Raw genomic sequence first — 57,271 nt, 5'->3', positions numbered from 1 at the left:
CCCCCAAGAACGACATCGACCATATCGCGGAACTTAGAGCCCAGGCGCAAAAGCTGCGCGAGCAGATCAGACTCGCGCAGAAGATGGGCGAGGCCGAAGAGGCCACCAAGCTGCAGAAGGAACTCAAGCAGACCAATACGGAGCTGACGAAACTCGAGCCGCCGGCGGTGGCAGCGCCCCCCGCCGTCACGCCTCTGGTCCTGGCGAGCAACACGCCCCTGATCACCACATCTGGCCCGACGACGGCGACCCCCGCCCTGTTTCTCGCGCCGCCGGCCACCACGCCCGCGATCACCCTCGTCGACAACCCGGCTCCCGCTGATACGCCGAAACCAGGGGCCGATGCCAACGCCATCGTGAAGGACGTGCAGGCAGGCAAGAGTGTCGACCAGATCGCCACCGAACGCGGGCTGACGCGCGACCAGGTTCTCAATGAACTCAAGGCCGGCGGTCTCGACGTCAAGACGACCGACCCGAAAAGCGACAATGGCGATGTCCGTACGACGCAGATTCGGGACCCCAAGACCGGCCAGATCGTCACCGAATATTACGACTTCCAGCACGGCACCTATTACACGCAGGTGAAGGACGCCAAGGGGACGGAGACCGACACGCCGGTGCGCGATGAATCCGGCCAGAAGCTCACCACCGACTATGACCCGAAGACAGGGACGACGACCACCCGCCGCGAGGACGATCTGGGCACGGGAACGATTACCCAGACGACGCGGCTCTCCAATGGCGTGACGACAGTGAAGACGACCGGCGCGGACGGCAAGACCACCACGGTGGTGACCGATGCCAAGGGACAGAAGACGACGCTCGCCGCCAACCAGGACCCGACCCGCAAGGGTGCAGCAGGCATCGAAAAGGATGTCGCCGATGGCAAGAGCATCGACCAGATCGCGGCCGAACGCGGACTGACCAAGGAACAGGTGACCGCCCAGCTCGCAGCCGCCGGCCTGGAGATCAAGACGAGCCAGCCCACCAGCGACAATGGCGATGTGCAGTTGACCGAGATCATCGATCAGAAGACCGGCAAGACAGTCACCGCCTATTACCAGGACTACCAGCACGGTTCCCACACGGTGCGCACGACCGACGAAAAGGGCAATGCGGTTACCACCAGCACGGAAAGCAACGGGACCGAGACGAAGAGCGTGGTCGAGGGCAATGGCCGTACCACCCGCACCGTGAAGCAGGGCAAGGACACCACCGTCTCCGTGACCTTCAACGGCTACACGCTGACCACCAAGCCGGACGGCAGCATGACGCTGCACGACGACGCCACCGGGCGAGACGTCAAGGTCAAGCCCGACAGCGCCGAGGCGGCGCTTGCCCAGACTTTGGTTTCCATCGATCCCAAGAGCTCCGATCCGAAGGAAGCCAAGAAGGCCGAGATCGTCAAGACGACGCTCGACGGCATCTTCGCCGGCGAGGAATTGCCGGACCTGCAGCAGGCTGTCAACGACCTGCACCAGAAAACCCAGGACGCCATCAAGACATATGGCGAGGGCCAGCCTGGCACCAATCCGACGGCGGAAAATCCCTATGGCACGCCGCCTCCCGGCAAGGCGCCGTCCGGAGGCGCCTGGGTGCCGATGAACGGCAAATGGGTCGATCCGGTGGTCGCCAAGGCAATGGCTGCCGAAAACGTAGCCCTCGGGCGTCGTGCCGAGGCGAGTGCCAAGGTCAACCAGTCACAGGCGCAGTTGGACGTCTATGCGCTCGATCCCGCCTACAAGGGCGCGATGACCGACGCCAAGGCCCTGCTCGATGACAAGCTGGCGCCCTTCGGGCTGCAATGGAATGCACCGACGCCGGAAGGCTCGCTCGCCGACGCCAAGAAGAATCTCACGGAGGCCAACACCCAGCTCGCCAACGCGACGACAGCGCGCGAGAATTACGAGAAGGCCCAGAGCCTCCTCGACCAGGCGATCACCAAGCAGGCGACATTGCCACCTCCGCCGCCGCCGCCCGGGCAGACGACGGTACGGGCCACGAACGACAATACCAATTACGAATTGAAGGACGCCCAGTCCAAGGCGGCCCATGACGACGTGACCTCACTGTTCTATCAGGCCGGACTCTCTGCCAGCCAGGGCGACAAGGCGCTGGCGGACTATCTGGTCGGCATTCGGCAACAGGAAGTCAACGCCACCAAGCCGGGCACGCCGGAGCGCACGGCGGCTGAGAAAAATCTTAGCGATACCAAGACATTGAGCGAGAATGCTGGCAAGCAGGTCGATGCTGCCACCGCCTATGCCAACTTCTATTCTGCCACGAGCACGCTTTCGGGCCAGGAGGTCCAGGCCACCGATCTCAGGCAGAAGATTCTGGCACAGTACCGCGCTGCCAATCCCGGCTCGTTCGACATGAACAAGGAATATTCCACTTATGGCGGCGATTATCTCGGCAAGATCAAGGAACAGCACGTCATAGAGGATCCCAAGGATCATCAGCTCTATCTGGAGACCAGATACGAGCACGACACCAAGCGTGTTCAGCTCACCTTTGCGACCAGCGACAAGAACATCCGTGACGATCTGCGCAACAATTCGCTCAACCAGCAGTGGCAGGCGCTTCTCAACAGCCCCGCAAATACCAATATGTGCTACGCCGATGGCAGCGGCGGCCTGGCGGCGGCCAAGGCGGCGCAGGTCTCGGCCGGCCAGCAGATCCAGGCGATGATGAAGGACCAGCTCGGCCTGGTGCGGGACGGTCTCGACAAGCAGATCACCGGCCTCAAGACCGACCTCGATGGCGCCCTCAAGCAGCACGGCCCGGGCAGTGTGGAGGCGCCGGCAGGCCTGCTGCCCCAGGGCACCCAGCCCGTGGAGGTCACGGTCAACGGCCAGAAGGTGCAGGTGACCCCAGACATGGCCGGCGACGTGCAGCGTGGCGGCATCGATGCCATCGTCAAGAGCGGCAAGCCGGTTCGCATGGAGATCGACGGCCAGTGGCTGTGGGTTCATCCCGACGTCGCAGCGGCCCAGATCCGGCTCGACACGGCGCAGGATCGGCGCGCAAGCGTCGAGAATGCCCGCCAATCGGCCGAGCGCTCCGAGCAATGGTATTCCTTCCTGCTGACTCAGCCGCTCAAGCTGTTGGACGATGCGGGATCGGCGCCCTATTACGCCCATCTCCAGAGCGTCTATCTCGACGACCATCGCGACCAGGCGATGTCGGTCTATCAGGCCACGTTCCAGAACCTCTATAAATCAGGCTACAACGACCAATTCACGCCGCTCGAAGGTCGCCAGGCCCAGGAAGGCCTGGTCGCTCGCACCCTTGGCCTGGATACCTCCAGCGAAGAGGGCCGGACAGCTCTCGACAACGTGGTCGACGAGATCCGCGACATCGGCGGCAACGCCGCCTCGGTCAAGGTCGTGCCCCTGTTCTATGTCGACGACAAGGTCGGCGCGCAGCAGATCGCGCTTTTCGCGGTCCAGGATGGCGACAAGACCTGGTATGTCGACGCCACGGGCCAGAAATTCGAGTCCATCAAGGATTTCCAGGACGGCAACCGCCAGTTCCAGGAAAGCGGCAAGCTTATCGCGCCGACCGGCCTCAACATGAAGCCCGGGGCCGACGGCAAGATCGACCTGGAGGTCGTCCAGGCCCGCAACGTCTCGACCTTCGACAAGATCATCGATCCGATCGTGGGCATCGGCACGGCCCTCGCCACGGCCGTTGCCGTCATTCCCAACCCCTTCTCGCCGCTCGCGGCAGGCCTGGCCTATGCCGGTGGTGCCTATCTCGGTACCCGCGCGGTCATCAAGGAAGTGGACTATCTCCAGCATGGCGGCGAACTGGGCGACATGGAGTCGATGATGAACATCGGCACGGTGGCCACCACCGTCCTGCCGATGGGGTCGAGTGTGTTGCGCACCATCGGCATGGCGAAAACCACGGAACTGTCGGTGGCGCAGGCGTTCAGAGCCAGCATCGGCATGACCGGGCAAGGCACCTCCGTCGCCACGACGGCGGACGGTTATATGAGGAGTTCGGGCGGGCTCAACCGCACCGCGCGCGGTCTCGACTGGGCGGCCATCGGCACGGGCGTGCCGTTGACGGCGGTATCGGCCCATGACCTTGCCGCCTATGGCGACCAGATGAGCGGCCTGGAATTCGCCAGCGCGTTGACCAGCCTCGGCGTGGGTGTCGCCGGCACTGGCCTGGGCGTCAAAGGGCTCAGGGCCACCAAGCCGGTTGTTGCAGCCGATGGGCCAATTTCACGGCCCTTCAGTTCGGAAAGCGGGCGCACGCTGAGCTACCTCCCAGACGGAACGGTGACGGTCGGCGGACAACCGGTCGCGGCGAAAGATCTGTCGATCGGGCTGTCAAGCAAAGGCGCCGTCGACAAGGACACCTTCCTGGTGGTCGCCGATGAGACCAACCTGCCCGGTGCGACCCAATTGATCGACGATCTCCGCAACACCGGGTACCGGGAGGGCCAGAGCATCACGATCCTTGCCTGCCGCGCCGGCTCCCTTGACCATCAAGCGGGCGGCCCCCTCACGCGCTCTCTCGCCGGTGAGCTCGCCGACAGGTTGGGCGTACGGACGCGCGCCTATGACGGGCCCGTCGAGCTTGCCGGCGACATCAAGCCGGCCCAGGGAGGCCGGGAAGTGGTCGAGTTGCCCGGCCTGCCCCTGACCGATGTTTCAGGGGGAGGAACGATCAAGCAGCCCAACCATGCCGCTCAAACCGACTTCTGGTTTGGAGGAGGCAAGGGTACGGCGCCGCCCGCCTCCCCGATCAGCGTGCATGTTGCTGGAGACGGGCCGATCGATCCAATCACCCTTGGCAAGAAGACAGGGTCCAATCCCTCGGCGGCAGCAGCCAACACCCCTCCGGCCAAGTCGCCGAAAAACACGGCTCCCACACGCAAGCAATTGCAAGCCACCGATCCCAAACAGTTGGACTTCACCCAACTCACCGCCAAGAACGTGCCATGGCTGAAGCCGGACCAGATCGCCTCTTTCACGCCCAAGCAGTGGGAGGCCTTCAAACAGGCCGGGTTGCAGGGCCATCTCACGCGCAGTCAATTGCAGGCGATTCCGGAAAACCGGGTCAGAAATCTCGACACCGGCGCCCTGTCGAAATCCCAGGTCCGTTCGCTGACCAGGGCCCAGGTTGCGGCCTTCAATAGCAAGCAATTGCAGGCGCTCCATCAGGCCGGCCTGCAGGAGCATCTGACTCAGGGCCAGATCGGGGCGATACCTGATAATCGCGTCAAATATCTCGATAGCGTCAGTTTGACGAAAAGACAGATCGGCGGCCTCTCCCAGGCCCAGATCGCCGCGATGACCAACAGCCAGTGGAAAGCCTTCAATCAGGCAGGGCTACTGCCTCATCTGTCGCGGGCTCAAACACGCTCGATCCCAGAGAACCGCATTGCAGACCTGAATATCGGCGCAATGGCGCCCAAGCAGGTCTCCTGGTTGACCCTGAAGCAATGGGAAGCCTTCAAGCGATCCGGCCTCCAGGGGCAGCTGACGCAGGCCCAGATCGGTGCAATCCCGACCAACCGTGTCAAATATCTCGACATCGCCGGGCTGGGCGCCAAGCAGGCTGGATGGCTGAAGCCCGACCAGCTTTCGGCACTGACCAAGTCGCAGATCAGGGCCTTTTCTGGCGAACAGCTGCGCGCTTTGCCCGATGCGTCTGTCGCAGATATGGCAGCCAGCCTTACGCGCAGGCAGATACCCGAGTTGACGCTTGCCCAGATGGAAGCGGTTGGCGACGCCCAGAAGAAGGCGATGAGCGAGGAAGGGCGCACGCTCCTGGACGAACTCATCGAGGTCCGCAACCTCTCACCGGACGACATCGCCCGCCTCTCGCCGAGCGGAATCATCAATCTCACGGCCGACCAGTTGAAGGGCCTGACGCCGGACCAATTGCGCGCCATCGCACCCAAGCGCATCAAATATCTCGATCTGGCCGAGCTCAACCCCTCGCAACTGAGCGAGCTGACGCCAGAGCAGGTGAAGAAGTTCAGGCCGGGCCAGCTCGCGGGGCTGAAGGACGATCAATTGAAGGCCCTCACGCCGGCTCAGGTCGATGTGCTCAAGCCCTTCCAGACAGCTCTGCTCAAGGCTGACCAGCGCTCGGCCCTCAACGGCTACACGCCCGCCTCGGCGCCGGTGCGGGCGCTGGCAAAAATGCGCGCGATGGGTGTCGACGATCTCGTGCTCACCACAACCGCCACGGCCACCTTCGCCGCCGTCTGGCCGGCTTTGCCGCCGCATCTCCAGGCCTATATCCGGGCCGGTGGCCTCGCCTGGCGCGGCCTGACCATGAGCACCGCCGCTGCCCTGCCGGGCAAATGGACGGCGCTGCACACGCCGCTGGGCCGCATCATGAAAATCGGCGATGCGCTGAGCTATCTACCGACCCAGGCGGCCGGCATCCCGACCTCAGTCACTCTGGGCGGGGCCGGCGGGGCTCTGTTTGAAGGCAGCAACGCCTTCTATTTCGCCAAGGCGGTACGTGAGGCCCGCACGGGCCGGCCAGCCATGCCGATGGCCGACAAATGGAACCTGCCTTCCTATGCGATCGGGAGCGGCCTCTCGCTCGGTGATTCCATCCCCAAGGATGGTTCGAATCTTTCGAGCATACCCGGCGTGCCTGATTTCGTTTCGAAAGGGTTCGACTTCGTTCCGGGCGGCGCCGATACGGTCGACAATGCCGCTTTCCTCTTCGGCTCGGCCTATTTGTGGGCACGGGGCGCCCGAAAGGGATTGGGACGGGGGAATTGGGAGCCCAAAATGTCGGGCTGGGATCGTGTCGTCTTCGGCGTCACCTTCGGCGGCGGCATGATCCTGTTCAGCGGCATCGTGGTCGCGAACTGGCTGGATCAGCAGAAGAAGGCAAATGCCCCCGGCGTACAGCCCCCCGGCAACAACAATTCCACGCTGACACCGACGCCGGCAACGCCGACGCCGGCGACTCCAACACCGACGCCATCAGGGACGACGCCAACACCCACGACCTCCCCCACGGCCACGAGTTCCTCAACGCCCTCGCCGACCACCACCAAAACCGGGCCGAACAAACCCCGGCCCAAGGAGCCGGCCAAGGCGAGCTTCGTACAGACCCATCCGGCCGGGCCGCAAGACGGTGCGGGACGCCTCAATCCCGAGCTCGAACGCCAGGGTTACCAGCCGATCATCGCCCGCGACGGCGATACGATGGGCGGCATCGCGCGCAACCATTCGGCCGATGTGCGGGAAACGGTGCTGCTGAACATGGGCCACATCGCCATCCCGGACATCCTCTTCGCCGGCGACCGCATCTACCTGCCGGGTGCGACGGCGTGAGGTGAGTTCGCAAGCGCTCCGCTTCCGCGGAGAAGGACCGATCTCGCCTTGATTCAAGTCAATGCAGACCCTCCATGACGGGTCCAATCTGCCCCCCATCGCTTCGAGGTAAGCCATTGGGGGCGCAGATGGGCCTGATCGTTCGATTGTTGCTGTTCGTGGCGGCGCCCATCGCCGCCCTTTTTGTGGCCAAGGATTCCCTGAACTTCCAGCTCGCCCAGATGTTTTTCGCGATGACGATCTTCATCGCCGTTGGGGTGGTTGCCGCGTTCTGGGCGTCCGGGAAAAAGACCTGATTCTTCCGGCACGGCGCTTCAAAAACTGGTGAGCTTGCCAGTTAAGAAGACATGTTAAAACAATAAGTTAGAGAAAATCTCGATGCGGAGAGGCCACGCTCTTACCCGTCGACTTTTGAAACTCACACGGCACCCGGAAAGGTTGCGACAGGTCCCCGCCGGCAATTTCTACAAGAATCTAACAGTATTTTTTTACCTCCCGCCATAGCGTTTGTGATTTGGTGGAATCACCAAGAATCGCAGAGGCGCGTCGAACCAAGGAGCTAGAGCAAAAAGGCGTTTCCCTCTAAACGCGCTTCGCTCTAGCGCACGACGACCTCGGCGCCAATCACGGCGCGTTGATACAGATCGATGACGTCGTCGTTGGTCATACGGATGCAGCCTGAGGAATTAGCCGTGCCGACCGTCCAGGGCGCATTGGTGCCGTGGATGCGATAGAGCGTGTTGCCGATATAGAGCGCGCGGGCGCCGAGCGGATTGTTGGGACCACCCGCCATCCGCACCGGCAAGTCATGCCCTTGCGCAGCCTCTCTTTCCCGCATTTCGGCAGGCGGGCGCCAGTCGGGCCACTCCTTCTTGTCGAGGATGCGATCCCGCCCCGACCAGGAAAAGCCCTCGCGTCCGACACCGATGGCATATTTGAGAGCCCTGCCGTCCCCCAATACGTAGTACAGGCGACGCTCACCGGTATCGACGATGATCGATCCCTTAGGGTGGGGTTCGGTGAACGCCACGACCTCGCGTGCGATCGGCGGCGTGCGCCTTGTCACGAGTGGGTGCGCCGGTCCCGTGGCAGGCTCGTCGACGACATATCCCTGCGGATTGTCGGACGGCGCGATGACCATGTCCTGCTCGCTGTCATAGCTCCATGTGCGTGGATCATAGGCACCGCCCTGGGCCTCAGCGATGCCTGCCATCATCAACGAGATCATACCGGCGATGGCGGCAACCAGAGTGGCACTGCGCAAGATGGAACGCAGGATCATGCCCCTCCCTCGTAACGAGCGACACGCGTGAAAACATCCTGCCTCAACCATCATTCCTATGGTCTCCCCGGGCCCGTCGTATCGTTCAAAAACTGTAACAATGTACCTCCAGACACAATACAAATCTGAAGCGTTTGGCACTTACCTATGGCTCTATAATCCAATTGGACTTTCATTTCAGCGACGATCACGATAATGTGCGGCACGATTTGGCAGGTAAATCATGCCGTACGGGACTCGCGCTCGAAGAGCGAATGCGTCGTTGCACAGGTAAGGGGCATGGAAATTGAAACCAGCAGGATGGCCATGGGGACGAACCGTCGGTCTCCCGCCATTCTCGGCTTCGCAGTCGGATTGTGCCTGGGCGTGGCGGCGTTGCCGGCGCGTGCGGCGGAACCGGAGTGGCCTTCCGGCCCCTACAAATACATCACCATCGACCAGTCGGTTCGCGACGCCTTGACCGAGTTCGGCCGCAACATTCACGTCCCGGTGAAGCTCACCGACGGGGTGAAGGGGCGGTTGAGTGCCGGCATGCCGATGGGAACGGCCCGCGAGTTCCTGCAATGGGTTTGCGACCGCTACGGCCTAGTTTGGTATTATGATGGCTCCAGCCTGGCTGTGGCGACTGAGGCCGAAATGCGCACCGACATGTTCAAGGTCGATGCAACAGCCCTGCCTGGCATTCCCGGACGGCTGCTCGAACTCGGCGTCGCCGATGCGCGCTATCCCATCAAGATCGCCCAGAACGAGCGAGTCGTCTCGGTCTCCGGCCCGCCCGCCTATATCGACGCCGTTCGCAAGGCGCTCGGCGTGATGACGGAGCCGTCCGGCCCCGCCCGGGCGCGCGAAGTCGACGGTTCGGCTGAAAATGTCGTGCCTGTACGTGTTTTCCGAGGCCGGCGCGCCGAGGTCGAGACCCCGCCCGCCGCCAAGCATCCAGGAGAAAGCAAATGAAGATCGAGAGCAACGGCATCAGCCCGACCAACCAGCCCGATCCGACCAAGGAAAGCCAGGAAGCGGCCCTTCAAAAGCAGATGGAAGAAACCCTCGCCAACTTTGCCGTGAGCATGGCCCAGCAACAGGGTGACCGGGCTCTCGAAGGCATGCAGCAGGCCCGTAACGAGGAAGGCTGAGCCGGAGCCGGGAGGCAGCCACCCGCAATCGGCGATCGATGAGGAATGAACATGCAGCTTGCAGACGCTGCCATAGGCGTGGTTTCGGCGGCGCCCAGCCAGTCCCAGCCGACCCAGTCCCAGGCGAATGTCGAGCACCAGCTCTTCGACTATCTCGTGGAAATGGAAAAGAGCGTCGGGAAAACCGGGCAGCCCAATGATCCCGCTGCTCTCGTCGGCGGTGCCCTCCATTCGCTCGAAGGGGTGGTGCAGCAGGCCCAGTCTGCCTTTGCCAAGAACGGCCCGCAGGCGGGCGTCGCCTCGTCGGCCAGCGAAGGAGCCGGCAATAGCCCGGCCGGCAATGAACGGGCGCCGGGACAGCCGAACGCGGATCTGACGCTGGATCGCGCCATTTCCTTCATGTGGGCGGCGGCCAATGTCTCCGTCGCCATCAACAGCGTGACGGCCGCCACTGGCTCGGTCAACACGCTGATCAAACAGCAATAGTGCGTAGCGGGGGCTCCGTGAGGCCAGTATCGATGCATCGGTTGCCGGCCTGGCTGCGCCGGTTCGGCACCGTCTTTGCCCTTGTCGGCGTGCTGTTCCTGCAGGCCTGCACGGTGGAACTCTATACGGGGCTCAGCCAGCGCCAGGGCAACGAAGTCGTCGCCGCTCTGGTGCGCAAGGGCATTCCCGCCCAACGCCAGATCGACAAGGAGGGCACGGTGACCGTCCTGGTCGACAAGGCCCGCTTTGCCGAAGCCATGTCCGTGCTCGATGCGATCGGGCTGCCAAAGGAGAAGTTCGCGACCCTCGGCCAGGTGTTCAAGCGCGACGGGCTGGTCTCCTCCCCAGTAGAAGAGCGCGCTGCGATGATCTACGGGCTCAGCCAGGAGCTCTCGCAAACCATTTCCGACATCGACGGCGTCCTGTCGGCCCGCGTGCATCTCGTGCTGCCGGAGAACGATCCACTCAAGCAGCAATTGGTGCCGTCCTCGGCATCGGTCTTCATCCGCCACCGCACCTCGGTTGACATGAAGGAACTGGTGCCGCAGGTGAAGATGCTGGTCGCCAACGGCGTTGCCGGGCTGACCTATGACAATGTCTCCGTCATCCTCGTGCCGGTCGCGGCACCGGCCGAGCCGGCGACGAGCGAGCCGGGCCTCACGAACTTCCTGGGCATCTGGCTGCATCCCGACGATCTGGTGCGTGCGATGTGGATCGTCTATGGGCTCGTCGCCATTGTCGTGCTTTTGGCCGGGAGCTTGGCCTATCTTCACTGGCGGCGGCGACGCGATGTCTACGCCCTTGACGGCTCCCCCGCTCTTCGTGCCGTGAAGAGGGCGCCATGACCGACACGGTCCACACCACCGACGCTTGGCAGTCCTTTCTGCACAAACCGGCCCTTCATGCCATTGCCTCCCGCCTGGTTCCCTGTTTCGGCGGCACGCTCGGTGACGAGGCCTGCGCGCATATGCTCTCCGCCGAACGGCTGGAGACGCGGCTTTCGAGCCTGATCGGTGACCATTACGGCTTTTCCCGCCAGGAACCGGAGGTCGACGAAAACGACCGGCCTATCGCGCTTTGCGATGCGGACCGGCTGGCCGACATCGCACTGAAGGCCGGAGCGATTTATTGGGCTGCGTCGTTCGCCGGCGTGATCCGCCGCGAGACGACGGCAGCACTGCATGCGCAGCTCGGCGAGGCCCTGTGCGAATTCGCGGTGGTCAATCGCGACCTCACCGGTCCCGAACAGGAACTCGATCCGATCGATGACCTGGCGGAGCGGGTTGCGGCCGATGGCTGGCGCTGTCTCGGCGCCTGGTGCGACGCCATGCCCGCGGGGGTGGGGACGCGCGTTCGTCTCAAGCTTCCTCCCAGCCCGAAACTCGACGACGTCGCACCGGCGCCTTTTGCGCAATTGGGCCCGCCGATCGTGCGGCGGGCCGCAAGCTCGAGGTAGGGGATGGCGGGGCAGGACACAGGGCCCTTGGCCGATCGACCCAAGCGCCCGACCGGGCGCATCCTGCGCGCGGCGGAGGCAAAAGCCTGGCAGGACGGCTATGGCTTTCTGGAAGCGGCGCAACAGGACGCCGAACGCCTGCGCGAGGCCGGCCGCCGGGCCTATGCCGCCGAATATGCGCAAGGCTATGAGGACGGGCTTGCCAAGGGCAAGCAGGAGGCAGCCCATCTCGTCACCGAAACGACGGCCAAACTCGATCGCTATTTCCAGGGCGTTGAAAACCAGGTGACCGATCTGGTGCTGGAGGTCACCCGGCGCATGCTGGGCAGTTTCGACCTCGACGAGCTCGTCGCCAAGATCGCCCGCCAGGCCGTTTCCGAGGTCAGGCAGGCCAAATATCTCAGGCTCACCGTTCACCCCGACGCGCATGACAGGGTTCGCAAAGAACTCGAAGCACTCCTGCGGGAGCGGCAATTCGGCTTTCCGATCGAGACCACGACGGACCCTGCCCTCGCCCGCGACGCCTGCATCGTAGCAAGCGAGGCCGCCGTGATCGATGCCAGTGTTGCTACCCAGCTCGACGCCATCGCCGCTGCGCTTGGATCGGCGAGAAAGGCGGTGTCATGACCAACGCCTCCATCGACATCGACGCGAGGCTCGCCGATATCGTTCCGCGCCTTGGCAGGCGGCTGCGCGAAGAACATCAGCGGGGACGCAGCGGGCGGGTGCGCGAGGTCGTCGGCGTCGTCATCCATGCCACAGTGGAAGAGGCGCGGCTCGGCGAAATCTGCGACCTGGTCGATCCGAAGACGGGCCGCCGCGTCAGAGCCGAGGTCGTCGGCATTTCCGATGGCTCGGCGGTGCTGGTCCCGCTCGACGACCTCGCCGGCCTGTCGAGCCTGACGGAAGTGATCCCCGTCGCCGCACAATTGCAGATCGGCGTCGGTCCCGGCCTGCTCGGCCGCGTGGTGAGCGCCCTCGGCGAGCCGCTCGACGGCCGGCCGCTTCACGCCGATACGCTCGAGGACCAGCGCCCCGTGCATGCCTATCCCCCCTCGCCGCTTTCTCGCGGGTTGATCAGCGAGCCGATCCAGCTCGGCATCCGTGCGCTGGACGGGATGCTCACCTGCGCCCGCGGCCAGCGCATCGGCCTGTTCGGCGAGCCGGGTATCGGCAAATCGACCCTGCTCGCCAATATCGTGCGCGGCACCGACGCGGATGTCGCCGTCGTCGCGCTGGTGGGCGAGCGCGGCCGTGAGGTCCGTGAATTCGTCGAGCATGCGCTGGGCCCCGAGGGCATGGCGCGTACCATCATCGTCGCCGCGACCTCGGACAGGCCGGCCATCGAACGCGTCAAGGCGGCCTTCGTCGCCACCACCATCGCCGAATATTTCCGCGACCAGGGCCGCCACGTCCTGCTGGCGATGGACAACATCACCCGTTTCGCCCGCGCCCAGCGCGAAATCGGCCTGGCTTCGGGCGAACCGCCGACACGGCGCGGCTTTCCCCCCTCCCTGTTCGCGGCGCTGCCGCGCTTGCTGGAACGGGCCGGCCGAGGCCAGACCGGGACCATCACCGGCCTCTACAGCGTCCTGCTCGAGGGCGACGGCACGCTCGACCCCGTCGCGGAGGAACTGCAGGCACTACTCGACGGCCATGTCTTCCTGTCGAGCGATCTTGCCCGGCGTGATCATTTCCCGGCGATCGACGTCCTGCGCAGCAGAAGCCGCCTGATGAATAAGGTGATCTCGCAACAGCACCGGGCGGATGCAACCCATATACGCGAGTTGATGTCGCGCCACACCGAGGTGGAACTGCTGGTGCGCATCGGCGAGTACCAGAAGGGCAGCGACGCCGTCGCTGACGAAGCTGTCACCAAGATCGACCGGATCAACGCCTTCCTGCGGCAACCCTCCGACCAGCAGGAAGCCATGGAGCGTACCACCGAGCGCTTGCGGGATATCGTCAATGGCTAGGCAGGCGGTGATTTCCCAGCTCCACAAGATCCGCAGCTTGCGGGAGCGACGCGCCCTGGAAGCGGTTGTCCGCATGCAACGCCTGGCTCGTGAGGCACAGGACCAGGCGCAATCGGCGGCCACTGCTCTCGACACCCGGCTCGAACGGGCCGCAGCCGACGAACGAGCCTCGTTTGCCGATCTCATGCGCCAGGCGCTAACGGCACAGGATCTGCTGCGGCTGCGCGGCCGCTTCCAGTTGACCGCAAGCGAAGTGGAACAGCTGCGGCAGGCGACGGAAGAGGCAAGGCAGGCTGAAACCGAGCAGCAGCAGAAACTGGCGCAGGCACGCGAGGACCATCACGCCCGGCGCAAGGCCATCGAGAAACTGACCCGTCTCGTCGACGATCTGCGATCGCGCAGCGTGCGCCGGCAGGAAGCGATCGAGGAAATGATGATCGAGGAGGAAGCAACCCTCGCGGGCGCGTCAAAGCCCAGGCCAGTAAGAGCGTGATTTTCGCATGCATCAGAGACTAATGGCACTTGGAAAAACGCAACAGCGCCCTTCAGTCGGATCCACGGTCTCGGCTGTGCGCCTGCAAGCGATCGGCGCCGCGGACGCCGCTGCCTTCAACGCTTTCTATCGCCATCGTCAGCCTGCGAGGATCCGCATTGCCGGCGAGGAGTTCTTCCTTTCTGCCCGATGGCCGCTGCCGGCGATGGATCTGGGCAACGTCACAGCCATCGACTTCAAATTCGGTGCCGCAAGAGGCCGGCTTTGCCTCACGCGCGCAGTGCTCGAACGTTGGCTGATACGAGCCAACCCCGGTATCACCGCCGGCCCGCCGGCCCCCACCCATGCCGCCTTGCTGCTGGAATCCTTCCTGCGCGAGGAGATCACCTGGCTGGAACGGCAACTGGACGAGGCGATCGAGCTGATCGCGGTCGCCCCTCTCGACCGCGTAGCCGATATGCCTTTCGCGTTCGCTGTCCGGACCACCGGCCAGGCCGACGGTACCTGTCTCCTGCAAGCGAACGCTGAGCTCGCCACCAAGATCGGTGGCCTCCTCGATGCCGCATCGGACACGCCCACGGCACATCGGCTCGGCCTGCCGCTGCCCGTCAGCCTCTGGTGGGCCGCGACCAGCCTCTCCATTGGGGAATTGCGTTCCCTCCAGCCTGGCGACGTCGTCATGGCCGACGGTTGGACCCGCGGAGCGCAGACGGTCCTGGTGGTGCTGGCCGAGCGTCGGGCGGCGCTGGCCGAGCCGATCGGACAGAGCGGCAGACTTGTTTCGGCGCCGATGCCGATCAGCAAAACGAGATGGGGATGGATCATGGATGAGCCACAATCGGCGAGCGGTCGGCCTGACGACACGGGCCTGGAGGATTTGCCGGTGACCGTCGTCTTCGAACTCGCCCGCATGACCATGCCGCTGCACGAGGTCAGCCGGCTCGCTGCCGGATCCATCGTGCCACTGCCTGAGCTTTCCGACCCCACGGTCGATCTCGTAGCCAATGGCAAGCGCATCGGACGCGGGGAGATCGTGAAGGTCGGTGACGGCATGGGAGTGCGTATCGTTCGCATTTCCGCCGATGCTTGAGGGTTCGCCCAATCTTCTCGGCCTTCTCGTCGCGGTCGGCTTGGTCGGCATTCTGCCTTTGGCCGTGGTGACCATGACGGGTTTCCTGAAGATCTCCGTCGTCCTCTTCCTCATCCGCAATGCACTCGGCGTCCAGCAGACACCGCCCAATCTGGTGATCTACGGCATCGCCCTGGTGCTGACGGTCTATGTGACGACACCCTTGATCGGCGAAATCTCAGGGCGACTGCAGCAGGAAAACATTCAGTTCCAGACCACGCAGGACCTGACGCGCGCAGCCGAACTGGCACGCGAGCCGCTCAAGCAGCATTTGCTGCGCTACACCCAGCCGCAGGAGCGTCAGTTCTTCCTGGACGGCACCAAGCGGCTATGGCCCGAGCAGACGCGGGCCGAGGTCAAGGATGACGACCTGCAGATCCTGGTGCCTGCCTTTGTCGCTTCCGAACTGACGCGGGCCTTCGAGATCGGCTTCCTGCTCTATCTGCCCTTCCTCATCATCGATGTGGTGGTCGCCAATGTGCTGATGACGCTGGGCATGATCATGGTCTCTCCGACGCTGATTTCCATTCCTCTCAAACTGCTTCTCTTCGTGGCGATCGACGGCTGGTCGCGCCTGATGCACGGCCTCATCCTCAGCTACAATTGAAGGTTGCACCGCAAGGACCGTCCAATGGCCAATGATTTCATCCTCGCCAAGGTCCAGAGCGCCCTGTGGATGGTGCTGATCCTCTCTGGCCCTGCCATCGTCGCAGCCCTGGTCGTCGGCCTGCTCATCGGCTTTGCGCAGGCGTTGACCCAGATCCAGGACCAGAGCCTGCCGCAGACCGTCAAGCTTGTCGTCGTCCTCGTGGTCATCCTGCTGGTCGGCCCGCTCCTCGGCTACCAGATCGCCAATGAGGCGTCCAAGGTCATGGACGAGTTTCCTGTCGTGACGCGCTAGTCATGGAAAACCTGTTTGCATCCCTCAAGGGGCTGGAAACCCTTATCCTCGCAAGTGCCCTGGCCACGGCGCGCATCGTCGGCCTGGTTGCGCTGATGCCGCTGTTTTCCCGAACCCGGCTGGCGGGAATCTTGCGCACGGGCGTGGCGCTGGCGCTGGCGCTGCCGGTCATCCCGATGACCGTCGAGATCGCCGGCCGGGGTCATGTCGACGCACCCATGATGCTCATGCTGATGTTCAAGGAAGTTGTGATCGGCGCCCTGCTCGGCTTCGTGCTCGGCATACCGTTCTGGGCGGCCGAGGCCGCCGGCAACATCGTCGATCTGCAGCGCGGCTCGACCATGGGCACGCTGATCGATCCGATGATGACCCACGAGACGAGCGCCACCGGCACGCTTCTCATGATCGTCATGGTGGGCATCTATCTGGCCGCCGGCGGCCTCCACCACACCTTGAGCACACTCTACGACAGCTATGCATTATGGGCGATCGACAGCCTCTCGCCAATCTTCAGCCGCGACGCCGGCGCCATCCTCCTCACCTTGCTGACCCGAATCCTGGGCATGGCGCTGACGCTGGTGGCTCCACTGATCGTCAGCCTGCTGCTCTCCGACGTCATCCTCGCCTTTCTGGCCCGCGCCTCGCCACACCTCAACATCTTTGCGCTGTCGCTGGTGGTGAAGACCCTCGTCTTCAGCCTCGTCTCGGTGCTCTATGCCGCCTTCCTCGTCCATTACATGACCGGCAGCCTCGCCTTCCTGAACCAGGGCATGAGCGACCTCAAGGCGCTTGTCGGTGGAGCGAGGTAGCGATGGTCGCAAAAGCAAAAACAGACTGCCAGGCCATATGGAAGCTGTGTGAGTGCTCGGGCCGGCAGCCGAACGATAAAGAGCCGCTCCATCCATCGAAAGAACCAGAAAACACAATAAATCTAATTGCTTGCTCGGGATTTCTCTACTCTCGCGACAAGCAGGGGGCCACAGAGATCAATGGGACGTCCACATATCGCGACGAGGTACGAAGAATTCCGCATGGTTGGCGCCACCAGTCTGCGCGAAGCGATCCGGCTCGGCCACTATCGCGGCCATACCGCCGGGTTGGGGGATGGCAGGCTGCAGGCGGACGTCGTCATCCTGCCGAACAGCCTCGCCGACAACTTCCTGGAATATTGCATGCGCAATCCCAAATCGCTGCCCCTGGTGGGCGTCAACCAGGCTGGAGACCCAAGCCTGCCGACTCTCGGCGAGATCGACGTGCGTACCGACCTGCCGCAATATGATGTCTTTCATGCCGGTCCGCAGATCTGGAGCAGGAGCGACATCATCAGCCTCTGGCGCGAGGATCTGGTCGCCTTTGCACTCGGTGGAACGTTCACCTTCGAGCACATGCTTCAGCAAAACCGCATCGAGGTGCGCCATGTCGCCATGAGCCAGAACGTACCCCTCTATCGCTCTTCTATCCGTACCCAGAGCGTGGGCGTGTTCGGCGGCTACATGGTCGTGTCGATGCGGCCGATCCGAAAGGACCTCGTCGACAGGGTTCGCGCCATGACGGCGCGGTTTCCACACGCCCATGGCTCGCCGGTCCATGTCGGCGATCCCGCTGAGATCGGCATTGACGAGGTCGATAGCCCCGACTGGGGCGATGCGGTCGATGTCCGACCCGACGAGATTCCCGTGTTCTGGGCTTCAGGCCTGACGGCGCAAAGCGTACTGAAATGCTCGACGCCGGAGATGTTCATCACCAATACGCCGGGGCATATGCTGATAACCGACCTCGACGCCGATGCCGACGTCGGCCAGATCCGGCTGTTCTAGCTGTTCGGTACCGGCGTCAATCGCGCAGCAGCGGCAGCAATTGTTTGCCCTGCCGCTCGATCTCGGAGAGATAGGGCGTATCGGAAAGCACGAAATGCGTGATGCCGAGCTCCCGGTATTTGCGCAGCGAACGGGCGACATCGGCAGCCGAGCCGACCAGCCAGGTCGTGCCGGCGCCGCCTCCGCCGAACTTGCCGGGGGCGGTATAGAGATTGTCGTCGAGCACGTCGCCGCGCGAGGAGAGATCGAGCAGCCTGCGCTGCCCCTCGGCGACGGCCTGGCGATGGTCATGCCAGCCGGCACCATTGGTCCTGGCCATCTCGGCGACCTTCGCCTCGGCATCGGCCCAGGCCTGCTCTGTCGTGTCGCGGACCAGCGTGGTGATCCGCAAGCCGAACTCCAAAGGCGGAAGATCGCGGTCGAGTGCCGTGCTCAAGGCCCTGAGGCGTTCGATCCGCTCCCGTACGCCGCCAAACGGCTCTCCCCAGAAAAGCTGGACATCGGCCTCGGTTGCAGCCACGCGCTCCGCCGCCTCCGAGGCGCCGCCAAAATAGAGCCTGGGATGTCGACGCTGGCCATGCGGGGAAATGCGTGGCGCCGCAGTGGAAGCGGCAACCCGGAAATGCTCACCGTCAAAGGTGACGTTCTCTTCGGTCCAAAGCCTGCGCACGAGGCGCATGAATTCCCGGGTGCGGGCATAGCGATGCGCCTGCTCCCCCTCGGCATCGCCATAGGCCGCCAGCTTATCCAGGCCCGACACGACGTTCACGCGCACGCGGCCGCCGCTCAGCTGATCAAGCGTGGCCGCGGCGGAGGCGAACTGGGCCGGCTGCCAATAGCCGGGCCGGATGGCGATCAACGGTTCGAAGGTCGAGGTTCGCACGGTAAGGGCAGTGGCGAGGGTGAAGGTATCGGGCCGGCCCCAGCCGGTGCCGATCAGCGCCCCCTTCCAGCCATGGTGCTCCAGGGCCCTGGCCTGACGAGTCAGCGTTTCCAGGCTGTTGTGATCCTCGACGGCTGAATCACCGCGATGGCCGGCCCTGATGTCATTGGGGATGTACCATAGATATTCGCCAGCCCCACTCATGGGTTCGGCCTGCCATTGCCCGTGGCTGCGGAGCCGTCATGATTGCCGGCGTGGCATGCGATCCTGTTCGACATGGTTCGTCTTTCCGTGATCATTCCCGATGTCCCGAAGCGCCCGCGCCCCTAGCATGTGACTTTGAGGTAAGCCGAGGTCAGCGCACCTGCCCCCAGCGGCGGATGGTGATCCTTTCCAGCGTCGCGAACACCACATTCTCCATGACCAGACCGATCAGGATCACGAGGGCGAGGCCGGCAAAGACACGGTCGGTGTAGAGCTCGTTGCGGTTTTGAAAGATGAACCAGCCGAGCCCGCCCTTGCCGGACGAGGCGCCAAACACCAGTTCCGCCGCGATCAGCGTCCGCCACGCAAAGGCCCACCCAATCTTCAGCCCCGAGAGGATCGCCGGCAGGGCAGCGGGCACCAGGATCTGAAAAACATAACGTACGTCCCGCAGGCCGTAATTGCGGCCCGTCATGCGCAGGGTCTCTGGCACGGCCTGGAAACCGGCGAAGATGTTGAGGGAAAGCGGCCACAACACTGAATGGATAAGCACGAAGATCAGGCTTCCGGCACCGAGCCCGAACCACAGCAGCGCCAGAGGAAGCAGGGCGATGGCGGGTAGCGGGTTGAACATGGCCGTCAGCGTCGACAAAAGGTCCCGGCCCAATTGGGTGGCGACGGCGAGCGTGGTCAGCGCGAAGGCGAGCACGATACCGGCGAGATACCCCTGGACGAGGACGAGGAGCGACAGCCGCACCCGCTCGGGCAGTTCGCCGCTGGCCATATCGGCAGCGAAGGCCCGTGCGGTCGCCGTGAAGGTCGGCAACAGCAGATCATTGTCCTGATAGCGAGCCAAAATCTCCCACAAGAGCGCGAGGACGATGAGTATCAGGCCCTTGCGCAGCCAACCCTGCTGCCACAGGCGGGTCGCCAGCGGCAGCCGGCGTTCGAGCGCCACTTCGATGAAGGGCGCCAGGTCGTGCTCGAATTCCGGGCGGACCGGTGGAACGAGCGGCCCATTCACGGCCGTACTCATGCCTGCCCTCTCCAACCGACCCTCGCCTCGACTGCCCCCTGCACTTCTGCGCTCTCCTCCTCGAACAGCAGGCGATGGATACGCTGGCTCGCAGCCTGGAAGGCCGTTCCGCCGACGCTCGTCAGGTCCCATTCGTGGCTGTTGATCTCTGCGCGCACCCGGCCCGGGCGCGGCGAGAGCAGCGCCACGCGGTTGCCGACGACAAGCGCTTCCTCGATGGAATGGGTGACGAACAACAGGGTGAAACGGACCTCATCCCACAATTGCAGCAGTTCCTCCTGCATCTTGCGCCGCGTCAGGGCATCAAGCGCCGCGAAAGGCTCGTCCATCAAGAGGATCTCCGGCTGCATGGCGAGCGCCCTGGCGATCGCCACCCGCTGCTTCATGCCGCCCGAGAGCTGGTGCGGGAAGACGTTTGCAAAGGCAGCGAGGCCCACCTTGTCAAGGTAATGCAGGGCCCGCTCCCGCGCCCGCTGACGCGGCAGGCTTCCCGAAGCAACGAGCGGGAAGACCACGTTCTGCAACACCGTCTTCCACGGCGGCAGTTGATCAAACTCCTGGAAGACGACGATACGGTCGGGACCCGGCGCGCGTATCGGCCGCCCCCTGAGCACGAATTCGCCTTCGACCGGCCTGATGAACCCCGCCGCCGCCTTCAACAGCGTGGACTTGCCGCAACCCGACGGCCCGAGCAGGACGAAACGATCACCCTCATAGACATCGAGATCCACCCTATGCGTGGCCCGGACGACCTGATGGCGGGTCACATATTCCAGGGTCACCGAGCGTGCCTGCAGCAGCGGCCCTGGCAAGCCGCTCTCGGCAACGGGCTGCAGCGCACGCGGAACGTCGCGCGGCCTGCGAAAAGCAGGCTTGGAAAAACCGTGCAGGAGGCTGTCCGTCATGCGGTCTACCGATCACCCATCTCAAAGTCTTCCTTGGAACGAAGCATTCAGCTGCCGCCGGAAATGCGAGGCTCATCGAAGAAATAGTCCGAAAGACTCTTCGGCTCGTTCTTGATGGCGCCGACGCGGTGCAGGAACTGGCCGAGCCCCAGCGTGTTGTCGGGGGCGATCTTGAAGCTCACTTCCGGGTTCTTGATGATCTGCAGGAGCAGCTTCCGGTCGGTCTTGGCGCCCGTCACCTCCAGATAGATATCGGCCGCCGCCTCGGGATTGTCGCGGATGAACTTGGCGGCTTCATCGAGACCGTCGAGGAAGGCCCTGTAGGTCTTGGGGCTGTCCTTGACGAATTTCTCCGTGGCGTAGAGCACCGTCGAGGAGGCCGGCCCACCCTGCACGTCATAGGATTTGAGAACGATGTGGGCCTTCGGATTTTCGGCGAGTTCCTGTTCCTGGAACGGGGGATTGCCGAAATGGGCCGTGATTTCGGTGCCGCCCTTGATCACCGCCGCGGCGGCTTCCGGATGCGGCAGCGCGACCGAGATCTGGTCCAGCCTGGCATAATCCGCATCGCCCCATTGCTTGGCCGAGGCCCATTGCAGGATGCGCGATTGCACCGAAACGCCGACGGCCGGCAGCGCGATGCGATCTTTGTCGGTGAAGTCGGCGATCGTCTTCACATTGGCGTTGTTGGTGACGAGGTAGTAGGGGAAATTGCCGAGCGAGGCGACGCCCTTGACGTTCTGCCTGCCGTGGGTGCGGTCCCACAGCGTGAACAGCGGTCCGACGCCTGCCCCCGCAATGTCGATGCTGCCCGATAGCAGCGCATCGTTCACCGCCGCCCCGCCCGAGAGCTTGACGAATTCGACATTGATGTCGATGCCTGCGGCCTTGCCGTGCTTTTCGAACAGCTTCTGCGCCTGTGCGACATTGAGCGTGAGATAGACGACGCCGAATTGCTGGGCGATGCGCAATTTGCCCTCTTCGGCCCGTGCCGCTGAGGCAATCAGCAACCCCGCGCCGGCCAGCACCCCAACCATCGCCCGCAAATGACGTTTCATGAAACACCCGCTCGTTGCTCAGAATCCTCTCAAATATAGAAAGTCTATTGAATTAGTCAATTTTATGCGAAACAGCGATTCGCGCCGCCGATAGGCTGCCCGGCTCGCTGTTTGTTTGCACGCAGCCCAGGATCGAGACCGGCCAATGCCCACTCGGCGAGCCGACCCCGCGGGATAGCCCGGCTCTCGAGGGAGAGGCTCGGACGCTATTCGGGGGCAACACGCACGGCGAGCTTGCCGAAATTGCGACCTTCGAGCAGCCCGATAAAGGCTTCGGGCGCCTTGTCCAACCCGTCCACGATATCCTCCTTGTAGCGAAGGCGCCCCGAGGCGATCCATTCCGCCGCCTCCCGATAGAAGGCCGGGCGCTGGTCGGCGAATTCGCGCTGGATGAAGCCGCGAATGAGAAGGCTCTTGCTCAGGACATCCCGCATCACCGGCGGCAGGCGGTCGGGGCCGGGATGGGCATCGGGGCCTGCATTGTATTGCGCAATCAAGCCGCAGACAGGGATACGGGCAAAATCGTTGAGCAGCGGAAACACTGCATCCCATACCCGGCCGCCGACATTCTCGAAATAGATGTCGATCCCCTCGGGGCAGGCAGCAGCGAGCTGCGCGGCGAAATCGGGAGCATGGTGATCGACCACGGCATCGAAGCCGAGTTCATCCCGCACGAAGGCACATTTGTCCGCGCCACCGGCGATACCGACGGCGCGGGCGCCCTTGATCCGGGCAATCTGACCAACAACCGAGCCGACGGCGCCGGATGCGGCGGCAACGACGACGGTCTCGCCTGGCTTGGGCTGGCCAATCGTCAACAAGCCCGCATAGGCCGTGAAGCCGGGCATGCCGAGCACCCCGAGCGCCGTGCTCACCGGTGCCGCCTGCGGGTCGAGCTTGCGCAACCCCGCGCCATCGGAAAGCGCGAAGCTCTGCCAGCCGGAATGGGAGAGCACGATGTCGCCCTCCCTGTAATCGGGATGGCGCGAGCGTATCACGCGGGCGACGGTGCCCCCTTCCATGACATCGCCGATCGCCACGGGCTTGGCATAGGATTTGGCCGCGCTCATGCGGCCGCGCATATAGGGATCGAGCGAGAGATAGAGGACCTGGAGAAGGAGCTGCCCCTCCGAAGGCTCGCTGACCGGCACATCCTCGACCCTGAAATTGTCAGGCGAAGGCGCACCGACGGGCCGGGAAGCGAGCACTATTCGCCGATTTACAAGGGTTGACGTCGTCATGATCGAGCCGGCCTCCTTTTAACCTGTTCAAAACGCTCGTTCCGGCCACGGAATGCCCCGCACCGGGAATAGGACGCCAATTCCATTTAAGGGCGCTTATTGAAATGTCATCGCCGGCCCGCTTATATTTTCGCGCAGTTGCGTTTCTTCGTCATGACCGCTGGCTATGGCAACGGCGGATTCCCTGTCACCGGCCAACGGATCGCAAACGTCGTTACCGGTCTCTATGGCCAGCTCCATTTCCCGTTGCGGCCGGTTTAGGGCCTGTTGCATCCGGTGCCACTGGCGGCGGCTCAGCCCAGCTTTTCATGGATAGGCGGTCCGACGATCTCGACCTTGAAGCGTTTGCCGACGGCCTGCGCCTTGGCCAAATCAACAATTTCGGGACCCAACTCGTTGAAAGCCGCGATGGCACGGTCATAGCCGCCGGGCGTCATGATGTTCATCACCTTGACTGGCGGCTGGTCCGGCTTGAGATTGTCGAAGGTGTGGGCGACGCCGGGCGGAAAGGTCACGAAGTCGCCGGGGCCGGCTTCGAAGATCTCCTCATCGCCCTGGACCGTGAGGATGCCTTCAAGCACATAGAAGGTGTCCTCCTGGTCCTCGTGCCGATGCAAAGGCGGCCCGCTGCGATAGGACACCTCCCCTACCATCAGGTCGAAGCGTCCATCGCTCAAATCGCCCGACGACTTGACCCGCCAGGGCGCGACCACAGCGCCGTCGCCATGGCGGACCACTCTTGTTCTGGCCATCTCCATCTCCTCTCGTGATAGTAGCTGCGCACTTATGCGGAACCGCGGATCAGGCCGCCGCGCGAACCTTGTTGATGAGGACGCCAAGCCCCTCGATCTCGCAGACGACCTCGTCGCCCGGCTTGAGGAAACGGCCATCGGCAAGGCCACCACCGGCGCATGTCCCCGTCAGAATCACGTCGCCCGGCAGCAGCGTCATCCCACGGGAGACCTCGGCGATGAGCTGCGGCACCTTCCAGACCATCTCCGCGGTGGATGCCTTCTGGCGGATCTCGCCATTGACCCGGCAGGTCATCGCCAGCGGATAGGGTTCTGCAAGTTCGTCGGCCAGCGTCAGCACCGGCCCGAGCGGGCAGGCATTGTCGAGGCCCTTGGCCTGCGTCCAGTTCTTGCCGTAGCTCTGATTGAGGGCCGGGAAATCCTCGTTCATCTGGAGGTCGCGATAGCTCACATCATTGGCGACCGTATATCCCGCGACATGGTCCAGCGCGCGCCCCGCCGGGATGTCCCGACCGGCGCGTCCGATGACGATGGCGACCTCCACCTCGTGATCGAGCTTCGCCGATACCGGATGTGCGAAGATCGGATCGCCGGGATTGGCGACCGATGACGGGGTCTTGACGAAGAAGAACGGCTTTTCGGGCATCTTCACCCGCGCTTCCGCATCATGGCCGGGATAATTCACGACATGGGCGAGGATCTTCGACCCCGTCTCGATGGGCGCCAGGAGCCTGGCCTGGGCCAGGGGAACCGAGCCGGCATCGCCGGCGGACAGAATCCGGCCGATCAGCGCTGCACGCGTCGGCTCATCGGCCAGCAGGAACAAGCGAATGTCGCGGAACATCGGGGCCAGCCATGCCAGTCCGGCAGCCTGGGCGGCCCTTGGCAGACTGTGCAGCCGATCTCCCTTGACCAAGCCAAGTTCGGGCCCATCCGCCCCCAGAAAACGGGCAATCTTCATATCCACTCCTTCACAACAGCTCATGCAGATCAGTTCTTGGCAGCAGGGCTCAGCCGTGGTGGGCGAGCCGTCGCCTCGGTGGATATCTAGCCCTCGCCTTTATGGACACGGAAGGCTGCCCCGCGCGGACACAGCGTTCGCCCCGACGAGACAGTCTGTCCTGCTTCACGGGGCTATTGAGGGCTGGGGCAGCCGCCTAGGCTGGCGCCACTATCGATAGGGGAGACAGCGGCATGGAAACGATCCGAGACGGGCTGGAAATGGTCCTCGGGCGTATCGACGGTGGCGACAGTGGCCGGCATGTCTTCACCCGCCTCTATCATCAGGCGGCCCGAGCCGCGGCCGATGCGGCCGACGCCCGCCACCGCACCGGGCTAACGCTGGGACCCCTCGACGGCACGCTGGTCTCCATCAAGGATCTCTTCGATATCGCCGGCGAGGTCACGCTGGCCGGGTCGCAGGTCCTGGCCGGTGGGCAGCCGGCCCGGGCCGACGCCCTTGTCGTGAGGCGCTTGCGGCGGGCAGGCGCCGTCATTCTCGGCAAGACCAACATGGTCGAGTTCGGCTTCAGCAGCCTCGGCCTCAACCCCCATTACGGCACACCGGCAAATGCGGTGGCGGCGGAGCGCATTCCGGGCGGGTCATCCTCGGGGGCGGGCGTCTCGGTCGGCGAAGGCACCAGCGAGATCGCGATCGGCAGCGACACGGCCGGCTCCATCCGGGTGCCGGCTGCCTTCAACGCTATCGTCGGCTTCAAGCCGACGGCCGGGCGTCACCCCAGGGACGGCGTCCTGCCTTTCTCGCCCTCGCTCGACTCGATCGGGCCCCTCGCCCGCTCGGTGCAGGCCTGTGCGGATGCCGATGCGATCATGGCGGGCGAAGAACCCCGGGGCCTTGCGCGTCAGCAGATTGCCGGCCTGCGTCTAGGCATACCGGCGGGCCGGCTGCTCGACGGCCTCGATGGCGAGGTGGCCGATGCCTTCGAGCGGGCCAGGCGCCATCTGTCCGATCGGGGCGCCGTCGTGACCGATATCACCATCGACGATCTCCTGACGGCACTGGCACAAGCCATCCCATCGGCATCGATCCCGGCGATCGAGTCAGCTGCCATTCACTGGCAGGCGCTGCAGGACGGCGAAACCCACATCGATCCCCGGGTCGCCAGACGCATGCGGCCGGGCAGCGAGGTCGCGGCGTCCGCCTATATCCGGGCCCTGCGCGAGCGTATCAGGCTCTGCGCAGCCATGGATGAGCGGCTGCGGCCTCATGATGCCCTCATGCTGCCGACGGTCGCCATCACACCGCCGCTGTTGGGGCCGCTGATCGGCGATGACGCACTCTATCTCGCCACCAATGCGCAGGTCCTGCGCAACACCGTCATGGCCAATCTGTTCGATCTGACCGCCATTTCCCTGCCCTTGCCGTGGTCGAGCCTGCCGACGGGCCTCATGCTCGTCGGCAGGCATGGCAGCGACCGGCAATTGCTGGAGATTGCCGCTGGCGTCGAGGCGATCCTGCCAAAATCACCATCTATCGAGCCAGGGCACTGAGAGCCGTCCGTTCAACGTCGTGGTACCGACTTCAGATCGCAAGCACCTGCTCGTCATGGACGGCACGGCAATCCATCTCATATTCGAGGCCCTCGACCGGGGGGCGGCAAAAGTGCCAGTCGATCCCCGCATGTCCTGCCCCTCGCCGCAGAATCTCGGTTTCGAGGAAGGGATGGATGTCGCCGAGTGTATAGACATGGGTGGCCGTGGTATCGCCCCATGCCATGTCGAAGCTCGCAAGCCGTCGTTCCATCTCGCCGAGCACGAAGGCCGCCTTCTCGCGCATCGCATCTGGCGAGGTGTCGCCAAGACGAATGATGCGCCCGGCATAGGGTCCGTCGCCGGCCCTGGCTTCCCCACTGCCCGATATCACGAAACTCGGCGCCGGACTGGTCGTTGGAATCGTATTTTGGGGAACCGTATAGGAGAAGGCGTGGAAGACCGTCTGCCGCGGCGCTTCGACTTTCGGGCAGACATTGGAACGTGCAACCGGATTGGTCTCCCCGTCGAACAGGCCCCAGGCGCGCAGCGTCTCGACATAATGCTGGTTGAAGGCCCGGAAACCGGCATCGCTGAACTGGCCGGGCGAGCGCAATTCGCAGGCACAGAAGGCCGTCAGCGGACGGCCCGCTTCCCGCAATGTCCGCCCGATCAGCCCGAACCCTTCCTCCAGTGAAACCGGTCTGGCAAGGCGATGGCGCCGGATGGCGTACCCCTCAAGAGCCGCAACGCCGCTGGAATACTGGAAAACGGCCGGTATGAAACGATAGCCTCCCGTTTCGAAGATCTTGGTGGCGGACATCCTGTTCTCCCTTGCAATCACATGTATCTGCTGCCTTGGGTATCGGCATCGGATCGGGGACAGAAGCCTCGCCGCCGGAATGGCCTGTCCAGAAATTTGGACAATCTCGACCGCCGATCCGTTGTATCGAGATGATCAGTCCAACCGGGGATTTCGCCATGCAGGACCACCTTGCCGCCGAAGCCGAAATCGTCTGCCGCAAGGCCCGCCAGGAGGATTTCGGCCCTGCAAGCGAGCTCCTGAACCGCTATCATGTCGATCGGCTCAGTACCGAGGAGCGCCAGGACGGCTTCATCTCCGCCCTGTTCACGCCGGCCCAGTTGCAGGACATGGCCGAGGAAATCGGCGTGTTCGTCGCCGCTTCCGAGGGGCGGATCCTTGCCTGCCTGTGTTGCTACGACAGTGCCTCGCCGGCCCTGCCGCCGCCCTATCGCACCATGAGCGGCCATTTCGACAAGTGGCTCTTTCGCGGCACAGCGCTGTCGGCATGGCGCTGCTTTGCCTATGGGCCTGTCTGCATCGATGTATCGGCCCGCGGCAAGGGGCTCCTGCGCCGGCTTTTCGCCGCCATGCTGCCGGAAGTCCGGCAGCGCTACCAGGCCGGCACGGCGTTCGTCGCCAAGGCCAATCCCCGTTCCCTTTCGGCCCATATCGACCAGCTCGGCATGACCCCTGTCGGCGAGTTCAGCCATGCAGGCCAGGATTTCGTCGCCCTCGCCTTCGCTATCGACTGAAGGGACGGCGACGTGGGATCATTGACCCGCTCCGCCCTCGCGTTCAGCCGGGAAGCGATAGGGGCCGAGCAGCGACAACAGGGCGATGGCGAGCGAGAGAGCGGCGGCAAAGCCGATCAGGGCCGGATCGTAGGACTGCCTGAGATCGCAGGACAGGCTCATGATATGAGGCCCCAGGCCCGAGCCGACGGTGAAGAGCGCGAACAGGACGGCATAGATCGCCGCCATGGCGCGAAGACCGAAATAGCGGCTGACCAGGAAGCCCATCAGGTCGATTTCGGCGCCGATGCCGAGGCCGCAGAGGGCGGCCGCGACATAGGGCAGAAAGCCGCTATTGCCTCCTGCGAGCAGCACCCCGATACCCAGCACCGGCAGGGCAAAGAAGATCATGCCGACATGGGGGCCGAAGAAGCGGTCGAGACAATAGCCGACGATCAACCGGCCCAGGATCATCGCCCCCCCAGCGACACTCATCGCAGTCGCCGCCGCGGCAGGCGCAAAGCCACGTTCGCGCAGGAGCAGGACCAACTGGGCGAGGACGCCGTTGATCGAGGTCACCGCAAGCAGGAGAGCAGCAGCAAGCAACCAGAACTGAGGCGAGCGCTTCATCACCTGTGCCAGGGTGAGGCCGCCCGGCCGGGCCTCCGTCACGGCGCGGCGATCGAGCGCCCTGGCTTCATGCAGAACTCTGGCTTCATGCAGGAACAGACAGACCGGCAGCAGGGCCAGGACGACGATCAGGAGGCCGAGGCCGAGATAGGCCGCCCGCCAGCCATAGGCTTCGATGAGCAGGCTGGCATACAGCGGCACCAGGGCCACGCCCAGCCCTGCCCCCGCCATCGCGATTCCCATGGCAAGGCCGCGTTCCCGGTCGAATCTGGCCGCGATCGCCTTGACATAGCCCGTCGGATTCTGGCTGGCGCTGAAGATCCCCTGCAGGATGAAGAGCCCGTAGAGCATCGCCAAAGAAGATTGCATCAGGCTCAGGGCAGCCGTCGAGGCTGCGAACAGGGCGATGAGCGGAATCATCACGGGGCGTATGCCGTAGCGATCCATCAGCCAGCCGATCACCGGCGTCGCGAGTGCGGCGGCCGAGGTCAGTACCAGCAGGGCCGAGGACAGCGTGCTGCGCTCGAAGCCGAGCGTCCTGGCCACGGGGTCGACGAAGACACCGAAGGTGAAGACGATGACCGGCCCCTGGGCCACGATGACCCCCAGGCCCGCGGCGAGAACCACCCACCATCGGTTGCCAAACCTCCCTGCCATGCGGGCCGGAGCGGATGCCGGTATGTCATTGCCTGAAACCGTCATTTCACGGCCGCCCCGGCTTGGTCCACGTCCCGGGCTTGATCCGGCCTGCTCAGGCTGAAACGTCCGCCGCCATGAGCGATCACGTAGAGAAAGCCGCCCAGCGTCGCTAGGTGGAACAGGAACAAATTGAGCTGGGCCAGGCGCTGCTCGAGCGGATAGTTCCAGAAATTGTGAAAGATCGAATTGAGCAGCAGGGTTTCCAGGAACAGCAGGACGGCACAGAGGCGCGTCGCTATTCCGAGGGCAAAGGCCATGCCGACGATGATCTCGAAAGCCGCTGCCAGCGGCAGGAGTTGGGAGGATGCCGGCACGCCGAAGGCTTTCATATAGGCAAGGAAGAAGTCGAACTCGACGATCTTGCGGACACCCGACACCACGAAGATGACGGTGAGCAGAATGCGCCCGCCAAGCATCAGATAGGCCTCGGCTCCAGCCGGTACGCTTAGGTCACTCGCGCTCCAGGCCTTTGGCCGCGCTTCGGAAATCGGCATCGTGTTTTCCTCCCCTCGAGCAAAGCGCGTCCTTGCGATTCTTGGAGATCCGCCAAATCGCAAAACGCTATGTGGGCACCCTGGTCCGCAGGGCGGAGCAGGTGCCTTCTTGCTCTCGACGATGAAGCGAGCACGGTCGTGGGACTAGCGCGGATCGGAGGAACGCACCGTCCAGGAAATCACTGCAATCGAAAGGCCGGGATGGGCGGAGACCAGTCGGCGGCGTCCCTGCCTCAGGCCAATTTTGCGGGGCCGGTTTTGGGCCGGCTCCCGGTTTCGGCGGGAATCCTGTCCTCGATGTCGAGCGAGAAATCGGCCATCTCGACGATCTGCCTGGCCGTGGCGCGCAACTGGCGCTCGATGAATTTGAGAAAGCTGCGCACCTTCAGCGGCAGATGCCGCCCGCTCGGATAGAGGGCATAGACATCGGCGCCGGGTGGCTGCCAATCGGGCAGAACCGACACCAGCGTTCCCTTGCGCAGGGCCGAGGCGCACATATAGCGCGGCAGCACGGCGATCCCCTGGCCCTCCAGCGCCATGTCACGCAGCATCGTCAGATTGTTCATGCGCACGACGACATGGGGGGAAACGCTGGCTTGCTCTTCACCCCGCAAAAAGGTCCAGTCGGCCGGCACATAGGGCGAATAGAAGTGCAGGCAGTCCTGCTCGGCAAGTTCGGCCGGAACGGTGGGCATGCCGCGCGCGGCCACATAGTCGGGGCTCGCATAAGCCCCGCGGGGAACTGTCAGGAATTTGCGGGCGATCAAGCGTGAATCGGCCAATGTGCCGATCCGGAAAGCCAGATCGAAGCGTTCCTCGATCAGGTCGATATGCCGGCTGGTCACCTCGACATCGATGTCGACCTGGCTGTTCTCGCGCCGGAATCGCGCAATGGCGGGGCCGATGATGTGCATGCCCAGCTCGATGGGCAGGCAAAGGCGCAGGATGCCGGTCGGCTGGCCCTGCTGGTCCTGGACCGCCGCTTCCGCCGCCTCGATTTCGGCGATGATGCGCACGCAGCGCTCATAATAGGACAGGCCGATATCCGTGGGACGAACCGTCCTTGTATTGCGATGTAGAAGCCGGGCGCCGAGACGCGCCTCCAGTTCCGCCACGCGATGGCTGACGGTCGACTTGGACATGCGCAAACGCCTGGAGGCGGCGGCAAAGCCGGCAGTCTCGACCACGGCGGCGAATATCGCCATGTCTTCATAGATCATCGTCACGCCCCGCATCCTGAGAGCCAGAGGCGTTCGGGCCGGAACGCAACCGCTCTCACTCCCCGTTTCCAAGCCAATCCGTCGGACTGGCTAGAGCATCTTCGCGATTCCCGGCGGTTTCACCAGATCGCAAAATGCCCTGCTCCATCGTCCAAATATTCGGACACGCCGTTGCGAACTATCCCTCTGTGGCGCGCAGCCCGCCAGCCCTAGGTTCCGGCCAGCAAGCCAACATGGGCAAAGAGTGCCTCGGCAAGGAGCAAGATTTCAATGGGCGACACAGGTCAGATCATCGATGTCCATCAACATCCGCTGCCGCGCTGGTATCTGAGGAGGCTGGCCGATGCCGGTCTCGCCAAGCTCGGCGGACGCTCGCCCGACGAGCCGAGCCTGCAATGGAGCCCGGAAAGCGCGCTCGGCCAGATGGACGAGCTCGGCATTGCCGCTGCGCTGCTGTCTTTTTCCGATCCCGGTGCCTCGATCGGCGATCCCGGGTTCCGGCGCGAACTCGCCCGCGAGTGCAACGAATATCTGGCCGATATCGCCGGGCAGGCCCATGGCCGCTTCGGTGCCCTCGCCGTCCTGCCCTTGCCGGATGTCGAGGATGCCCTTGTCGAACTGAACCATGCTGCCGACCGGCTGAATCTTTCCGGGGTCGTCCTGCTCTCGAACTATGGCGGGGCCTATCTCGGCGATGCGCAATTCGATCCTCTCTTCGCGGAGCTGTCACGCCGGCGGCTGCCGGTCTTCCTCCATCCGGCAATGCCCGCCTATGACGCACCGCTCTCCTATTTCCCCTGGATCCTAGAGTTCGTGTTCAACACGACACGAGCCGCAATGCACCTCATCTATAGCGGCACGCTCGACCGGTACCCCGACATTCCGATCATCCTGGCCCATGGCGGGGGCACGCTGCCTTTCCTGTCCTTCCGCCTCGATATGGGCCAGCGCATTCCGGGCCTCGAGCTTGCCCACCCCGTCCGCCACTATCTCAGCCGCTTCTACTTCGACACCGCCTTTGCGACCGCGCCGGAGGCTCTGTCGGCCCTGCTGTCCCTGGTCGAGCCCTCGCAGCTCCTGTTCGGATCGGACCTGCCTTTCGGGACGGTGCCGGCGGCGGCGCTCTCGATCAGCCAGCTGGCACAGTCACCACGCCTGGACGACCGCATCCGGGAGGCGATCGACCATGGTTCCGCGCGTCGGCTGTTCCCAAGTCTGGCACAAGCCCGATCGAACCGGGTACACGCACTTTCCATCGCCAAGTGAGGACCGAACATGCCCGTGCCGCTCTATCGCGACTTCCTCGACCAGGCCCAGCTCGATCGGGACTATGATGTCGAGGCCTCGGTCCCCGATTTTTCGGCCTATCGCAGGCGCTTCGATGCCGCCAGCCTGGAGGCCCTCGCCAGCCTGCAGCCCCGCCGCCGCATCCCCTATGGCCCGACGCGGGCCGAATATTTCGATCTCTATTTGGCCAAGGCTCCCGATGCTCCGGTGCTGGTCTTCTTCCATGGCGGCTATTGGCGCATGCTCTCGAGCGAAGATTTCGCCTTCGCCGCCGCCGGCGCGGCTGCCAATGGCATAACCGTCGCCAATGTGAACTACGCGCTCTGCCCAGGCGTCTCCATCGGCGAGATCGTCCGCCAGGCGCGGGCGGCCGTCGCCTGGATCCATCGCAACGGTGCCACTCTCGGCCTGGATACCCGCCATCTGCATGTCGGCGGGCACTCGGCCGGCGCGCATCTAGCCGCCATGTGTCTGCTGGCTGAATGGCACGAAGACTATGACCTGCCCGCAGACATGCTTCAGGGCGGCATTCTGGTGGGCGGCCTCTACGACCTCAGCCCCCTGCCCTATACGTTCATACAGCCGCAGCTCCAGCTCGATTGGGGCATGGTGCGTCGCAACAGCCCCTTGCTTCTGGCGCGGCCCATGCCGCAGGCGAAGCTTCTGGTTGCCTATGGCGGTCGCGAGACCGGTGAGTTCCAGCGCCAGTCACGCGACTTCGCCACGGCCTGGACCCAGGCCGGTAATTCGCCGCCCTCATTGCTGGTGCAGAGTGAGGAGGATCACTTTTCCTCCGCACTGGCGCTGTCGGATCCCGCCTCCTCCCTCAGCAACGCCATCCGCGCCTTGATCCACGCAGCGCCCCGACGCGATGGATAGAACGGCGATCTCACCCCCCGGCTGGAGCCACTATGGCTTTGGTGGCTCCGTTGCCTGTCCGCAAAACCGGATGTTCCCGAGTCCCTCAGTCCTCAGGTATTTGACTCGCCCCGCACAACTTAAGGCTGAGCATGGGTAGAATCGCGCCATTCTCAATAAAAACTTCCACATCCAGCAAACAATTCGATCGTATATGCCGATGCATCAATTCATAATTTGAATATTATTCATAAACAATGATTCTACGATAATTTATTCCTATATGATAATTGATCATTCAAAAATCATACACTTGAAAGTATCATTAAAACACGATAATTTTGATTCATATTCTGTGAAATTTTGAGATATTTTCTCATTATTCCGGTGCGGGGCAGGCTTTGCCTAAAGGCACCGTGCGGCCCATTCAGTCAGGTGCACAGACCTGAACCGACCGGGTTATGTGGAAAAGGAGGGCCCCCATGACGTCGACCGGAAACGCTCGAGTTCGCTCCCGCCTGCCCAAGCGGTCGCTCCTGAGTTTCCTATTGGCGTCAGGCACCGTCATGCTGTGCCAATCCGCGCATGCACAGGCGACAGCCAGCAGCGGACGGACGGTGCGCATCACGCCGGCCCAGGCGACCTGTAGGAACGAGATCTGCTTTCATGCCATCGACAAGGGCTCGCTGCTTTACAGCAACGCCGATACGCCCATCGACGTGACGGTGCCACCTGCCTTGAATGGTGACGATTACGACATCGGTATTTTTGCGGAGAACGAGACCACCATCAATCTCAAGGGTGGGGGGATCGTTCGCGTCGGCGGGGGCTCGACGGGGCTGCAGGCCAATTGGGCAGACGCGCCGGGCGGTACGATCTACGCGACCAACCTAAACCTCGATGTCGCGGACGTTGCCAACGGTGCGATAGCCTCCCGGAGCAGCCGCATGACGTTTAGCGGCCAAACCACCTTGGTTGGCCATGGTGCCTGGTCGGATGGTCTTTCTGCGCAGTTCGACAGCACCATTACCGTGAATGGCCCGATCGATGCCAGCGGTGCCTGGCTCTACGTCGCCCACAGCGGCGACGGCAGCCGGGTCGATTTGAAGGACGGGGGAACCATTTCGCTGACCGGAGCAGGCCAGGGTGTTTTTTCGGCGAGCGCCGACGGAATTTTGACGGCGACCGGTCTGAAGATCCACGCCGATACGGACCAAGGCAGTGGTACCTCCTTGCTGACCGGAGGCAGTTTGAGCACTATCAAGGTCTCCAACAGCGAGCTGGATGGCGCCAATTCTGAGGGAGCGATCTGGGGCGTCCATGTCTCGAATGCAGTGACCGAGAATGCGACCTTCGCTCTGGATAATACCAAGCTTACGATGAACTCGGCCGGAGCCGCCATCTATGCAGATGGTGGGCGAGCCACGGTGCGCTTGATCGGTTCAGACGTCACGGCCTTCAAAGGCACCGGGGGCCTGCTTGCCGATGTCGGTACGGGCCGGATCTTCCATCTACCCAGTGCACTCAGCCTCACCGCAATCGATTCCACGCTCTCTGGGAACATGGAGGTGGAGGCACCTGCTGCGGATGGAGCAAATATCCTGTCGGCCAGTCTGCGGGGCATCACGACATGGACCGGTAATCTGGCTGTGAACGGTGCTTCGCGAGGCAATGTGACTTTAGCCGATTCTGCCCGCTGGATCGGCTCGGCAAGCAATGCCACGACCGTCGTGCTGAGTTCTCCCGATGCCCTGTGGGCGATCCCGGGAGGCGGCAATTCCACCGTCAGCGGCACGATGAAGAACGCCGGCAAGATCGCCTTTCAGACCGGCGGGCCAACGACGCTGACGGTGCGCAACTTCGTCAATGACGGCGGCACCATCCAGGTGAACATCAACGCCGCAGGCCAGAACGATTTCATCCACGCCACCGGCACCGCCACCATCAATGGCGGCACGGTTTCCGTCATCCCCGCTTCCGGCGATTATTCGATCGGCCAGACCTACAAGATCCTGAGCGCCAATGGCGGTATCACCGGCCAGTTCTCCAAGGTGGTCGACAACGCCCCCTTCGTCGATCTCGGCCTGTCGCAGAACGCCAATAACATCTATCTGAAGGTGACACGCAACGACGCCAGCTTCGCCTCCGTCGCCACCAGCGAGAGCCAGCGCTCCGTGGCCGAAAGCGTCGAGACGCTGGCAGGCGGCAGCTCTCTCTATGAAGCCGTCGCCAAGGCTCCGGATGTCGCCAGCGCCCGTCAGGCCTTCTCGACCCTGTCCGGCGACATCCATGCCTCGGCCCGGAGCGTATTGATCCAGGACAGCGGGCTGCTGCGCGATGCCGTGCTGAATCGTCTTTATACCGCCGATCTGGCTGCCGTCGCCCCCACTGCCCCAGCCACCGGCCTGCTGTCCTATGCTGAAACCGCGACGCCCCACGGCCCGACGCCGTTCGGCTCGGATACTTCGCCCGCCCCTTCCGGCTTCTGGGCACAGGGGTTTGGTTCCTGGGGCCATTTCGGCGGCGGTCACGATGTCCGCATCGATCACAGCACGGGCGGCTTCCTCCTCGGCTTCGATGCGCTGGTCCAGGGCTCGTTCCTGCAGGACTGGCGCCTGGGCGCCCTCGCCGGCTACAGCCATTCGAGCTTCGATGCCGATACCAGCTCCGCCTCAGGCAAGGCCGATAATTACCATGTCGGCCTCTATGCCGGTCGGCAGTGGAACGCCCTCGCCTTACGGCTAGGCGCCACCTATACATGGCACGACGTCGACAGCGACCGCAGCGTGATCCTGCCCAGCTACGCCGACCGGCTCAGCACCAGCTATGACGCCGGTACAGCGCAGCTCTTCGGTGAGCTCGGCTATCGGATCGACAGGGGAGCCTTGCGCTTAGAGCCCTTCGTCAACGCGGCCTATCTCAACCTGCATACCGACGGCTTCCGGGAGACCGGCGGCGACGCGGCTTTGACCGGCCGGAGCGAAACCAGCAAGCTTGGCTTCACCACCCTGGGCGCTCGGGCCGCGACCAGCTTCGACCTGACCGGGGACATCGTCGCCACCGCGCAGGCGACCCTGGGCTGGCGGCATGCCTATGGTAATCTCAGGCCAACCGCGGCACTCGCTTTGGCCAATGGTTCGAGCTTCCTCGCCAATGGTACACCAATCGCTCGCGATGCGCTGGCGGTCGATGCCGGGCTAAGCGTGGCGCTGTCACATTCGGCCAGCCTCGGCGTGTCCTATAGCGGACAATTTGGCGAGAAGGCCGTCGACCAGAGCGTCAAAGGCAATTTCGTCTGGAGGTTCTGATTGCGAAAGAGACGAGACGCGCTGTCGGGCGCTGGGAGATCCCAACCCGCCCTACGACGTTCGTCTCGTCTCCGTCAAGGTAGGCGCATCGCTGCAGCAGTCTTGCTAAGAAAAAAGATTAAGCCAATCAGGTATAACTCAGAATTATCTGGATAAATCGTACTTCTATCTAGATAGGAAGTCGATTGGGCCTGGGCAGCAAGGCGATCAGCAGGAGGCAGACAAAGGCACCGCCGGCGGCGGCCAGGAAGCCATCGATATAGGAGAGCACCGCCGCCTGCTTGGCGATGGCCGAGGACAACAGGCTCGTCGCCCGGGCGCTGGCGATCGCCACATCCGCCGTGTGGGCGCTGACGGCATTGCGATAGGCTGCCAGGCGATCGACCGTCGCGCCAGCGAGGCTGTCGACATGCAGGCCGATGAGATTGGAATGAACCTGTTCGCGCACGCGCACGAAAGTTTGCATGAAGGCCGTGCCGATTTCGCCGCCGAACATGCGGCTGATCTGCAGCAGGGCACCGATCGTCAGCGCATCGGCCGGATTGATCGACTGCACCGCCAGGACGACCAGCGCCGTGAGCGCGAAGGACTGGCCGAGGGCCTGCAGGATCTGGGATTGCAGGAAATCGTCGGTGGCCCATGCGCTGGTGAGCTGGGCCGCCATCAGGCAGGCAATACCGACCAGGGCGGTGCCGGCGGCCAGCACCCACCGCCCGTCGAAGCGCTTGAGGACATAGCCGAGCGGCACCACGATGATGAGCTGGGGCAAGGCGATCCACAGCAGCACGGCGCCGACCTGCAATTCCCGGAAATTCTGCACCGACTGCAGATAATTGGGAATGATATAGGCTGTTGACAGGATGATGAAGCGAAAGCCTGCCAATAGGAGCAGCAACAGCAGGAGATGGTGCTGCATCAAGAGCCGCAGATTGAGGAAGGGCCTGCGGCTGACCCATAGCTCGCGCACGACGAAGGCCGCCGTCACCAGGCCGCCGGCGATCAGCAGGCCGTTGACCAGGCCGCTATTGGTCCAGTCGAGCCGGTTACCCTGGTCGAGGCCGGCATAGAGTAGGCTGAAGCCGGCCCCGGCATAGACCAGACCCGGCCAGTCGAAATGGTGCAGGAGTTCGGTCTTAACGTCCTCGCGTGGAATGCCGAACCATACGCAGGTGAACATCAGCGGCAGCAGGCCGCAATATTGCCAGCTGATCCAGCGCCAGGAGAGATTGTCCGCATACCAGCCTTCGAGCGAGGCCGCGACATTCTGCGAGAGCTCCGAATTCATGGCGTAGACCGCGATGCCGTAGATGATCAGGCGTGGCGGCAGGCTGCGGGCGATGAAGCTGATGGTGAGTGGAATGAACGTTCCGGAGCCGACCCCCGCGAGGAATTGGGCGGCCAGGAAGGCTCCGAGATTGGGGGAGAGAGGCGCAAGCAGGCTGGCGACGAAGAGCAGCGTGATACCCAGCAACAGCATGCGCCGGACCCCGAAAATGGCGCCGAGATAGGGGCAGGCAACCCCGACCAGCATCTGGCCGACAGCGAAGGTGGTGGTCATCCAGGCGCCTTCGTCGAAGCCCAGATGCAGCCCGCCACGCAGATCGGCGAGGCCGAAACTGGTGACTCGGCTGCCGAGCGTCGACATGATGGAGCCGAGCAGCACGCCGAGGATGCCGATATAGGGACGCAGCGTATCGGCACGAAAGCGCGGCGGCGCATGCGCTGCCGGCTCAAGGGCTGCGCCGGTCGCCGTCAGGGGGGCGGCTGACGTCGTCATGCCGGCCGCCGTCATGGCGCCGCTGCCGTGCCGGTGCCTGCCTTGTCACCGGCTCCGGTATCGACGGTGGCAACCACGGACATGCCAGGCCGGATCAAGGTTCCCAGGGCCGGATTGGGGTCGAGGGCGATCTTGACCGGAATGCGTTGCACGACCTTGGTGAAATTGCCGGTGGCGTTGTCGGGCGGCAGCAGGGCAAAGGTGCTGCCGGTGCCGGGCGACCAGGCTTCGACACGTCCTGCCAGGACCAGGTCGGGAAAGGCATCGACGGTGACATGCGCCGGCTGACCAAGGCGGATATTGGTCATCTGCGTTTCCTTGTAGTTCGCCACCACCCAGATATTGGGCAACGGCACCACCGCGATCACCTGCGTGCCGACATTGACGAACTGGCCTGGGCGAACCTGGCGCTGGCCGACGAGCCCTTTGGCCGGCGAGCGGATCTTGGTGTAGCCTAGATTGTTGGTGGCGAGGGTGACCTGCGCCTCCGCGGCCTTGATCTGGGCCTTGACCTGCTGCTCCTGGACATCAAGGCCGGCAAGCAGGGCCTTCTGCTGGTCGAGCTGGGCCTCATAGAGCGCCTTCTGGGCCAAAGCGCGCTGGGCATTGGCATCGGCCTGCTCGACCGATTGCTGGGTGCCGGCCGTGCCGGTCTTGAGCAGATCGCGCTGGCGCGTACTTTCGAGTTGATAGCGCCGCACATCAGCACTGCCCGCGTCGATATTGGCGCCTGCCTGCCGGATCAGGGCATTCTGCACGTTCTTCTGATTGGCGACATTGGCGAGACTGGCCTCGGCCGCGGCGAGATTGGCCTGTGCCAATGCAAGCTGGGCCTGATAGTCGGACGGTTCGATCTCGGCGATGAGATCGCCGGCCTCCACCGCCTGATAGTCGCGAATGGGGACTTCCTTGATGTAGCCGGAGACGCGGGCCGACAAGGGCGTGACGTCGCCCACGATGAAGGCATTGTCGGTCTCCGCGAGGCGGGCGGCACCGGTCCAGCGGTTCCAATTGCCGGCGACATACCAGACGAGCCAGGCAGCAAGCAGCAGGAAGCCGACGCGCAAGGCCGGATAGAGCCAGCGCGACCTCAGGCTGCGCGCGGGCGGCGGCGTTTCGGATACGGTCGACTTTTCTGCTGCATCCGACATCTGATCCTCGCACTCACACTCGAATGCGACCGATCCTGGCGAAGGATTATGGATGGCGAAACAAAAATATTCCAATACGCACACCGGACTCGCCAAGCCCGATCGAACCCATATCCATCAGGGTTCACCCAGCCAGTGAATCGGCACCGGCACGTCACGCCTCGAGGGCATGCCGGGCGTCCGGGCTCACCCCAAGAAGCCGGAAGCTCCGTCCCACAGCAATTTCAGCGCCGTCACGACCAGCAAGCCATAGCAGGCACGATAGACTTGGCGCTGATCCAGAACGCCATGAAGCCGCCAGCCTGACCAGATACCAAAGGGAATGGCGAGCAGGCAGATCGCCATCAACGCCCAGGTCGTGGCCGCAGGCTGCACTAACACCAGCCACGGCACCAGTTTGGTCGCATTGCCGACGGTGAAGAACAGGCTTGTCGTTCCCGCGTAGATCTCCTTCCCAAGTCCAAGAGGCAGCAGATACATCGCAAGCGGCGGTCCCCCCGAATGCGCCACCATGGTGGTGATGCCCGACGTGAGGCCGGCGGCGACTGCCTTCGGCTTGGAGCGCGGACGATGCGTCATTTCCCCGCCCCGCACGAGCCAGAGGCCGACGAAGGCCAGGGTAATGGCCGCCGTCATGACCGCAATGGCTCGATGGTCGAGTACGCGGAACAGCAGGAAGCCGAAGCCGATGCCGATCACAAGTCCCGGCAGCAGTAGCACGAGGTCCGGCTTGGACCAGGTCGAGGGCCTCCAGTAGCGCAATGCATAGAGATCCATTGCGATGAATAGTGGCGCAAGCAGTCCGCCCGCGGTGACAGGATCCATGACCAGCGAGAGCAGCGGGATGCCGACAATGGCAAAGCCGCCACCGAATGCGCCCCTCATGAAGCTGATCAGGAACACGCCCGCGAAGGCGACCAGGATGGTGGCAGCGCTCAGGTCCATGGCACCGCCTCCATCACGCGCAGGCATTCCTGCCGGTGCCGCCTCACCTCTGCCCAAGCGGGGATCATGACATCCTCGTCCGGTCGGGCGGGACGGCACGGCCATAGACCGCCGCTTCGATATCGCCGCGTGTGAGGCCGATGTCGCGCAGGGCGAAATCATCGTATTCGCGCAAGTCCGCGAGGGCGGCACGCCGGGCAAAAAAGCGCAGCATTCCATCGTAAAACGCCGCGAGCTGCCGATACAATGCGTCGGGCTTCTTCGCGATCGCGGGGTGAGTGATGGTCGACAGGGGAGCAGACATTTCCGATCTCCAATAATTGCTTCGGGCAATGCGACGCCGTTGCCGCAAGCCTTGGCGAGCTGGCCGTTCCGAACCGTAGAAATCTTCGCAATTCCCGGTACAATCCGGTTGATGAAGATAGAATGATCCGATATGCTTCTCGGTGCAATTATAACATTGCTCTCGGTGCAATAATGTCAAAGTCCGAATATCTGAAGCTGGCCGACGAGATTGCCGCGGACATAGCGGACGGCAGGCTCAGCCCAGGCGATCGCCTGCCCCCTCAACGCAACTTTGCCTATGAGCGCAAGATTGCCGCCTCGACGGCAAGCCGCGTCTACGCCGAGCTGTTGCGTCGCGGCCTTGTGGTCGGCGAAACCGGCCGGGGCACCTTCATTTCGGGCGATGCCAGGCGCGGCGTGGCAGCGCCAAGCGAGCCGAGCGGCATTCGGATCGATCTCGAATTCAATTACCCTTTGCTTCCCAATCAGACTACGCTCATTGCTAAAAGTCTTGATGGCCTGGAACAACCCGCCGCCCTCGACATTGCACTGAGGCAGGCGACCAGCATCGGAACCCCGGCGTTGCGAACCCTAGCCTCCTCCTTCCTTTCGCGGGACGCTTGGTCGCCAACCCCGGAGCAACTCGTCTTTACCGGCAATGGCCGCCAGAGCCTGGCGGCCGCCCTTGCCGCCATCGTTCCGACCGGCGGGCGCTGCGGCGTCGAGGCCTTGACCTACCCTTTCATCAAGGGCGTTGCCGCGCGGCTCGGCATCACGCTGGTGCCCTTGGCGATGGACGAGGGCGGCCTGCGTCCCGACTCGGTGCAAAAGGCGCACCATGAGGCCCATCTTTCGGCGCTCTACGTCCAGCCGGCTGTCCAAAACCCGCTGAACATGACGATGAGCGCGGCGCGCCGGGCCGACCTTCTGCACGTCGCCGAAAAGCTCGACCTTCCGATCATCGAGGACAATGTCTACGGCTTCCTCGACGACGAGCCGCCGCTCGCAGCTCTCGCGCCGGCACGGTGCGTCGTCATCGACTCCCTGTCCAAGAAGGTCGCGCCGGGCCTGACTTTGGGCTTCATCGTGCCGCCGCAGCGTTTGCGCGAGACCATCATGGCTTCGGTGCGCTCGGGCGGATGGACCGCCTCCGGCTTTGCCTTTGCGGCGGCGCAGCGACTGATGGGCGATGGCACCGCTGCCGAACTCTCCAGGCTGAAACGCCTGGATGCCCGCGCGCGCCAGAAGCTGGCCGCCGAGCGCCTTTCGGGCTTCGAGATTCAAACCAACGAAAAGTGCTACCATCTATGGCTGACATTGCCGGCGCATTGGCGCTCGCAAACCTTCGTCGCGGCGGCGGCCAGGCGCGACATTGCCCTGTCTCCCTCCACGACCTTCGCCGTGACGCCAGGCCATGCGCCCAACGCCGTCCGGCTGGCGCTGGCCAGCCCGACCATGGACCAGCTCGATAGCGGCCTGTCCACGCTGGCCGCGATGCTGGCCATGCGAGAGGACGATTTCGACTCAACCGAATAAGCCGAATGCACACCCGCGATGCCGGTGCACGCTGGAATGGGCGCCCCGATCATCCAAACAGAGGCGAGGCGCCGTTTTCCGCCGCCGAGACCTGCCGGCGAAACAAGCCGAAGAGCTCGCGCCCGACCCCGAATTCGTTGCCGGCGAGATCCGGCTGGACGTTCGCCCGCTCGAGCGCTCCCAGCGTCAGCACGTCGATCGTGCCCGAAACCGCATCGACGCGCACGAGGTCACCGTCTTCGAGCCTGGCAAGCGGCCCTCCGTCGAGCGCCTCGGGACTGACATGGATCGCCGCGGGCACCTTGCCGGAAGCGCCCGACATCCGGCCATCAGTGACGAGGGCAACCTTCAGCCCCTTGTCCTGCAGCACGGAGAGCATCGGGGTCAGGCTGTGCAGTTCCGGCATGCCATTGGCTTTCGGCCCCTGGAAGCGCACCACCACCACAGTATCGTCGGTGAATTCGCCGGCGCGGAAGGCCTGCTTGACCGCCTCCTGGTCGGCGAAGACGCGTGCCGGCGCCTCGACGACATGGCGCTCCGGTGCCACGGCCGAAACCTTCATCACGCCGGTGCCGAGATTGCCTCGGAGCCGCTTGAGGCCGCCTGTCGGCTGGAATGGTTCACCGGCCGACCGCAGCACCTTGGGGTTCAGCGACGCGCTCGTACCCTCCGACCACACCAGGGCGCCATCGATCAGCTTCGGTTCGTGGGTGTAGCGGGCCAGCCCCTCGCCGGCCACGGTGCGCGTGTCGGGATGCAGCAGCCCGGCTTCGAGCAGTTCGCCGATCATGAAGCCGAGACCGCCCGCGGCATGGAAATGGTTCACGTCCGCGAGCCCGTTCGGATAGACGCGTGCCATCAGGGGCGTTACGTCCGAAAGATCGGCAAAGTCCTGCCAGTCGAGCACGATCCCGGCCGCCCGCGCCATGGCGATCATGTGAATGAGCAGATTGGTGGAGCCGCCCGTGGCGTTGAGCCCGACGATGCCGTTGACGAAGGCGCGCTCGTCGAGCACGTCGCAGACCGGCGTGTAGTCGTTGCCCAGGGCCGAGATCGACAAGGCACGCCTGGCGGCTTCCACGGTGAGCGCATCGCGCAGGGGCGTGTTGGGATTGACGAAGCTCGAACCCGGCAAATGCAGGCCCATGAATTCCATCAGCATCTGGTTGGTGTTGGCCGTGCCGTAGAAAGTGCAGGTGCCCGGCCCGTGATAGGCCGCCATCTCCGCTTGCATCAGCTTGTCGCGCCCGCATTGGCCCGTGGCGAAGAGCTGGCGCACCTTGGACTTCTCATCATTGGGGATGCCGCTCGCCATCGGCCCGGCCGGCACGAAGATCGCCGGCATATGGCCAAAGGCGGCCGCCGCAATGACGAGGCCCGGCACGATCTTGTCGCAGACACCGAGATAGACGATCGAATCGAAGGTGTTGTGGCTGAGCGCGATGCCGGCTGCCATGGCGATGGCATCGCGCGAGAACAGCGACAGCTCCATTCCGGCCTGGCCCTGGGTGACGCCGTCGCACATCGCCGGAACACCGCCGGCCATCTGCGCCGTGCCGCCGGCCGTACGCGCCGCCGCGCGGATCAGGTCGGGGTAGCTTTCATAGGGCTGGTGCGCCGAGAGCATGTCGTTATAGGCGCTGATGATGCCGAGATTGCCTGCGCCGCCCTTGACCAGCGTCGCCTTGTCGTCCGCCGGCATGGCCGCATAGGCATGGGCCTGGTTGCCGCAGGACAGATGGGCGCGAACGGTGCCGGCGGCCCGGGCGCGCGCCATGCGCGCGAGATAGGGACGGCGAAGGGCGGCGGACCGCTCCACGATCCGATAGGTGACCCGTGCGAGCGTTGGGTTCAGCGCCATGGTGGCCTTTCTCGGGTTGGGAGACGATGCTGCTTTTGGTATGGAGCATCGTCTCCTGATGGCTTCGTCGATAAGGAGGCGAAGCAAGAAACACGCCAGCCGGGGGGACAACGCCCCCCGGCCCTCGTATCTGTCAGGCTGCGACCAGTTCCTCCGGCGGGCTCTTGGCACCCGTCATGAAGGCGACCGCGTCGGACATCGTGTAGTCTCGGGGATTGATAACGCAGAGCCGCCGGCCGAGCCGGTGGATGTGGATGCGATCGGCCACCTCGAAGACATGCGGCATGTTGTGCGAGATCAGCACGATCGGCAGCCCCCGCCGCTTCACGTCGAGGATGAGTTCCAGGACACGGCGGCTTTCCTTGACGCCGAGAGCGGCAGTCGGCTCGTCCATGAAAACCACCTTCGATCCGAAGGCGGCCGCACGCGCCACCGCGACGCCCTGGCGCTGGCCACCCGACAGGGTCTCGACCGCCTGGCCGATGTTCTGGATGGTCATCAGGCCGAGTTCGGTCAGCTTCTCGCGGGCCCGCTTTTCCATGGCGGGCCTGTCGAGCATCTTGAACCATTGGCCGAGGATGCCGGGCTTGCGGATCTCCCGCCCCAGGAACATGTTGTCGGCGATGGACAGGGCCGGCGACAGAGCCAGGTTCTGGTACACGCACTCGATCCCCGCTTCGCGGGCATCGATGGGCGACTTGAAGTTGACGACCTTGCCGTCGAGCCTGATTTCCCCCTCGTCGGGCGTGATGGCGCCCGACAAGGCCTTGATCAGGGACGATTTGCCAGCCCCGTTATCGCCGATCACGGCGAGGATCTCACCGGGATAGAGGTCGAACTCGCAATTGTTGAGAGCGGTGACCCGGCCATAGCGCTTGATCAGGCCGCGTGCGCTGAGAATGGGTTCCTGTGCCATTAGCCTGCAACCTTTCTGATCCACTGGTCGACGGTCACGGCGCCGATGATGAGAACGCCGATGAGCAGGTAGGTCCATTGCGGGTCGGTGCCGACCAGCCTGAGGCCGAGCTGGAACACGCCGACGATCAGGGCGCCGAAGATCATGCCCAGGATCGAGCCGCGGCCTCCGAACAGGGAGATGCCGCCGATGACCACCGCGGTGATCGACTCGATATTGGCAAACTGGCCGGAGGTCGGTGAAACCGAGCCGAGGCGGCCGATCAGGACCCAGCCCGCCAGGGCGCAGATGAGGCCGGACAACGTATAGACCTGGAGCAGCATCTTGTTGGTGCCGACGCCGGAAAGTTCGGCCGCGTCGGGATCATCGCCCACGGCATAGACATGCCGGCCCCAGGCAGTGTGATTGAGCACGTACCACAGGACCGCGACCAACAGCACCATGGCGACCACGCCGGCCGTCAAGACCGCGCCTCCGAAGCGGAAGCTCGCACCGAAGAGTTGCAGCAGCGGGGCCTGGGCCGCGATGTCCTGGCTGCGGATCGTCTCATTGGCCGAGTAGAGGAAATTGGCTGCCAGGATGATCTGCCAGCTGCCCAGCGTGACGATGAAGGGCGGCAGCTTCATGCGGGAGACGAGCAGTCCGTTGATATAGCCGCAGAGGGCACCGCAGGCGAAGCCGCACAGGATCGATAGGGGAACCGGCAGGCCGTACCGGAAGGTGAACTGCCCCATCACAACGGAGGACAGCACCATGATCGCGCCGACCGAGAGGTCGATGCCGGCCGTCAGGATGACCAGAGTCTGCGCTGCGCCGACGATACCGGTGATGGCCACCTGCTGCAGGATCAGCGTCAATGAAAAGGCCGAAAAGAACTTACTGCCCAGGATGATGCCGAAGATGGCGGTGGACAGTACCAGCACGATCAACGGCACCATCGCCGGATTTCCGTGCAGGAAGTGCTGTGCCTTTTCCAGGAGTGATTTCTTGTGAACGTCGAAACTGGCTACGCTGGTGTCGCTGCCCGAGAGGACTTTTTCGAAGTCCTGTGGACGTCCGACATTTGCCGAAGGATCGGTCATATCTTTGGTCTCCTCCCGCGGGGCGGGGCCCCTCGCAAAAGGAGCGGCGCGGGGGCCGCTCCTCCGTAAGAACAAGATTGAACGTTGGCCGGGCTGAGCTCAGATCAGCCCCAGCACAGGTCCTTACCTTTCTTGGTGTCGATGGATTCGACGCCGGAAGCCGGCTTGTCGGTGACGAGGGTGGCGCCGGTGTCGAAGAACGCCTTGCCTTCGGTGGGCTTGGGCTTCTCGCCGCTATCGGCGAATTTCTTGATGGCTTCGATGCCCATGGCCGCCATCTTGAGCGGATATTGCTGCGAGGTGGCGCCGATGACGCCCTCAGCGACGTTCTTCACGCCCGGGCAGCCACCGTCGACCGAGACGAGCAGCACGTCCTTCTCGCGGCCGACGGACTTCAGCGCCTCATAGGCGCCCGCAGCGGCCGGTTCGTTGATGGTGTAGACGACGTTGATCATCGGGTCCTTCTGGAGACAATTCTCCATGGCGGACCGGCCACCCTCTTCATTACCGTTGGTCACGTCGTGGCAGACGTTGCGGGCATCGCCCCAATCCTGGATCTTGGTCGGATTGGCGATCTTGGAAATGCCGAACCCACTCATGAAGCCCTGGTCGCGCAGGACATCGACGGTCGGCTGGCTCGGATTGAGATCGAGATAGGCGATCTTGGCTTCCTTGGCCTTGCCGCCCAGCGTCGCCTGCGCCCATTGGCCGATCAGTTCGCCGGCCTTGAAATTGTCGGTGGCGAAGGTGGCGTCGGCGGCGTCGATCGGCTCCAGCGGCGTGTCCAGCGCGATAACGAGGATGCCGGCGGCGCGGGCCTTCTTGACGGAGTCGATGATGGCCTTGGAGTCCGAAGGCACCAGCAAAATGCCCTTTGCCCCGTCGGCGATGCAGGATTCGATGGCCGAGACCTGGCTCTCATTGTCACCGTCGATCTTGCCCGCATAGGCCTTGAGGTTGACGCCAAGCTCCTTGGCCTTGGCAGTCGCGCCCTCCTTCATCTTTACGAAGAAGGGATTGGTGTCGGTCTTGGTGATCAGGCAGGCACCGACATCGGCTGCAAAGCCTGGGGTCGCAAAGACACCGAGAGACAGGGCGCTGACGCACAACAGCGCCGACTTCAGGACACGTTTTTTCATCATATTCCTCCCATTTTGGATCGCTTGGCCGGCTGCCCGGACCTCGCTTTCGGGGCGCCTTCATTGCCGCATTGGCGCCTGGACATAAAAAACATCATCCCTGCCTGCCTTGTCAATAAATAAATAAGTCTTATTTAGTTATTTATTGACGCCCTTGCACGAAGCGCCCATTCTTGGTGAAAGGAGCGATGTAGCCCAATGCAGCTTCCTCTCGTTCGAGCCACGGATTCGAACGAGAGGAAGGTGCAAGATTTCAGACACTTGCAGAGTTTCTTAATATTGTCCGCGAACGGGCAATATTAAGAAACTCTGCTTACGGGGAGGAAATGGGATGGAGGCTGGCACCCAGAAGGCTGGTTCGCCCGAACTGGCCGAGAACCGCTTTCATCGCGGCACCAACCAGAGTGGTATGCGCGACCACAACGAGCGTATCGTGCTCTCGCTCGTTCGCGAGCACGGCGCCCTGGCCAAATCCGACATCGCCCGCATGACCAGCCTGTCACTGCAGACCGTTTCGGTGATCATGCGGGAACTGGAAGAAGCAGGCTTGCTGACGCGCCAGGAGCCGGTGCGCGGACGCATCGGCCAGCCCTCGATCCCCATGGCGCTCAATCCGGAAGGCGCCTATTTCCTCGGCCTGAAGATCGGCCGGCGCAGCGCCGATCTGGTGCTGATCGATTTCCTGGGCAATGTGCGCGCGATGCTGCACAAGTCCTACCACTACCCTGCTCCGGGCGAGACGATTGGCTTTGCGCTCGAAGGCATCGCGTCCATCAGGGCAACGCTCAGTCCTGCCGCGAACAAACGCATCGCGGGGCTCGGCATCGCCATGCCGTTCGAGCTGTGGAACTGGGCCGATGCGGCCGGTGCCCCGCCCGCCGTGATGGACGAATGGCGCGATCGCAGCATCCAGGCCGACCTCCAGTCGAATTGCGATTTTCCGGTCTATCTGGAGAATGACGCCACCGCAGCCTGTGGGGCCGAACTCGTCTTCGGTCAGTTCGCAGGCGTGCGTGACTTCGTCTATTTCTATATCGGCGCCTTTGCCGGAGGGGGTATCGTGTTGAACGGCCGCCTGTTCGGCGGCCAGACCGGCAATGCCGGCGCGCTCGGCTCCATGCCTGTCCCCGGCCCTGACGGCAGGCCGACCCAGCTTATCGACGTCGCCTCCATCGCCATGCTGGAAAAGGCGTTGAAGGAACGCGGCATCGAAGCCGCGCATCTATGGACATCGCCCGAGGTATGGGGCGATCTGGGTGAGGAAGTCGAGCTCTGGATCCGCAAGGCGGCCGACGCCCTGGCGTACGCCATCGTCTCGTCCTGTGCCGTGATCGATTTCGAGGCAGCCGTCATCGATGGCTGGATGCCGTCCGATGTCAGGGCGCGCCTGGTCGACGCCGTGCGCGAGGCATTCGGCAGAATCGACGTTGAGGGACTTAGAACGCCCCATGTGCGCGAGGGAACCGTGGGCATTCATGCCCGCGCGCTCGGCGGCGCCAGCCTGCCTTTATCGGCGCGCTTTCTCGTGCTCGCGGACAGCTCCAAAGAGAACAACACCGTCAAGAACGGCGATCTTCACGGCCGCTAGGGCATCGCAAATGGTGCCTTGAGCCCTTTCGCCTATACGGCACAAGATTTCATTCATGAATTGAAAAATATGCAATAACATATTGTTACTGCAAGATTTTTTTCAGTAAATTAAACCTATTTTGACACGACGGCCCAGGTCTGCCCCCGCCCATGCACGCTATCCGCCTGCGACGGCGAGGCTTGGCCTCGCGGTGTCCAATTCAAGCAAGACATGCGGCTCTGGCGACGGATATTCCGGAAGAGACGAAGATAAGCATCTTGTCTGACGATAGAAATGACGCCACTATTCGCGTCCTGTTCAAAATAATCATAATTTTCAAAAGTGTACCGCATAGAAAAATAAGGTCATTGATATGCTTCGTAGCCTGACCATCTTTCTAAGCTCCGTCGCGTTGGTCGCTTGGGTTCCACCTGCTCTTGCGGAAATCTCATCGGGTGTACGGCAACAGACCCACAATATCCGCGGTTTGCAGCAACCTGCCACAATGATCCTCGATCACTGGGGTATCGCGCATCTCTATACCGCCAACCGGCGCGATGCCTTCTTCATGCAAGGCTACAATGCCGCGCGCGACCGCCTGTGGCAGATTGATCTGTGGCGCAAGCGCGGCCTTGGTCTTCTGGCCAGGGATTTCGGTCCGAGCTATGTCGAGCAGGACCGTGCGGCACGCCTGTTCCTCTATCGCGGCGACATGGGCAAGGAATGGCAGTCCTACGGGCCGCATGCGAAAGACTACGCGGACGCCTTCGTTGCCGGCGTCAACGCCTATGTCCAGGAAACGCGGGAGGGTGCGCAGCCGCTACCCGAGGAGTTCAAGATCGCCGGCTCGCGTCCCGATCTGTGGAATGCGGACGATATCGTGCGCATCCGCAGTCACGGTCTGACGCGCAATGTCGAGCTCGAAGTGCAGCGCGCACAAATTGCCTGCGCTGCCGGGCTCCAGGCCGACAGGCTCCAGGCTCAATTCGAACCCGCCTGGACGACGAAGCTTCCCGATGGCCTCGATCCCTGTTCAATTCCACGGGATGTGCTCAAGGACTACACGCTTGCGACCGATCCGGTGAAGTTCGGGGCGGGCAAGAAGGCGGCGCAGGCCTATGATCCTGACACCCTCCTTGCCCAGGCGCAGACCAAGGTCGAGACGATCGGCTCCAACAATTGGGTCGTCTCCGGCAAACGCACGGCAACCAGGCGTCCGATCCTGGCCAATGATCCGCATCGCGACCATAGCGTGCCGTCCCTGCGCTATATCGTTCACCTCGTCGCGCCGGGCATGAATGTGATCGGCGCCGGCGAACCGGCGCTGCCCGGCATTTCGATCGGCCATAATGGCCGCATCGCTTTCGGCCTGACGATCTTCGGCATGGACCAGGAAGATCTCTATGTCGAGGCACTCAATCCGAGCAATCCCGATCAGGTCAAGTTCGGCACGGACTGGGAACCGGTACGGATCGTGCGCGAAAAGGTCGAGGTCAAGGGCGCCGAGCCACAAGAGATCGAGATGCGCTTCACCCGGCACGGGCCGGTTCTTGCCACCGATGCCAAGCGCAATCTGGCTTTTACCATTCGCTCCGTCTGGTTCGAGCCGGGAACCTCGGCCTATTTCGGCTCGTCCGACTACATGACGGCGAAGACCTGGCCTGAATTCCAGGCTGCGATGAAGCGCTGGGGCGCGCCCTCGGAAAACCAGATCTATGCCGATACCAGGGGCAATATCGGCTGGCAGCCGGGTGGGATGGCGCCGCGCCGCCTCAGCTATGACGGTCTGCTGCCGGTGCCGGGCGACGGGCGCTATGAATGGCAGGGCTTTTTGCGCCTGGATGAATTGCCGAGCGTCTTCAATCCAAAGACCGGCTATTTCGCCACCGCCAACCAGATGAACCTGCCGCCCGACTATCCGGTCGCGCAGCGCCGCATCGGCTTCGATTCCTGGGCCAATCCCGCCCGCTGGGACCGCATCGTCGAGGTACTGCAGGACAAGAAGAAATTCAGCCTCGCCGACGCAATGGACTTGCAGAACGACGACACCACCATGCTTGGCCGCCGGCTGATCGTGCTCCTCAAGCCGCTGCAATCCGATGATCCCCAGATAGGCAAGGGGCTGCAGCTCTTGCGTGGTTGGAATGCGCGCGATGACCGCGACAGCGCGGCCGCCGCCCTGTTCGAGGTGTGGATCAGCAAGCATATCGGTCCGGCGCTGGTGAACGCCACCGTGCCGGAGGCGGCTCGCTCCCTCATTCCCAAGCCGAGCGTCGGCGCGATGTTCGAGCTTCTGGAGAAACCGGACGCCTCGCTCGGCACCGATCCGGCCGCGGCACGCGACAAGCTGCTGCTGCGGAGCATCGGCGCGGCGGTCGCGGAGGTTTCCAAGCTTCTCGGCGAGGATGCCGGCCAATGGCGCTGGGGCCGGCTGCACCATGCCCAATTCGATCACGCGCTCACGTCGCTTGCCGACCCCTCGACCCAGGCGCAAATGCGTGTGGGCCCGCTCGAGCTCGGAGGTGCCAGCAACGTGCCCCATGCCACGAGCTATCGCAGCTCGGACTTTCGCCTGACCTCTGGCGCTTCCTTCCGCATGGTGCTGGATGTCGGCAATTGGGATGCCAGCCGCGTCATCAACGCGCCCGGACAATCGGGAAATCCCTTCAGCCCCCATTATCGCGATCTCGCGCCGCTCTGGGCCGATGGACAATATGTGCCCCTGCTCTATTCCAAGCCAGCGGTCGAAAATGCGGCGAGCGAAATCGTGACCTACGCGCCCGCGCATTAACTGGCTCGGAAAATACCCGTTGCGGCATGAGGCAGCCGTCGCTCTGGCAAGCGCGGCTGCCTATTCCTCGGAAGACAGGAAAGCTCGCGTCGCAACGGCCGATACCTTCTGCCGCAACCTCACCTTGTTCCCCTCGACCGCGGACACCTGGGATATGTCGATGAAAGGCTCCCGGGGATCCAGGATATCCTCGCTGCTCAACTTGATCGAGGAGCCTTCCACGCTTTCTACAATGCCGACATGTTGATCATTGGCGTCAACGACTTCCATATTTTCGCGGATATCCATCATGGCCGTTCCCTCTCGTGTAATCGAGAATCTAACTGCCCAGCGGATATGGAGTTCCTCAAGGCATCCAGAGGGATGAGGCTGGTTGGGTTTGTCGCTACCCGTCACACCACGGTGATTGGCAAGCCTTGGCGTCGCTCAGGCCATCGAGATTGGCCACAGCTCCGGTCGGCGGCATGAAACAATCCGCGCCGAAGCTTGTTCTTCTTCAGGAATGGTCCCTCGCGGACATGCCGAGAGCACGCCGTCCCGTCGGCGCACATCGTCTCATTCGCCCGGCGCGACCGCGCCGACAAGGGCGGGAGAGCCGATAGGGAGGACTGGAATGAGCTGGGTAGGCAGATGGAAGAACCAATACGGATCGATCCTCACCATTACCGATGATGCGGAAGGCAGGATCACCGGCACTTTCAAGACGGCGCTCCTCGAAAGCGGCTTCTACGGCACGGAGATCGCCGTCTCGGGCCTTCATCTCGGACATTGCATCAGTTTTGCCTTCGCGGCCTCGACCGCTGGCGGAGATTTGCTTTGTTCCTATAGCGGATTGTCGCGCGGCGACCGCCTCAACACGGTCTGGCATGTCATCTCCGATGGTCAGCTCGATCCGGACGCCCGCATCACCGAGCGCCCTTGGCCCCACGCGGTGACGACAAACGCCGATATCTTCGTGCGGGAGACATAGAAAGAGCCTCCCGGCGTTCAGACATGAACGTGCCTTGCCTCAGGAGAAAGCCCCATGGTTTCTCGCCCGTTCTGGAAAGGCTACCTCAAACTCTCGCTGGTCACCTGCCCGGTGGCGCTGACGCCGGCGACGTCGGAGAGCGAGAAAGTCCGGTTCCATACGCTCAACCGCGCGACCGGCAATCGTATCGTCAGTCAATATGTCGATGCGATCACTGGGAAGCACGTCGAGGAGGACGACGAGGTCAAGGGCTATCAGCGCGGCGAGGAAGACTATGTCATGCTCGAGGAAGACGAGATCGAGGCCGTCGCTCTGGAAAGCACCCGGACCATCGACATCGAACTCTTCGCGCCGCAGGAGGACATTGAATGGATCTGGCTCGACAAGCCGCATTATCTGACGCCGGACGATCCTGTCGGGGAGGAAGCTTTCGCGGTCATCCGGGACGCCATGGCGACGACGCATATGGTCGGCATTGCCCGCCTGGTGATGTATCGGCGGGAGCGTGCGGTAATGCTGGAGCCCCGCGGCAAGGGCATCGTCGTGTGGACCCTGCGTTTCGGCGACGAGGTCCGTGACCCCGGCACCTATTTCGACAAGCTCGGCAATATCAGTCCCGATCAGGCCGCGCTGCAGCTCATGCAAAAATTGATCGATGGGCGCACGAAATCCTGGAGCCCAGAGATGGTCCGCGATCCCGTGCAGGAGCGTCTTCTCGAAATTATCGCCACCAAGAAGAAAGGGCGGCGTCGGTCCGCGGCCCAGCCCAAGACCGAAGTGCCCGGCAAGGTGGTCAGCATCATGGATGCCCTGCGCCGGAGCCTGGCGCGCGAGGCACGACGCTGATCTCCGTACCGCCCTCTCTCAAGCTGTTTTGCGCACCGTCCGGGCTTCGAGAGGCACGGCCGCCTCGAGGAAATGCGCCCAGGGATCGGCGGCAAGGGCCGATAGCCGCGTCGGCGTATTCGTCACGGTGAAATAGGCCGGCCCGATCGCGGGCGCCAGTTCCTCCCAGGCGAGCGGCATGGAAACGGCGGCACCCGGCCGCGCCCGCGTCGAATAGGGCGCAACCGCCGTTGAGCCGCGCTGATTGCGCAGATAATCGATCAGGATCTTGCCGTGGCGTTTTGCCTTGGCGATGGTTGAGACGAAGCGATCCGGACTGTCGGCGGCCATGGCATCGGCCATGGCCTTGGTGAAGGCCTTGACCTTCGGCCAGTTGGCTTTCGGCTTCAAGGGAGCGACTACATGCAGCCCCTTGCCACCCGACGTCTTCACGAAAGCAGTTAACCCGGCCTGTTCCAGCCGCTCCTTCACCTGTTCGGCGGCTGCGATGACCTCGCCCCACGCGACATCGTCACCGGGATCGAGATCCATTGTGATCATATCGGGCCGCTCCCAATCGGCGAGCGTCGATCCCCACGGGTGGATCTCCAGGACGGCAGCCTGGACCAGGCCGATCAGGCCGTCGAGGTCCTCGATCGCGATCAGGGGCTCGCCATCCCGGTCCTTGGGGTCGCTCACCTGAAGAATGTGCTCGTTCACGCCCTTCCAGGCGTGCTTTTGGAAGAAGCGAGGTCCCTCGATGCCATCGGGACAACGCAGCAGGGCCAGCGGTCGGCCGACGACGAAGGGGGCCATGGCGCGCCAGACCTCGGCATAGTAGTCGGCAAGCCCTTCCTTCGTCACGCCTTCCTGCGGCCAATAGAGCCGGTCGGGATGGGTGAGCTTCACGGTTCGGCGCGGTGCTGCAGCCATGGTTCCTGCCTTTTTCCTGGTCTCCCTGACGACCTCTTTTGCCGGCTTGTCCTCGCGAAGACCGCGAAAGGCAGCATGGCGCAGATGACGATCGGCCGTCCAGGCCCGGAATTCCACCTCGGCCACCAAGTCCGGGCGCGTGAAACGCACCTCCCGCCCTTCCTCGGCGGTGAGCGGGCGGGCAAACGGGTTCTGCTTGACGCGCATGCCCTCCAGGCGCCCGAACAGAGCTTCGGCGACCGAACGGGTGAATCCGGTGCCGACCCGGCCGACCGGCTCCAGGCCCCCGTCTTCATAGACGCCGAGGACGAGCGATCCGATCGCCTTTCGGGATATCGTCGATGGCACATAGCCGGCGACCACGAAGTCCTGGCGCGCCGAGCATTTGGACTTGACCCAGCTCCTGCCGCGCCCGGATTGGTAGGGGGCTGTGCGAAGCTTGGAGACGATGCCTTCGAGGCTCAGCCGGCAGGCGTGACGCAGGACCATGGCGCCGCTCGCCTCGAAGTGATCGGAAAAGCGGATCTCCGCCCCGGCATCGGCGAGCAGTTCCTGCAAAAGCATCTTGCGCCGGACGAGCGGCAAGGCCCGGAGGTCATAGCCGTCAAGATGGATGAGATCGAAGCCATAATAGACGAAGCGGTCGGAGCGACCCTCGCTCAGATCGGCCTGCAGAGAGGAAAAATCAGAGGCTCCTGTGCCGGCCTCGACCACCAACTCGCCATCGAGCAGCGCCGAGCCTATCGGCAGGGCCTGCAATGCTGCCGGCACCCGCTTGCCGAACTTTCCGGTCCAATCGAGACCGCTGCGGGTCAGGAGCTTGACCCGCCCTGCCTCGATGCGCGCCTGCAGGCGATAGCCATCGAATTTGATCTCGTGGATCCAATCGGGACCGGTCGGCGCCTTGGCAACGAGCGTCGCGAGCGTCGGCTCGACAAAATCCGGCATCGGCGTCCTCTTTGCCCCCTTGATCGAGGCCGGATCGGAGACGGTGCCGGGCTTGTGTCGACCTGCTGGTTGCCGGGTCCGCCTGGCCTTGGGAGCAATCCTGCCCGTCTTGGATGACCAGCCCGGTTCTTCGCCCGCAATCTCGGCGACATCGCGGCCCGTCTTCACCGATTCCGGCCGTTCCTCCAGAATGTCGGGGGCGTCCGGCGGACGAGCGGCCTCGTCCTCTGCCTTGATCAGTAGCCAGTTCTCGCGCTTTTCGCGTGGCTTGCCGCGCATCCGGATCAGATGCCAGCGGCCGGCAAGCTTTTCGCCCTTCAGCTCGAATTCCAGATGCCCCTTGTCATAGCCCCGATGCGCATCCCCGATCGACTGCCAAGTGCCCCGATCCCACAGGACCACGGTGCCGCCGCCATATTCCCCCTTGGGGATGGTTCCCTCGAAATCTCCATAGTCGAGCGGATGGTCCTCGACATGCACGGCAAGGCGCTTTTCGCCGGGGACCAGGCTGGGTCCCTTGGTTACCGCCCAGCTTTTGAGCACGCCGTCCATCTCGAGCCGGAAATCATAATGCAGCCGCCTGGCGTCGTGCTTCTGGATCACGAAGCTGTTGCCGCGCCTGCGACCGGCTCGTCCCTTGGGTTCGGGGGTCACCTTGAAATCGCGTTTGTGGTGATAGGGTTCGAGCGCGCTCATCTCAGCCCGCCTTGCGCCGAGTCTTATGCGCAGTCGTCTTGCGCGTGGTCGTCTTGCGAGCGGCCTTGGGGGGCGCCGAGGATCGCCGCGCCGGTTTGATGCCAGTCACCCCCGCGCTTTCGCGCAAGACCGCCATCAGATCAACCACCTTTTCGCGGGCAGGCTCCTTGCGGACCGGAACCGGCTTTCCTGCGATCTTGGCCTTGACCAGATCGGCGAGGGCCTGTTCATAGCGGTCCTCGAATTGCGATGGATCGAATGCGCCGGACTTGGTTTGGATGATGTGCTTGGCCAGATCCAGCATCTCGCCTTCGATGGTGAGGTCCGGAACGTCATCGAAGACCTCCTCGGCCGGGCGCACCTCATAGTCGAAATTGAGCGTGGTCGCGATCAGCCCCGGCCCATGCGCCCGAATCAGCACCGTCCGGACCCGCCGGAACAGTACGGTTCGGGCCAGCGCCGCGACCTCGCCGGCGCTCATGCCATCGCGGATCACCGCATAGACTTCCTCGGCCTCCCCATTGGCCGGCGCGAGATAATAGGGGTTGTCGAAATAGACATCGTCGATCTCCCTGCATGGCACGAAGGCGTCGACGGCCAGAGTCTTGTCGCTTTCCGGCACGGCGGATGCGACTTCCTCCGGCTCTAGTACGACATAGTCGCCTGGTGTTGTCTCATAGCCTTTGACCTGCTCTTCCCGAGGCACGGTCTTGCCAGTCTCGCCATCGATGAAGACACGATGGACGCGATGGCCGTTTGCACGGTTGAGCGTGTGAAATACCATGCGATCGGAAGCCGATGCGGCCGTGTAGAGCGCAACCGGACAAGCAACCTCCGCAATTTTCAGGAATCCCTTCCAGTTCGCTCGTGGCGCCATAGATCTACCTCCAGGCTCGACGATGACCGCCGCGAGAGCTCTGGCGACGACACCCGCGACTATTCCTCAAACCGAGCGTCGGTGCGATTGTTCCTGCGCTCCGTCGCTGTCGGCCTTGCCGTCCGATGGCGTCGGAACGAAAGGGCCCAATCCTATCGGAGATATGCCCAGGCCAGATAAGCAACGAGGCAGGCCAGGGCAGCGCCAACCGTTCCCACCACCAGCACATAAAGGACCCGCCAGCCCGCTGGCCCCTGCCGAACGGTATCGGCTGTAATGTTTTGCGTATCCCGCCCATCGCGCGGGGCCGGCTGGACATTGTCCTTTTCGATCGTAGGGGTCATGTCAGCCTCCTTCTCTCGATCTGCTT

At 63.4% G+C, this 57,271-nt stretch carries 49 protein-coding genes (1 of these 49 cut by a window edge); 25 read left to right on the top strand and 24 right to left on the bottom strand.

The window, feature by feature from the left end; translation table 11 throughout:
* On the top strand, positions 1-7,325 hold the 3' portion of the coding sequence (locus tag AB4037_RS04380) for an MSCRAMM family protein (RefSeq protein WP_441770661.1). Its footprint begins 46 nt before the window's first position; 7,325 of the gene's 7,371 nt are visible here — the last part of the coding sequence; its start codon lies off the left edge, out of view; its stop codon occupies positions 7,323-7,325.
* A gap of 128 nt (positions 7,326-7,453) precedes the next feature.
* The gene (locus tag AB4037_RS04375) at positions 7,454-7,621 is read left to right on the top strand and encodes a hypothetical protein (RefSeq protein WP_434960670.1); all 168 of its coding nucleotides are present in this window, start codon (positions 7,454-7,456) and stop codon (positions 7,619-7,621) included.
* A 302-nt stretch (positions 7,622-7,923) separates the two neighbouring features.
* On the opposite strand, the gene AB4037_RS04370 is transcribed toward AB4037_RS04375, so the two are convergent.
* A complete protein-coding gene (locus AB4037_RS04370; protein WP_441770660.1) occupies positions 7,924-8,607 on the bottom strand; it encodes a L,D-transpeptidase in 684 nt (227 codons plus the stop codon).
* Between the two features lie 306 nt (positions 8,608-8,913).
* Here AB4037_RS04370 and AB4037_RS04365 point away from each other — a divergent pair, with 306 nt between their 5' ends.
* From AB4037_RS04365 to AB4037_RS04305, 13 genes are all read left to right on the top strand, one after another.
* The gene (locus tag AB4037_RS04365) at positions 8,914-9,561 is read left to right on the top strand and encodes a type III secretion protein (protein WP_441770659.1); all 648 of its coding nucleotides are present in this window, start codon (positions 8,914-8,916) and stop codon (positions 9,559-9,561) included.
* Positions 9,558-9,740, top strand: coding sequence for a hypothetical protein (locus AB4037_RS04360; protein ID WP_434960667.1), 183 nt, complete (start codon positions 9,558-9,560; stop codon positions 9,738-9,740). The genes AB4037_RS04365 and AB4037_RS04360 overlap by 4 nt, the downstream gene beginning before the upstream one ends.
* 51 nt (positions 9,741-9,791) lie before the next feature.
* Positions 9,792-10,226, top strand: a complete 435-nt coding sequence (locus AB4037_RS04355; RefSeq protein ID WP_441770658.1) for a hypothetical protein — start codon at positions 9,792-9,794, stop codon at positions 10,224-10,226.
* 32 nt (positions 10,227-10,258) lie between these two features.
* Positions 10,259-11,071, top strand: coding sequence for a type III secretion system inner membrane ring lipoprotein SctJ (gene sctJ / locus AB4037_RS04350; RefSeq protein WP_441770657.1), 813 nt, complete (start codon positions 10,259-10,261; stop codon positions 11,069-11,071).
* Positions 11,068-11,682 (top strand): hypothetical protein, encoded by a 615-nt coding sequence (locus AB4037_RS04345; RefSeq protein WP_441770656.1) that lies wholly within the window; start codon positions 11,068-11,070, stop codon positions 11,680-11,682. The genes sctJ and AB4037_RS04345 overlap by 4 nt, the downstream gene beginning before the upstream one ends.
* A 27-nt stretch (positions 11,683-11,709) precedes the next feature.
* Positions 11,710-12,309, top strand: coding sequence for a type III secretion system stator protein SctL (sctL, locus tag AB4037_RS04340; RefSeq protein ID WP_434960663.1), 600 nt, complete (start codon positions 11,710-11,712; stop codon positions 12,307-12,309).
* Positions 12,306-13,658 (top strand): FliI/YscN family ATPase, encoded by a 1,353-nt coding sequence (locus tag AB4037_RS04335; protein ID WP_441770655.1) that lies wholly within the window; start codon positions 12,306-12,308, stop codon positions 13,656-13,658. Before sctL ends, AB4037_RS04335 begins: the two co-directional genes overlap by 4 nt.
* The gene (gene sctO, locus AB4037_RS04330; RefSeq protein WP_441770654.1) at positions 13,651-14,151 is read left to right on the top strand and encodes a type III secretion system stalk subunit SctO; all 501 of its coding nucleotides are present in this window, start codon (positions 13,651-13,653) and stop codon (positions 14,149-14,151) included. The genes AB4037_RS04335 and sctO overlap by 8 nt, the downstream gene beginning before the upstream one ends.
* A 22-nt stretch (positions 14,152-14,173) precedes the next feature.
* Positions 14,174-15,241: a type III secretion system cytoplasmic ring protein SctQ gene (gene sctQ, locus AB4037_RS04325; RefSeq protein WP_441770653.1), complete on the top strand. Its 1,068-nt coding sequence runs from the start codon at positions 14,174-14,176 to the stop codon at positions 15,239-15,241.
* Positions 15,234-15,887 (top strand): type III secretion system export apparatus subunit SctR, encoded by a 654-nt coding sequence (sctR, locus tag AB4037_RS04320; RefSeq protein WP_149249595.1) that lies wholly within the window; start codon positions 15,234-15,236, stop codon positions 15,885-15,887. The genes sctQ and sctR overlap by 8 nt, the downstream gene beginning before the upstream one ends.
* 24 nt (positions 15,888-15,911) lie before the next feature.
* Positions 15,912-16,181 (top strand): EscS/YscS/HrcS family type III secretion system export apparatus protein, encoded by a 270-nt coding sequence (locus tag AB4037_RS04315; RefSeq protein ID WP_434960659.1) that lies wholly within the window; start codon positions 15,912-15,914, stop codon positions 16,179-16,181.
* Positions 16,182-16,183: 2 nt separating this feature from the next.
* Entirely contained in the window at positions 16,184-16,990 is an 807-nt protein-coding gene (gene sctT / locus AB4037_RS04310; RefSeq protein ID WP_441770652.1) for a type III secretion system export apparatus subunit SctT, read from the top strand.
* 222 nt (positions 16,991-17,212) lie between these two features.
* Positions 17,213-17,998 (top strand): D-glutamate cyclase family protein, encoded by a 786-nt coding sequence (locus AB4037_RS04305; RefSeq protein WP_441770651.1) that lies wholly within the window; start codon positions 17,213-17,215, stop codon positions 17,996-17,998.
* Positions 17,999-18,014: 16 nt separating this feature from the next.
* Here AB4037_RS04305 and AB4037_RS04300 read toward each other — a convergent pair whose 3' ends face one another.
* The 7 genes from AB4037_RS04300 to AB4037_RS04270 all read right to left on the bottom strand — a co-directional run bounded on the left by AB4037_RS04300 (position 18,015) and on the right by AB4037_RS04270 (position 25,038).
* Complete coding sequence (locus tag AB4037_RS04300) at positions 18,015-19,085, bottom strand: LLM class flavin-dependent oxidoreductase (RefSeq protein WP_441770650.1); 1,071 nt, start codon at positions 19,083-19,085, stop codon at positions 18,015-18,017.
* Positions 19,086-19,236: 151 nt separating this feature from the next.
* Positions 19,237-20,121, bottom strand: a complete 885-nt coding sequence (locus AB4037_RS04295; protein ID WP_441770649.1) for an ABC transporter permease — start codon at positions 20,119-20,121, stop codon at positions 19,237-19,239.
* Positions 20,118-21,026: an ABC transporter ATP-binding protein gene (locus AB4037_RS04290; protein WP_441770648.1), complete on the bottom strand. Its 909-nt coding sequence runs from the start codon at positions 21,024-21,026 to the stop codon at positions 20,118-20,120. The genes AB4037_RS04295 and AB4037_RS04290 overlap by 4 nt, the downstream gene beginning before the upstream one ends.
* A gap of 47 nt (positions 21,027-21,073) precedes the next feature.
* On the bottom strand, positions 21,074-22,063 hold the full coding sequence (locus tag AB4037_RS04285; protein WP_434961350.1) for an ABC transporter substrate-binding protein: 990 nt from the start codon (positions 22,061-22,063) through the stop codon (positions 21,074-21,076).
* Positions 22,064-22,290: 227 nt separating this feature from the next.
* Positions 22,291-23,325: an NADP-dependent oxidoreductase gene (locus tag AB4037_RS04280; protein WP_441770647.1), complete on the bottom strand. Its 1,035-nt coding sequence runs from the start codon at positions 23,323-23,325 to the stop codon at positions 22,291-22,293.
* 293 nt (positions 23,326-23,618) lie between these two features.
* Positions 23,619-24,077 carry a cupin domain-containing protein gene (locus tag AB4037_RS04275; RefSeq protein ID WP_441770646.1) on the bottom strand — a complete coding sequence of 153 codons (459 nt, stop codon included), beginning with the start codon at positions 24,075-24,077 and terminating at the stop codon, positions 23,619-23,621.
* Positions 24,078-24,126: 49 nt separating this feature from the next.
* Positions 24,127-25,038: a fumarylacetoacetate hydrolase family protein gene (locus AB4037_RS04270; RefSeq protein ID WP_441770645.1), complete on the bottom strand. Its 912-nt coding sequence runs from the start codon at positions 25,036-25,038 to the stop codon at positions 24,127-24,129.
* 233 nt (positions 25,039-25,271) lie between these two features.
* Here AB4037_RS04270 and AB4037_RS04265 point away from each other — a divergent pair, with 233 nt between their 5' ends.
* On the top strand, positions 25,272-26,588 hold the full coding sequence (locus tag AB4037_RS04265) for an amidase (protein ID WP_441770644.1): 1,317 nt from the start codon (positions 25,272-25,274) through the stop codon (positions 26,586-26,588).
* Between the two features lie 31 nt (positions 26,589-26,619).
* On the opposite strand, the gene cnbZ is transcribed toward AB4037_RS04265, so the two are convergent.
* On the bottom strand, positions 26,620-27,390 hold the full coding sequence (gene cnbZ, locus AB4037_RS04260) for a 2-amino-5-chloromuconate deaminase CnbZ (protein ID WP_441770643.1): 771 nt from the start codon (positions 27,388-27,390) through the stop codon (positions 26,620-26,622).
* A gap of 158 nt (positions 27,391-27,548) precedes the next feature.
* Between cnbZ and AB4037_RS04255 the strand changes: the two genes are divergently transcribed.
* Positions 27,549-28,124 carry a GNAT family N-acetyltransferase gene (locus tag AB4037_RS04255; RefSeq protein ID WP_441770642.1) on the top strand — a complete coding sequence of 192 codons (576 nt, stop codon included), beginning with the start codon at positions 27,549-27,551 and terminating at the stop codon, positions 28,122-28,124.
* An 18-nt stretch (positions 28,125-28,142) separates the two neighbouring features.
* Here the strand turns inward: AB4037_RS04255 and AB4037_RS04250 are convergent, their stop codons facing one another.
* The 3 genes from AB4037_RS04250 to AB4037_RS04240 form a co-directional block, all read right to left on the bottom strand.
* Entirely contained in the window at positions 28,143-29,360 is a 1,218-nt protein-coding gene (locus AB4037_RS04250) for an MFS transporter (protein WP_441770641.1), read from the bottom strand.
* 71 nt (positions 29,361-29,431) lie between these two features.
* Positions 29,432-29,926, bottom strand: coding sequence for a DoxX family protein (locus AB4037_RS04245; protein ID WP_441770640.1), 495 nt, complete (start codon positions 29,924-29,926; stop codon positions 29,432-29,434).
* A gap of 233 nt (positions 29,927-30,159) precedes the next feature.
* Complete coding sequence (locus AB4037_RS04240; RefSeq protein WP_441770827.1) at positions 30,160-31,146, bottom strand: LysR family transcriptional regulator; 987 nt, start codon at positions 31,144-31,146, stop codon at positions 30,160-30,162.
* A gap of 270 nt (positions 31,147-31,416) precedes the next feature.
* Between AB4037_RS04240 and AB4037_RS04235 the strand changes: the two genes are divergently transcribed.
* The 3 genes from AB4037_RS04235 (at position 31,417) to AB4037_RS04225 (ending at position 36,599) form a co-directional block, all read left to right on the top strand.
* Entirely contained in the window at positions 31,417-32,412 is a 996-nt protein-coding gene (locus AB4037_RS04235) for an amidohydrolase family protein (RefSeq protein ID WP_441770639.1), read from the top strand.
* A gap of 9 nt (positions 32,413-32,421) precedes the next feature.
* Positions 32,422-33,312, top strand: a complete 891-nt coding sequence (locus AB4037_RS04230; protein WP_441770638.1) for an alpha/beta hydrolase — start codon at positions 32,422-32,424, stop codon at positions 33,310-33,312.
* A 461-nt stretch (positions 33,313-33,773) separates the two neighbouring features.
* A complete protein-coding gene (locus tag AB4037_RS04225) occupies positions 33,774-36,599 on the top strand; it encodes an autotransporter outer membrane beta-barrel domain-containing protein (RefSeq protein ID WP_441770637.1) in 2,826 nt (941 codons plus the stop codon).
* Between the two features lie 169 nt (positions 36,600-36,768).
* Here AB4037_RS04225 and AB4037_RS04220 read toward each other — a convergent pair whose 3' ends face one another.
* The 4 genes from AB4037_RS04220 to AB4037_RS04205 form a co-directional block, all read right to left on the bottom strand.
* Positions 36,769-38,376 carry an MFS transporter gene (locus tag AB4037_RS04220; protein WP_441770636.1) on the bottom strand — a complete coding sequence of 536 codons (1,608 nt, stop codon included), beginning with the start codon at positions 38,374-38,376 and terminating at the stop codon, positions 36,769-36,771.
* A gap of 11 nt (positions 38,377-38,387) precedes the next feature.
* Complete coding sequence (locus AB4037_RS04215) at positions 38,388-39,527, bottom strand: HlyD family secretion protein (protein ID WP_434960641.1); 1,140 nt, start codon at positions 39,525-39,527, stop codon at positions 38,388-38,390.
* Between the two features lie 186 nt (positions 39,528-39,713).
* Complete coding sequence (locus AB4037_RS04210; RefSeq protein ID WP_434960640.1) at positions 39,714-40,472, bottom strand: sulfite exporter TauE/SafE family protein; 759 nt, start codon at positions 40,470-40,472, stop codon at positions 39,714-39,716.
* Positions 40,473-40,536: 64 nt separating this feature from the next.
* On the bottom strand, positions 40,537-40,776 hold the full coding sequence (locus AB4037_RS04205) for a DUF1127 domain-containing protein (protein ID WP_441770635.1): 240 nt from the start codon (positions 40,774-40,776) through the stop codon (positions 40,537-40,539).
* Positions 40,777-40,949: 173 nt separating this feature from the next.
* Between AB4037_RS04205 and AB4037_RS04200 the strand changes: the two genes are divergently transcribed.
* Positions 40,950-42,293: an aminotransferase-like domain-containing protein gene (locus AB4037_RS04200; RefSeq protein WP_441770634.1), complete on the top strand. Its 1,344-nt coding sequence runs from the start codon at positions 40,950-40,952 to the stop codon at positions 42,291-42,293.
* A 49-nt stretch (positions 42,294-42,342) separates the two neighbouring features.
* On the opposite strand, the gene edd is transcribed toward AB4037_RS04200, so the two are convergent.
* The 4 genes from edd to AB4037_RS04180 all read right to left on the bottom strand — a co-directional run bounded on the left by edd (position 42,343) and on the right by AB4037_RS04180 (position 47,291).
* Positions 42,343-44,154, bottom strand: a complete 1,812-nt coding sequence (gene edd / locus AB4037_RS04195) for a phosphogluconate dehydratase (protein WP_441770633.1) — start codon at positions 44,152-44,154, stop codon at positions 42,343-42,345.
* A gap of 133 nt (positions 44,155-44,287) precedes the next feature.
* Positions 44,288-45,070 (bottom strand): ATP-binding cassette domain-containing protein, encoded by a 783-nt coding sequence (locus AB4037_RS04190; protein WP_434960636.1) that lies wholly within the window; start codon positions 45,068-45,070, stop codon positions 44,288-44,290.
* Positions 45,070-46,152, bottom strand: a complete 1,083-nt coding sequence (locus tag AB4037_RS04185; protein WP_434960635.1) for an ABC transporter permease — start codon at positions 46,150-46,152, stop codon at positions 45,070-45,072. Before AB4037_RS04185 ends, AB4037_RS04190 begins: the two co-directional genes overlap by 1 nt.
* A 104-nt stretch (positions 46,153-46,256) precedes the next feature.
* On the bottom strand, positions 46,257-47,291 hold the full coding sequence (locus AB4037_RS04180; RefSeq protein ID WP_441770632.1) for a sugar ABC transporter substrate-binding protein: 1,035 nt from the start codon (positions 47,289-47,291) through the stop codon (positions 46,257-46,259).
* Between the two features lie 331 nt (positions 47,292-47,622).
* Between AB4037_RS04180 and AB4037_RS04175 the strand changes: the two genes are divergently transcribed.
* Positions 47,623-48,879 carry an ROK family transcriptional regulator gene (locus tag AB4037_RS04175; protein ID WP_441770631.1) on the top strand — a complete coding sequence of 419 codons (1,257 nt, stop codon included), beginning with the start codon at positions 47,623-47,625 and terminating at the stop codon, positions 48,877-48,879.
* Positions 48,880-49,366: 487 nt separating this feature from the next.
* The gene (locus AB4037_RS04170; protein ID WP_441770630.1) at positions 49,367-51,652 is read left to right on the top strand and encodes a penicillin acylase family protein; all 2,286 of its coding nucleotides are present in this window, start codon (positions 49,367-49,369) and stop codon (positions 51,650-51,652) included.
* Positions 51,653-51,712: 60 nt separating this feature from the next.
* Here AB4037_RS04170 and AB4037_RS04165 read toward each other — a convergent pair whose 3' ends face one another.
* The gene (locus AB4037_RS04165) at positions 51,713-51,943 is read right to left on the bottom strand and encodes a DUF2171 domain-containing protein (protein WP_434960632.1); all 231 of its coding nucleotides are present in this window, start codon (positions 51,941-51,943) and stop codon (positions 51,713-51,715) included.
* Between the two features lie 322 nt (positions 51,944-52,265).
* Here AB4037_RS04165 and AB4037_RS04160 point away from each other — a divergent pair, with 322 nt between their 5' ends.
* Entirely contained in the window at positions 52,266-52,622 is a 357-nt protein-coding gene (locus AB4037_RS04160) for an avidin/streptavidin family protein (protein WP_441770629.1), read from the top strand.
* Between the two features lie 54 nt (positions 52,623-52,676).
* Positions 52,677-53,468 carry a non-homologous end joining protein Ku gene (ku, locus tag AB4037_RS04155; protein ID WP_441770628.1) on the top strand — a complete coding sequence of 264 codons (792 nt, stop codon included), beginning with the start codon at positions 52,677-52,679 and terminating at the stop codon, positions 53,466-53,468.
* Between the two features lie 18 nt (positions 53,469-53,486).
* On the opposite strand, the gene ligD is transcribed toward ku (AB4037_RS04155), so the two are convergent.
* The 3 genes from ligD to AB4037_RS04140 all read right to left on the bottom strand — a co-directional run bounded on the left by ligD (position 53,487) and on the right by AB4037_RS04140 (position 57,245).
* Entirely contained in the window at positions 53,487-56,024 is a 2,538-nt protein-coding gene (gene ligD / locus AB4037_RS04150; RefSeq protein WP_441770627.1) for a DNA ligase D, read from the bottom strand.
* 1 nt (position 56,025) lies between these two features.
* A complete protein-coding gene (ku, locus tag AB4037_RS04145) occupies positions 56,026-56,901 on the bottom strand; it encodes a non-homologous end joining protein Ku (RefSeq protein ID WP_441770626.1) in 876 nt (291 codons plus the stop codon).
* 152 nt (positions 56,902-57,053) lie between these two features.
* Positions 57,054-57,245: a hypothetical protein gene (locus tag AB4037_RS04140; protein ID WP_434960627.1), complete on the bottom strand. Its 192-nt coding sequence runs from the start codon at positions 57,243-57,245 to the stop codon at positions 57,054-57,056.
* Between the last annotated feature and the right edge of the window lie 26 nt (positions 57,246-57,271).

This window comes from Labrys sp. KB_33_2, assembly GCF_052114505.1.
Lineage (GTDB): Bacteria > Pseudomonadota > Alphaproteobacteria > Rhizobiales > Labraceae > Labrys.
Note: the sequence above shows the minus strand (reverse complement) of the source record. Positions and strands in the feature narration are given on the sequence as shown.

What these genes read in the sequence shown, in the direction of transcription:
- AB4037_RS04375 (WP_434960670.1), top strand. Translation starts at nt 7,454, where the DNA reads ATGGGCCTGATCGTTCGATTGTTGCTGTTCGTGGCGGCGCCCATCGCC.
- AB4037_RS04370 (WP_441770660.1), bottom strand. Translation starts at nt 8,607, where the DNA reads ATGATCCTGCGTTCCATCTTGCGCAGTGCCACTCTGGTTGCCGCCATC.
- AB4037_RS04365 (WP_441770659.1), top strand. Translation starts at nt 8,914, where the DNA reads ATGGGGACGAACCGTCGGTCTCCCGCCATTCTCGGCTTCGCAGTCGGA.
- AB4037_RS04360 (WP_434960667.1), top strand. Translation starts at nt 9,558, where the DNA reads ATGAAGATCGAGAGCAACGGCATCAGCCCGACCAACCAGCCCGATCCG.
- AB4037_RS04355 (WP_441770658.1), top strand. Translation starts at nt 9,792, where the DNA reads ATGCAGCTTGCAGACGCTGCCATAGGCGTGGTTTCGGCGGCGCCCAGC.
- sctJ (WP_441770657.1), top strand. Translation starts at nt 10,259, where the DNA reads ATGCATCGGTTGCCGGCCTGGCTGCGCCGGTTCGGCACCGTCTTTGCC.
- AB4037_RS04345 (WP_441770656.1), top strand. Translation starts at nt 11,068, where the DNA reads ATGACCGACACGGTCCACACCACCGACGCTTGGCAGTCCTTTCTGCAC.
- AB4037_RS04335 (WP_441770655.1), top strand. Translation starts at nt 12,306, where the DNA reads ATGACCAACGCCTCCATCGACATCGACGCGAGGCTCGCCGATATCGTT.
- sctO (WP_441770654.1), top strand. Translation starts at nt 13,651, where the DNA reads ATGGCTAGGCAGGCGGTGATTTCCCAGCTCCACAAGATCCGCAGCTTG.
- sctQ (WP_441770653.1), top strand. Translation starts at nt 14,174, where the DNA reads ATGGCACTTGGAAAAACGCAACAGCGCCCTTCAGTCGGATCCACGGTC.
- sctR (WP_149249595.1), top strand. Translation starts at nt 15,234, where the DNA reads ATGCTTGAGGGTTCGCCCAATCTTCTCGGCCTTCTCGTCGCGGTCGGC.
- AB4037_RS04315 (WP_434960659.1), top strand. Translation starts at nt 15,912, where the DNA reads ATGGCCAATGATTTCATCCTCGCCAAGGTCCAGAGCGCCCTGTGGATG.
- sctT (WP_441770652.1), top strand. Translation starts at nt 16,184, where the DNA reads ATGGAAAACCTGTTTGCATCCCTCAAGGGGCTGGAAACCCTTATCCTC.
- AB4037_RS04305 (WP_441770651.1), top strand. Translation starts at nt 17,213, where the DNA reads ATGGTTGGCGCCACCAGTCTGCGCGAAGCGATCCGGCTCGGCCACTAT.
- AB4037_RS04300 (WP_441770650.1), bottom strand. Translation starts at nt 19,085, where the DNA reads ATGAGTGGGGCTGGCGAATATCTATGGTACATCCCCAATGACATCAGG.
- AB4037_RS04295 (WP_441770649.1), bottom strand. Translation starts at nt 20,121, where the DNA reads ATGAGTACGGCCGTGAATGGGCCGCTCGTTCCACCGGTCCGCCCGGAA.
- AB4037_RS04290 (WP_441770648.1), bottom strand. Translation starts at nt 21,026, where the DNA reads ATGACGGACAGCCTCCTGCACGGTTTTTCCAAGCCTGCTTTTCGCAGG.
- AB4037_RS04285 (WP_434961350.1), bottom strand. Translation starts at nt 22,063, where the DNA reads ATGGTTGGGGTGCTGGCCGGCGCGGGGTTGCTGATTGCCTCAGCGGCA.
- AB4037_RS04280 (WP_441770647.1), bottom strand. Translation starts at nt 23,325, where the DNA reads ATGACGACGTCAACCCTTGTAAATCGGCGAATAGTGCTCGCTTCCCGG.
- AB4037_RS04275 (WP_441770646.1), bottom strand. Translation starts at nt 24,077, where the DNA reads ATGGCCAGAACAAGAGTGGTCCGCCATGGCGACGGCGCTGTGGTCGCG.
- AB4037_RS04270 (WP_441770645.1), bottom strand. Translation starts at nt 25,038, where the DNA reads ATGAAGATTGCCCGTTTTCTGGGGGCGGATGGGCCCGAACTTGGCTTG.
- AB4037_RS04265 (WP_441770644.1), top strand. Translation starts at nt 25,272, where the DNA reads ATGGAAACGATCCGAGACGGGCTGGAAATGGTCCTCGGGCGTATCGAC.
- cnbZ (WP_441770643.1), bottom strand. Translation starts at nt 27,390, where the DNA reads ATGTCCGCCACCAAGATCTTCGAAACGGGAGGCTATCGTTTCATACCG.
- AB4037_RS04255 (WP_441770642.1), top strand. Translation starts at nt 27,549, where the DNA reads ATGCAGGACCACCTTGCCGCCGAAGCCGAAATCGTCTGCCGCAAGGCC.
- AB4037_RS04245 (WP_441770640.1), bottom strand. Translation starts at nt 29,926, where the DNA reads ATGCCGATTTCCGAAGCGCGGCCAAAGGCCTGGAGCGCGAGTGACCTA.
- AB4037_RS04240 (WP_441770827.1), bottom strand. Translation starts at nt 31,146, where the DNA reads ATGATCTATGAAGACATGGCGATATTCGCCGCCGTGGTCGAGACTGCC.
- AB4037_RS04235 (WP_441770639.1), top strand. Translation starts at nt 31,417, where the DNA reads ATGGGCGACACAGGTCAGATCATCGATGTCCATCAACATCCGCTGCCG.
- AB4037_RS04230 (WP_441770638.1), top strand. Translation starts at nt 32,422, where the DNA reads ATGCCCGTGCCGCTCTATCGCGACTTCCTCGACCAGGCCCAGCTCGAT.
- AB4037_RS04225 (WP_441770637.1), top strand. Translation starts at nt 33,774, where the DNA reads ATGACGTCGACCGGAAACGCTCGAGTTCGCTCCCGCCTGCCCAAGCGG.
- AB4037_RS04220 (WP_441770636.1), bottom strand. Translation starts at nt 38,376, where the DNA reads ATGACGACGTCAGCCGCCCCCCTGACGGCGACCGGCGCAGCCCTTGAG.
- AB4037_RS04215 (WP_434960641.1), bottom strand. Translation starts at nt 39,527, where the DNA reads ATGTCGGATGCAGCAGAAAAGTCGACCGTATCCGAAACGCCGCCGCCC.
- AB4037_RS04210 (WP_434960640.1), bottom strand. Translation starts at nt 40,472, where the DNA reads ATGGACCTGAGCGCTGCCACCATCCTGGTCGCCTTCGCGGGCGTGTTC.
- AB4037_RS04205 (WP_441770635.1), bottom strand. Translation starts at nt 40,776, where the DNA reads ATGTCTGCTCCCCTGTCGACCATCACTCACCCCGCGATCGCGAAGAAG.
- AB4037_RS04200 (WP_441770634.1), top strand. Translation starts at nt 40,950, where the DNA reads ATGTCAAAGTCCGAATATCTGAAGCTGGCCGACGAGATTGCCGCGGAC.
- edd (WP_441770633.1), bottom strand. Translation starts at nt 44,154, where the DNA reads ATGGCGCTGAACCCAACGCTCGCACGGGTCACCTATCGGATCGTGGAG.
- AB4037_RS04190 (WP_434960636.1), bottom strand. Translation starts at nt 45,070, where the DNA reads ATGGCACAGGAACCCATTCTCAGCGCACGCGGCCTGATCAAGCGCTAT.
- AB4037_RS04185 (WP_434960635.1), bottom strand. Translation starts at nt 46,152, where the DNA reads ATGACCGATCCTTCGGCAAATGTCGGACGTCCACAGGACTTCGAAAAA.
- AB4037_RS04180 (WP_441770632.1), bottom strand. Translation starts at nt 47,291, where the DNA reads ATGAAAAAACGTGTCCTGAAGTCGGCGCTGTTGTGCGTCAGCGCCCTG.
- AB4037_RS04175 (WP_441770631.1), top strand. Translation starts at nt 47,623, where the DNA reads ATGGAGGCTGGCACCCAGAAGGCTGGTTCGCCCGAACTGGCCGAGAAC.
- AB4037_RS04170 (WP_441770630.1), top strand. Translation starts at nt 49,367, where the DNA reads ATGATCCTCGATCACTGGGGTATCGCGCATCTCTATACCGCCAACCGG.
- AB4037_RS04165 (WP_434960632.1), bottom strand. Translation starts at nt 51,943, where the DNA reads ATGATGGATATCCGCGAAAATATGGAAGTCGTTGACGCCAATGATCAA.
- AB4037_RS04160 (WP_441770629.1), top strand. Translation starts at nt 52,266, where the DNA reads ATGAGCTGGGTAGGCAGATGGAAGAACCAATACGGATCGATCCTCACC.
- ku (WP_441770628.1), top strand. Translation starts at nt 52,677, where the DNA reads ATGGTTTCTCGCCCGTTCTGGAAAGGCTACCTCAAACTCTCGCTGGTC.
- ligD (WP_441770627.1), bottom strand. Translation starts at nt 56,024, where the DNA reads ATGAGCGCGCTCGAACCCTATCACCACAAACGCGATTTCAAGGTGACC.
- ku (WP_441770626.1), bottom strand. Translation starts at nt 56,901, where the DNA reads ATGGCGCCACGAGCGAACTGGAAGGGATTCCTGAAAATTGCGGAGGTT.
- AB4037_RS04140 (WP_434960627.1), bottom strand. Translation starts at nt 57,245, where the DNA reads ATGACCCCTACGATCGAAAAGGACAATGTCCAGCCGGCCCCGCGCGAT.